This is a genomic window from Taishania pollutisoli (assembly GCF_014518315.1).
In the GTDB taxonomy this organism is placed as follows: Bacteria; Bacteroidota; Bacteroidia; order Flavobacteriales_D; family Crocinitomicaceae; genus Taishania; species Taishania pollutisoli.
Map to the genome: position 1 here is coordinate 1 of NZ_JACVEL010000010.1, position 57,671 is coordinate 57,671.

Annotated in this window: 51 protein-coding genes and 1 tRNA gene (1 of these 52 running past the window's edge); 24 read left to right on the top strand and 28 right to left on the bottom strand. The window is 41.7% G+C overall.

Going from position 1 to position 57,671, the window contains the following annotated elements; all coding sequences use genetic code 11:
• The first annotated feature begins 14 nt into the window (after positions 1 to 14).
• The 6 genes from H9Y05_RS16610 (at position 15) to H9Y05_RS12980 (ending at position 5,473) form a co-directional block, all read left to right on the top strand.
• Positions 15 to 149: a T9SS type A sorting domain-containing protein gene (locus H9Y05_RS16610; protein ID WP_394366347.1), complete on the top strand. Its 135-nt coding sequence runs from the start codon at positions 15 to 17 to the stop codon at positions 147 to 149.
• Between the two features lie 84 nt (positions 150 to 233).
• On the top strand, positions 234 to 830 hold the full coding sequence (locus H9Y05_RS12960) for a DUF1684 domain-containing protein (protein ID WP_216714537.1): 597 nt from the start codon (positions 234 to 236) through the stop codon (positions 828 to 830).
• 30 nt (positions 831 to 860) lie between these two features.
• Complete coding sequence (locus tag H9Y05_RS12965; RefSeq protein WP_163492207.1) at positions 861 to 2,924, top strand: BatA domain-containing protein; 2,064 nt, start codon at positions 861 to 863, stop codon at positions 2,922 to 2,924.
• Entirely contained in the window at positions 2,924 to 4,183 is a 1,260-nt protein-coding gene (locus H9Y05_RS12970) for a dihydroorotase (RefSeq protein ID WP_163492206.1), read from the top strand. Before H9Y05_RS12965 ends, H9Y05_RS12970 begins: the two co-directional genes overlap by 1 nt.
• Positions 4,184 to 4,189: 6 nt before the next feature.
• Positions 4,190 to 4,762, top strand: a complete 573-nt coding sequence (locus H9Y05_RS12975) for a class I SAM-dependent methyltransferase (RefSeq protein WP_163492205.1) — start codon at positions 4,190 to 4,192, stop codon at positions 4,760 to 4,762.
• 96 nt (positions 4,763 to 4,858) lie between these two features.
• Positions 4,859 to 5,473: a hypothetical protein gene (locus H9Y05_RS12980; RefSeq protein ID WP_163492204.1), complete on the top strand. Its 615-nt coding sequence runs from the start codon at positions 4,859 to 4,861 to the stop codon at positions 5,471 to 5,473.
• A 161-nt stretch (positions 5,474 to 5,634) separates the two neighbouring features.
• Here the strand turns inward: H9Y05_RS12980 and H9Y05_RS12985 are convergent, their stop codons facing one another.
• From H9Y05_RS12985 to hemB, 6 genes are all read right to left on the bottom strand, one after another.
• A complete protein-coding gene (locus H9Y05_RS12985) occupies positions 5,635 to 6,042 on the bottom strand; it encodes a hotdog fold thioesterase (RefSeq protein WP_216714538.1) in 408 nt (135 codons plus the stop codon).
• 16 nt (positions 6,043 to 6,058) lie between these two features.
• Complete coding sequence (locus tag H9Y05_RS12990; protein WP_163492202.1) at positions 6,059 to 6,538, bottom strand: hypothetical protein; 480 nt, start codon at positions 6,536 to 6,538, stop codon at positions 6,059 to 6,061.
• Positions 6,539 to 6,609: 71 nt separating this feature from the next.
• Positions 6,610 to 7,191, bottom strand: a complete 582-nt coding sequence (gene coaE / locus H9Y05_RS12995; protein ID WP_163492201.1) for a dephospho-CoA kinase — start codon at positions 7,189 to 7,191, stop codon at positions 6,610 to 6,612.
• 1 nt (position 7,192) lies between these two features.
• The gene (locus H9Y05_RS13000; protein WP_163492200.1) at positions 7,193 to 7,585 is read right to left on the bottom strand and encodes a DUF1987 domain-containing protein; all 393 of its coding nucleotides are present in this window, start codon (positions 7,583 to 7,585) and stop codon (positions 7,193 to 7,195) included.
• Positions 7,586 to 7,680: 95 nt separating this feature from the next.
• The gene (locus tag H9Y05_RS13005) at positions 7,681 to 9,447 is read right to left on the bottom strand and encodes a MutS-related protein (RefSeq protein ID WP_216714539.1); all 1,767 of its coding nucleotides are present in this window, start codon (positions 9,445 to 9,447) and stop codon (positions 7,681 to 7,683) included.
• 1 nt (position 9,448) lies between these two features.
• Positions 9,449 to 10,420: a porphobilinogen synthase gene (gene hemB, locus H9Y05_RS13010; RefSeq protein WP_163492198.1), complete on the bottom strand. Its 972-nt coding sequence runs from the start codon at positions 10,418 to 10,420 to the stop codon at positions 9,449 to 9,451.
• Between the two features lie 123 nt (positions 10,421 to 10,543).
• Between hemB and H9Y05_RS13015 the strand changes: the two genes are divergently transcribed.
• The 5 genes from H9Y05_RS13015 to H9Y05_RS13035 all read left to right on the top strand — a co-directional run bounded on the left by H9Y05_RS13015 (position 10,544) and on the right by H9Y05_RS13035 (position 16,617).
• Positions 10,544 to 11,431: a hypothetical protein gene (locus H9Y05_RS13015; protein WP_163492197.1), complete on the top strand. Its 888-nt coding sequence runs from the start codon at positions 10,544 to 10,546 to the stop codon at positions 11,429 to 11,431.
• A gap of 5 nt (positions 11,432 to 11,436) precedes the next feature.
• On the top strand, positions 11,437 to 11,865 hold the full coding sequence (locus tag H9Y05_RS13020) for a hypothetical protein (RefSeq protein WP_163492196.1): 429 nt from the start codon (positions 11,437 to 11,439) through the stop codon (positions 11,863 to 11,865).
• A gap of 6 nt (positions 11,866 to 11,871) precedes the next feature.
• On the top strand, positions 11,872 to 14,934 hold the full coding sequence (locus tag H9Y05_RS13025; protein WP_216714540.1) for an ATP-binding cassette domain-containing protein: 3,063 nt from the start codon (positions 11,872 to 11,874) through the stop codon (positions 14,932 to 14,934).
• Positions 14,935 to 15,133: 199 nt separating this feature from the next.
• On the top strand, positions 15,134 to 16,012 hold the full coding sequence (gene sucD, locus H9Y05_RS13030) for a succinate--CoA ligase subunit alpha (RefSeq protein WP_163492194.1): 879 nt from the start codon (positions 15,134 to 15,136) through the stop codon (positions 16,010 to 16,012).
• A gap of 26 nt (positions 16,013 to 16,038) precedes the next feature.
• Positions 16,039 to 16,617: a hypothetical protein gene (locus H9Y05_RS13035; RefSeq protein ID WP_216714541.1), complete on the top strand. Its 579-nt coding sequence runs from the start codon at positions 16,039 to 16,041 to the stop codon at positions 16,615 to 16,617.
• Here H9Y05_RS13035 and bshA read toward each other — a convergent pair.
• From bshA to H9Y05_RS13050, 3 genes are all read right to left on the bottom strand, one after another.
• A complete protein-coding gene (gene bshA / locus H9Y05_RS13040) occupies positions 16,610 to 17,755 on the bottom strand; it encodes an N-acetyl-alpha-D-glucosaminyl L-malate synthase BshA (RefSeq protein ID WP_163492192.1) in 1,146 nt (381 codons plus the stop codon). The two genes, H9Y05_RS13035 and bshA, sit on opposite strands and share 8 nt — an antisense overlap.
• Before the next feature lie 112 nt (positions 17,756 to 17,867).
• Positions 17,868 to 18,737, bottom strand: coding sequence for a peptide chain release factor N(5)-glutamine methyltransferase (prmC, locus tag H9Y05_RS13045; protein ID WP_216714542.1), 870 nt, complete (start codon positions 18,735 to 18,737; stop codon positions 17,868 to 17,870).
• Between the two features lie 2 nt (positions 18,738 to 18,739).
• Positions 18,740 to 19,432, bottom strand: a complete 693-nt coding sequence (locus H9Y05_RS13050; RefSeq protein WP_163492190.1) for a hypothetical protein — start codon at positions 19,430 to 19,432, stop codon at positions 18,740 to 18,742.
• A gap of 112 nt (positions 19,433 to 19,544) precedes the next feature.
• Here H9Y05_RS13050 and uvrA point away from each other — a divergent pair, with 112 nt between their 5' ends.
• From uvrA to H9Y05_RS13070, 4 genes are all read left to right on the top strand, one after another.
• Positions 19,545 to 22,316 (top strand): excinuclease ABC subunit UvrA, encoded by a 2,772-nt coding sequence (gene uvrA / locus H9Y05_RS13055; protein ID WP_216714543.1) that lies wholly within the window; start codon positions 19,545 to 19,547, stop codon positions 22,314 to 22,316.
• 818 nt (positions 22,317 to 23,134) lie between these two features.
• On the top strand, positions 23,135 to 24,754 hold the full coding sequence (locus tag H9Y05_RS13060) for a M1 family metallopeptidase (RefSeq protein ID WP_216714544.1): 1,620 nt from the start codon (positions 23,135 to 23,137) through the stop codon (positions 24,752 to 24,754).
• A 370-nt stretch (positions 24,755 to 25,124) separates the two neighbouring features.
• Positions 25,125 to 26,864 carry an amino acid permease gene (locus H9Y05_RS13065; protein ID WP_163492187.1) on the top strand — a complete coding sequence of 580 codons (1,740 nt, stop codon included), beginning with the start codon at positions 25,125 to 25,127 and terminating at the stop codon, positions 26,862 to 26,864.
• A gap of 54 nt (positions 26,865 to 26,918) precedes the next feature.
• Positions 26,919 to 27,659, top strand: coding sequence for a tetratricopeptide repeat protein (locus H9Y05_RS13070; protein WP_163492186.1), 741 nt, complete (start codon positions 26,919 to 26,921; stop codon positions 27,657 to 27,659).
• Positions 27,660 to 27,735: 76 nt separating this feature from the next.
• Here H9Y05_RS13070 and H9Y05_RS13075 read toward each other — a convergent pair whose 3' ends face one another.
• The 16 genes from H9Y05_RS13075 to H9Y05_RS13150 all read right to left on the bottom strand — a co-directional run bounded on the left by H9Y05_RS13075 (position 27,736) and on the right by H9Y05_RS13150 (position 42,246).
• A complete protein-coding gene (locus H9Y05_RS13075) occupies positions 27,736 to 28,011 on the bottom strand; it encodes a hypothetical protein (protein WP_235992207.1) in 276 nt (91 codons plus the stop codon).
• A 211-nt stretch (positions 28,012 to 28,222) separates the two neighbouring features.
• On the bottom strand, positions 28,223 to 28,912 hold the full coding sequence (locus H9Y05_RS13080; protein ID WP_216714545.1) for a metallophosphoesterase: 690 nt from the start codon (positions 28,910 to 28,912) through the stop codon (positions 28,223 to 28,225).
• A 2-nt stretch (positions 28,913 to 28,914) separates the two neighbouring features.
• Entirely contained in the window at positions 28,915 to 29,424 is a 510-nt protein-coding gene (locus H9Y05_RS13085; protein WP_216714546.1) for a hypothetical protein, read from the bottom strand.
• The gene (locus tag H9Y05_RS13090) at positions 29,421 to 30,113 is read right to left on the bottom strand and encodes a DUF1361 domain-containing protein (RefSeq protein ID WP_216714547.1); all 693 of its coding nucleotides are present in this window, start codon (positions 30,111 to 30,113) and stop codon (positions 29,421 to 29,423) included. The genes H9Y05_RS13085 and H9Y05_RS13090 overlap by 4 nt, the downstream gene beginning before the upstream one ends.
• Positions 30,107 to 30,487 (bottom strand): diacylglycerol kinase family protein, encoded by a 381-nt coding sequence (locus tag H9Y05_RS13095; protein WP_235992208.1) that lies wholly within the window; start codon positions 30,485 to 30,487, stop codon positions 30,107 to 30,109. The genes H9Y05_RS13090 and H9Y05_RS13095 overlap by 7 nt, the downstream gene beginning before the upstream one ends.
• A 5-nt stretch (positions 30,488 to 30,492) precedes the next feature.
• Positions 30,493 to 31,938, bottom strand: coding sequence for a DUF4153 domain-containing protein (locus tag H9Y05_RS13100; RefSeq protein ID WP_216714548.1), 1,446 nt, complete (start codon positions 31,936 to 31,938; stop codon positions 30,493 to 30,495).
• Between the two features lie 61 nt (positions 31,939 to 31,999).
• Complete coding sequence (locus H9Y05_RS13105) at positions 32,000 to 32,293, bottom strand: winged helix-turn-helix domain-containing protein (RefSeq protein ID WP_216714549.1); 294 nt, start codon at positions 32,291 to 32,293, stop codon at positions 32,000 to 32,002.
• Positions 32,290 to 32,931 (bottom strand): hypothetical protein, encoded by a 642-nt coding sequence (locus H9Y05_RS13110; protein ID WP_216714550.1) that lies wholly within the window; start codon positions 32,929 to 32,931, stop codon positions 32,290 to 32,292. The genes H9Y05_RS13105 and H9Y05_RS13110 overlap by 4 nt, the downstream gene beginning before the upstream one ends.
• Positions 32,932 to 33,189: 258 nt before the next feature.
• The gene (gene acs, locus H9Y05_RS13115; protein ID WP_317170305.1) at positions 33,190 to 35,112 is read right to left on the bottom strand and encodes an acetate--CoA ligase; all 1,923 of its coding nucleotides are present in this window, start codon (positions 35,110 to 35,112) and stop codon (positions 33,190 to 33,192) included.
• Positions 35,113 to 35,117: 5 nt separating this feature from the next.
• Positions 35,118 to 35,486 (bottom strand): response regulator, encoded by a 369-nt coding sequence (locus H9Y05_RS13120; RefSeq protein ID WP_163492184.1) that lies wholly within the window; start codon positions 35,484 to 35,486, stop codon positions 35,118 to 35,120.
• A complete protein-coding gene (locus tag H9Y05_RS13125) occupies positions 35,483 to 38,176 on the bottom strand; it encodes a sodium:solute symporter family transporter (RefSeq protein WP_163492183.1) in 2,694 nt (897 codons plus the stop codon). The genes H9Y05_RS13120 and H9Y05_RS13125 overlap by 4 nt, the downstream gene beginning before the upstream one ends.
• Entirely contained in the window at positions 38,177 to 38,368 is a 192-nt protein-coding gene (locus H9Y05_RS13130) for a hypothetical protein (protein ID WP_163492182.1), read from the bottom strand.
• A gap of 230 nt (positions 38,369 to 38,598) precedes the next feature.
• Positions 38,599 to 38,850 (bottom strand): DUF6814 family protein, encoded by a 252-nt coding sequence (locus tag H9Y05_RS13135; RefSeq protein ID WP_163492181.1) that lies wholly within the window; start codon positions 38,848 to 38,850, stop codon positions 38,599 to 38,601.
• 17 nt (positions 38,851 to 38,867) lie between these two features.
• Complete coding sequence (locus tag H9Y05_RS13140) at positions 38,868 to 40,379, bottom strand: MFS transporter (RefSeq protein ID WP_163492180.1); 1,512 nt, start codon at positions 40,377 to 40,379, stop codon at positions 38,868 to 38,870.
• Positions 40,380 to 40,406: 27 nt separating this feature from the next.
• Positions 40,407 to 41,726 (bottom strand): hypothetical protein, encoded by a 1,320-nt coding sequence (locus H9Y05_RS13145; RefSeq protein ID WP_235992209.1) that lies wholly within the window; start codon positions 41,724 to 41,726, stop codon positions 40,407 to 40,409.
• 97 nt (positions 41,727 to 41,823) lie between these two features.
• Complete coding sequence (locus tag H9Y05_RS13150; protein ID WP_163492179.1) at positions 41,824 to 42,246, bottom strand: IS1/IS1595 family N-terminal zinc-binding domain-containing protein; 423 nt, start codon at positions 42,244 to 42,246, stop codon at positions 41,824 to 41,826.
• Between the two features lie 154 nt (positions 42,247 to 42,400).
• On the opposite strand from H9Y05_RS13150, the gene H9Y05_RS13155 reads away from it, so the two are divergent.
• Positions 42,401 to 44,281: an AMP-binding protein gene (locus H9Y05_RS13155; protein WP_163492178.1), complete on the top strand. Its 1,881-nt coding sequence runs from the start codon at positions 42,401 to 42,403 to the stop codon at positions 44,279 to 44,281.
• Positions 44,282 to 44,385: 104 nt separating this feature from the next.
• Positions 44,386 to 44,458 (top strand) — tRNA-Met (locus tag H9Y05_RS13160).
• Positions 44,459 to 45,036: 578 nt separating this feature from the next.
• Here H9Y05_RS13160 and H9Y05_RS13165 read toward each other — a convergent pair.
• Positions 45,037 to 47,232: a LamG-like jellyroll fold domain-containing protein gene (locus tag H9Y05_RS13165; protein WP_163492156.1), complete on the bottom strand. Its 2,196-nt coding sequence runs from the start codon at positions 47,230 to 47,232 to the stop codon at positions 45,037 to 45,039.
• A 386-nt stretch (positions 47,233 to 47,618) separates the two neighbouring features.
• On the opposite strand from H9Y05_RS13165, the gene H9Y05_RS13170 reads away from it, so the two are divergent.
• Together H9Y05_RS13170 and H9Y05_RS13175 are read left to right on the top strand one after the other, a co-directional pair.
• Positions 47,619 to 48,092, top strand: a complete 474-nt coding sequence (locus H9Y05_RS13170) for a GNAT family N-acetyltransferase (RefSeq protein WP_216714552.1) — start codon at positions 47,619 to 47,621, stop codon at positions 48,090 to 48,092.
• Between the two features lie 14 nt (positions 48,093 to 48,106).
• Positions 48,107 to 48,862, top strand: a complete 756-nt coding sequence (locus H9Y05_RS13175; protein ID WP_235992210.1) for a hypothetical protein — start codon at positions 48,107 to 48,109, stop codon at positions 48,860 to 48,862.
• Between the two features lie 71 nt (positions 48,863 to 48,933).
• Here the strand turns inward: H9Y05_RS13175 and H9Y05_RS13180 are convergent, their stop codons facing one another.
• A complete protein-coding gene (locus H9Y05_RS13180; protein WP_163492154.1) occupies positions 48,934 to 51,156 on the bottom strand; it encodes a multicopper oxidase domain-containing protein in 2,223 nt (740 codons plus the stop codon).
• A 10-nt stretch (positions 51,157 to 51,166) separates the two neighbouring features.
• A complete protein-coding gene (locus H9Y05_RS13185; RefSeq protein WP_216714553.1) occupies positions 51,167 to 52,054 on the bottom strand; it encodes a DUF3347 domain-containing protein in 888 nt (295 codons plus the stop codon).
• Positions 52,055 to 52,764: 710 nt separating this feature from the next.
• On the opposite strand from H9Y05_RS13185, the gene era reads away from it, so the two are divergent.
• The 5 genes from era to H9Y05_RS13210 form a co-directional block, all read left to right on the top strand.
• Entirely contained in the window at positions 52,765 to 53,640 is an 876-nt protein-coding gene (gene era / locus H9Y05_RS13190) for a GTPase Era (protein WP_163492152.1), read from the top strand.
• A gap of 74 nt (positions 53,641 to 53,714) precedes the next feature.
• A complete protein-coding gene (gene der, locus H9Y05_RS13195) occupies positions 53,715 to 55,025 on the top strand; it encodes a ribosome biogenesis GTPase Der (protein WP_163492151.1) in 1,311 nt (436 codons plus the stop codon).
• Positions 55,026 to 55,336: 311 nt separating this feature from the next.
• Positions 55,337 to 56,230: a Ppx/GppA phosphatase family protein gene (locus tag H9Y05_RS13200; RefSeq protein ID WP_163492150.1), complete on the top strand. Its 894-nt coding sequence runs from the start codon at positions 55,337 to 55,339 to the stop codon at positions 56,228 to 56,230.
• Between the two features lie 197 nt (positions 56,231 to 56,427).
• The gene (locus tag H9Y05_RS13205) at positions 56,428 to 56,859 is read left to right on the top strand and encodes an acyl-CoA thioesterase (protein ID WP_163492149.1); all 432 of its coding nucleotides are present in this window, start codon (positions 56,428 to 56,430) and stop codon (positions 56,857 to 56,859) included.
• Positions 56,849 to 57,671, top strand: partial view of a beta-ketoacyl synthase N-terminal-like domain-containing protein gene (locus H9Y05_RS13210; RefSeq protein WP_216714554.1) — the 5' portion only. It continues 257 nt past the right edge of the window; 823 of the gene's 1,080 nt are visible here — the first part of the coding sequence; the start codon lies at positions 56,849 to 56,851; its stop codon lies beyond the right edge, outside the window. Before H9Y05_RS13205 ends, H9Y05_RS13210 begins: the two co-directional genes overlap by 11 nt.

Below are 57,671 nucleotides of genomic sequence, written 5' to 3' on the forward strand. Positions count from 1 at the left end.
ATCTCACAGACCAACTGGGGAAACGCATTCGTACATTCAACCCGGCAGAAAAGCAGTTTTCGGTAGCGGAGCTTCCTGCAGGGATGTATTTTGTAGAATTTGTGACCGAAAAAGGTGAAAAAAGTACGGTAAAATTGGTGAAGGAATAGTGGTGAAGAATCCGGAGAAGTTCCCGGATCACAAACAGGTACTTCTCTTCAAAAATTGCTATCTTTGGTTCAAAGTATACGATCATGAAATTTTCGGTTTGCCTGTTTCTTTTACTGAATTATTATTCCTTTTCACAGCATTCGTATACGGATTCCGTTCAAAATTTACGCAATGAGCACGTTGCTGAATTACTGGATCCTTCGAATCAGATTTTAACTGAAACGGAGATTGCTCAAATTCGTTCACTGGCTTACTTCCCCGTTGATGAACACAAAAAAGTGAACGCAGTTTTTACGGAGGAGAAAGGAAAGAAATTTCAATTACCCACCTCATCCGGGGTAACAAAAACCTACTTGAAATACGGGTTTGTTACCTTTACATGGAAAAATGAAACGGTACGATTGAATGTCTACCAGGATGTCAATCTCGCTAAAAAAGCGGGGTATGAAGATTACCTGCTGATCCCGTTCAAAGATGCTACGAGCGGAAAGGAAACATACGGAGGAGGCCGCTACCTCGACCTGCGAATTCCGAAAACAACCGGTATACAGTTGGACTTCAACCTTGCCTACAACCCGTATTGCGCCTATTCACACCGGTATTCCTGCCCCATTCCGCCATCGGAAAACCACTTAACAATTTCCATGGATGCAGGAGAAAAAACACCGGAAGAACATTAAAATATTCGTGAATATCGTTACCTTTGGAGCATGAGATTTGTCTATCCTGAATTCCTTTGGGCTTTATCGTTACTAAGCGTACCGGTTCTCATTCACTTATTCAGTTTCAGACGTTACAAAACCCTTTATTTTTCAAGCCTGGAATTTGTGCAGCACGTTGAGCAGCAAAACAAATCTGCTCAAAAACTCAAAAACCTGCTGATTCTGATCTGTCGCCTGTTGATGCTCGCCCTGATCATTCTGGCATTTGCACAACCTTATTTCCCTTCGTCGGCGAAAGTTCAAACAGGGTCTGCTCCTGTTTTGAGCATTCACATTGACAATTCCTTTTCCATGACGATGAAAGGTGTAGAAGGTGAATTGCTCTCGGAAGCCACGGAGGCTGCCCGTCAATTGATTCAAAAAGCACCACTCAATACGAGAATCCTGTTGTCGACCAATGCATTGGATGGTGTAGAAGCACGGATTTCGACAAAAGTACAGGCACTCGAACGGTTGGACCAAGTAAAGCCGTCTCCGATGGTAAGAAGTTTTGACGAGGTAATCAAGTGGCAGAAAGATAACCTCAAAAAGAACATACAGGTGGAGAATTTCGGCCAGACACAATTTGTTTACCTCTCCGATTTCCAGAAAAACACGACTCATTTTCAACAATTAGAAGCAGATACTACGGGGAAGTACATTCCCATCCGGTTAGTTTCCCAGGAGCAGGAAAACCTGAGTGTGGACTCTGTGTGGTTTGATTCTCCGTTGCACAAGGCCGGAATCAATACCGAGCTGTCGGTCAAAGTTTCCAATCACGGGCAGACAGACTTGCAGAATGTCCAATTGCAATTTGAATCGGAAGGGCTCAAACGGGATTTGTTTGTTGACATCCCCAAGCATGGTTCTGCTGTTGCAAACGTGTCATTTGCCCCGAAAAAAACAGGTATACAAACAGGAATTGTTCGCGTTGCAGATAAGCAGTTCTTTGCTGATGATGAATTTTTCTTCACTTATACAGTCGCTGAAAAATCATCCGTACTGATTCTGAATGGAACGGATGCCAACAGGAATGTTGCTTCCATCTACCGGCTGGACAATTTTTACGCGGTTACAGAAATCGAGCAGGGAGCATTTACACAGGGAATGCTCCAGGAAATGAACCTCGTTGTGCTCAACGGTGTGAATGAAGTTCCTTCCGGTCTGAGCTCCAACCTGACCGATTACTCAAAAAACGGGGGAACCATTGCCGTTTTTCCGGGTAAATCGATTGATAAGACCTCGTTCAATGCGTTTCTCTCTCAATTGGGAATGCCGTTGATTGCAAAGGAAGTTACTCAATCAACACGAATCAGTAAAATCAATTACAAAGATCCGTTCTTTAAAGGTGTTTTTGAAAAAGAAAAGGAGAATCTGAGTCTTCCGGGGGTGACGAAATTTTACCTCACCAACGAATCCGGTGGTACTGCTGCAATCGGAATTATTCAACTCCAGAACGGAAAACCGTTGTTGTACAGAAATACGTACGACAAACAGGTCTTTTTGTTTACCAGCGTGTTGGCTCCTGATTACGGATCTTTTACTTCTGATATTCTCTTTACGACCGTCTTGTTGAGAATCGGGGAATTGTCGCTAATGAATCCTCCACTTTTTGTGACCATCGGGAAAACGGCGAATTACCCGATCTATCATCCGGTAGAATCCACCACTCCCGTATTTATCAAGGGAGAGCAATTGGAATTCATTCCACCGAAACGGACATCCGGAAACGTCACGTACCTTGACCTGAGCGGAGCGATTGTCACATCCAACCTCACATCAGGGATTTTCAACCTGGATAGCGGTGGGAAAACGCTTGGAAAAATTGCAGTCAACTACGATCGGAGTGAGTCCGTTATCGACACGTGGAGTGAGGGGGAAATAAAAGCCGCTCTTGAACAGGCGGGTATTCTTCACACCACCATTATGAATGTGGACAAAGGAGTCAGTTCTGTTAATTTAAACATTGAGAAACCGTACCCGTATTGGAAGTTTTTTGCTTCTTTTGCGCTGCTGTTTCTGATCGCTGAATTGCTGATACTGAAATTGTGGAAAAATAAAACAGGAAACTGATGAAATTACTGATTAAAAACGTCAAAATTGCAGATCCGTCATCGACCCATTTTAATAAAATTGCAGATGTTTTAATTGAAAACGATACCATCACACGCATTGCTCCTTCTATCCAGGATGATGCAGCGACTGTTGTTGAACATGAACACCTGCACATCTCCCAGGGATGGGTTGACCTAAAAGCACATTTCTGTGATCCGGGGGAAGAACATAAAGAAACCGTTTCCAGCGGACTAAACGCTGCCAGTTTCGGAGGATATACACATGTTGCTGTTCTTCCGGGAACACATCCACCGGTAGATGGTAAAACACAGGTTGAATACCTGCTTCGAAAAGGAGAAAATCATGTGACACAACTGCATCCGATCGGTGCGATTACAGAAGGAATCAAAGGGGAAGGACTTGCAGAAATGTATGACATGTATCAATCCGGTGTTCGTTTGTACTCGGATGACCTCCACCCTGTTTCTTCGGGCATCATGTATCGCGCACTGTTGTACGCTAAAAATTTTGGCGGAAAGATCATTGGTTTTTCCCGTGATTATTCACTGGCCGGAAAAGGGATGGTCAACGAAGGAATCGCCAGCACACGAACAGGATTGAAAGCTGATCCGGCCGTTTCCGAGGTCATTCAAACAGAACGCAATATCCGTTTGCTGGAATATACAGAAGGAATTCTTCATTTAACCGGAATTTCCTGTGCGGAAAGTGTGGAATTAATCCGAAAAGCAAAAAAAGCAGGACTCTCCGTTACTGCGGATGTACATCTGGCCAACCTGTTATACAACGAAGAAGCGGTCCTGGGGTTCGATTCCAATTTTAAATTCATGCCGGTGCTCCGCACAGAAGCGGATCGCATTGCATTGTGGAACGGATTAAAGGACGGAACCATTGACACGGTTGTCTCGGACCACCGTCCGCACGATCAGGAAGAAAAAGATGTAGAGTTCGACCATGCTTCTTTCGGAAATATCCAACTGCAATCTGTATTCGGTGCACTGGGAACGTCCGAAGCATTTGACCTGGCAACAATAATTGATGCTGTCAGTCGCCGTTCACGCAACATCCTGTCGATTGCTGAAACACCTGTTGAAGTTGGAAACAAAGCCGATCTGACCTTGTTTATTCCCGGAAAAAAATGGACCTTTGAAAAGGACCAGGTGATCTCCAAAACCTACAATTCCGACCTGATTGGAAAAGAATTGACCGGATATGTTGCAGGAGTCGTGAATAATGGTAAATTCGCACTAAAAGAGTAGACACGAATGTCTGAAAAGAAAAACTTTCGAAAACAATTCTGGAAAGAGAAAAAAACGGTTGGCGCCATGGCTCCCAGTTCTCGCTTCCTCACCGAAAAAATGTTGCAACACATTGATTTCAAATCCGCTAAAGTAATCATTGAGTTAGGCCCCGGAACCGGTGTCTTCACGGATGAAATCATTTCCCGGATGCGAAACGACGCCACATTGCTGGTCTTTGAAGTCAATGATTCCTTCTTTGAAAACCTGCACAAAAAGGTCAGAGACAAGCGCGTACACCTGATACACGATTCGGCAGAGAAGATTGAAGAATACCTGCAGAAATACGGTTTTGAAAAAGCAGATGTCGTTGTTTCCTCTCTTCCACTGGCGGTGTTCACCCCACAATTGAGAAATAACATCCTGACGGCTTCCGAAAATGCGTTGACAACTTCCGGAAAATACATCCAGTTTCAGTACAGCCTCCAGGCAAAATCATTGCTAAAAAAGCTTTTTAAAGATGTAAAAATAGCTTTTACCCCCTTCAATTTACCTCCTGCATTTGTGTATACGTGTACAAAAAAGAATCCGTTACATTGACAAGTAACCGATTGAATTTCATGTATTCTTTTTTTATGCAAATGATAACTTATTGTCATTTTTTGTATATTTGTTTATTCTTCTTAAAGCTAGAAAATGGAACTTTTGTGTAATGCTGCCGGAAAATCCTTGGTAAAGATTACCAGGTTTTCTTTTCTGTTAGTACTTGTATTACTCTTTTCCTGCAACAGTGAAAAAGAGGGAAACATTGTTATTCCCGATGAGTTAGAAGAATACTATGAATTTCAAGGAGTTGATCTGACAAAATACGACATTCCTGCCACCATTATGCTTCCGGACGAAACAGCGAACATCGGGGCCTCGACCACTCCCGAAGTACAACACCTGGAAAGCGATTTTTACTGGAATATTCACGTAGGACAAAATTTTCATTTGTACATTGAAGATTACGGAGACAATACCAACCTGGTACAAGCCCAAAAGGAAAAACTGGCCAACACACAATTTTACCAGGTAAAGTATTTGGTAGACGAACCTAATTTGATTGTATACGAAGTGACATTAAAAGTTCGGGGGCATGAAAAGGCTTCCAAAAGTGTCGGTGTAAAACACGTTTCTTATCACGTGTACGGTGAACAGGTCATTGACGGTATTCATTACGAACTCAGAAGTCGTGACGAGGGATTCGAACGTCCGATTATCGATCTGATGGCAAAATCCATCCGTTCGTTCAAAGAAAAAACAACCTGATTTTCATCTTAATCTCTTTTTTGCATCGATGTGATTCAAGATGCACACACAAAAGCTATATAGAGAAATAGACGATAAGTATTAGTGGTAAAGAGCATAGCAGCTCACTTCATGAATTGATTAAGTGGTGTACCGTTTATGTACATCCCGGTGTATTTCAATTACCAGGTTTCCTGAGCGATGTGTACAATTCCTTTGAACAGGGAAATGGTTTTATGTTCCTGATTGGTAACCGTTACTTCATAAATTCCCGTTGTCTTGCCCCTGTGTTTTTCAACAGCGACAGCTGTCAGGATGTCTCCTTCTTTTGTCGGGCGAACATGTGAAATAGAGGTTTCGATGCTCACGCATTTATATCCCCTGGAATTGGATGCGAACGCAAGTGCTGAATCGGAAAAAGAATAGCTGATTCCTCCGTGCGTAATGAAAAAACCATTCAACATGTCCGGTTGTACCCGCATCTGAAGTGTACACGTACCTTCGGCAACAGCAACCACCTCAATCTTCATCCATTTACTGAACGCATCATTGTGCATCATTAAATCGACAATTTCACGAGGTGATTTCATAGCTGCTGGTGTGTTATTATGCGTTGATTGAATTAGACAACAATGTAATGACAGCCAGGGTCACAATAAATAATTGCGTTGCCGTCTCATCGTCCAATTCCGTACCGTCGACATCCGGAGTAGAAATTTCCATCGCCATGAACTGTACCAGGTGTGGTTGGTCGGTGTATTCTTCCAGTTCTTCCATATTGTCTGTCTGGAAAAAACTGTCCAACGCGTCAAAAAACGGTTCTTCAAACTCATCCACATCTGTCTCTTTGATTTCTTTCAGCTGTACTCCTTCCTGGTTGAATGCTTCGATCAACAGGCAGAAATAATAAATCAACAATCCCTGAAGGTTGTCGTTTTCGTACTCTTCAGCTGCAGACATCGCATACCCCAACAATACCGGTTGAGAAAGTGCAAAGGTTTCGGCTGTGCGCTCTAATCCGTCTTCATCTAAATTATCTATTTTGCCGATTGCTTTCTCAATACTTGCTAAGGAAATGTGTTTCATGATCTTTTAATTTTCGGCAAAGCTACGGAATTTAATTGAGAAGATTTGAAGATTGAAGTGTTGACATTTTGTCATTTGTTTTGCAATCGCACTTCCAATTCCTCCAATTGAGCCAAAAGCGGACGTTCATCATTGTAAATGATAAAATCAGCATAACGGGCTTTGTCTTCGTCATCCCATTGCTTGGCCATTCTTGCCAACACTTCTTCCCGGGTGCTGTCATCCCGCTGCATGGTTCGTTGAATCCGGGTTTCCTTATCCGCAGTAACCAACACGGTGTAATCAAGTGTTTTATAAGAGCCTGTTTCAATCAAAATAGCTGCTTCATTGAATACAAAGGGAGTCTGTTGTTTATCTGCCCATTGTTTAAAATCAGCTCTCACAACCGGATGTATGATCTGATTGACTTGTTCCCTGATTGTATCATCGGAAAAAATCCGGGATGCCAGCAGGCTTTTATTCAATTCGTTTCCATCAAAGATTTTGTCCCCCAGTAAATCAATCAACCCGCGACGAATATCGGGGTTGGTAGCCGTCAGTCGTTTGGATGCCTGATCGGAATAATATACCGGGTAGCCCATTTTTTCCAGGACACCGCAGACGTATGATTTCCCGGAACCGATTCCTCCTGTTATTCCAACTTTCAGCGGCATTTCAAATCTCCTCTACTTCGATCATGGAGAACGGAAGCTCGACGATTGCCTGGTAATCCTCTCCGGCTTCTTCCATGTCTTCATCATCGGTTTCATAATACCACTGAACCGTCACTTTCGAATTGGCCCGATTGAGTTTTTCAAATTTACGAAACAAGTCCAGGATGCACTTGGAAGAAGAGGTATTAAAATATTCAAGGCGGATTTGTACGGTTGTTTCTTGCTGCGGATGCTCACAGTATTGATCCACCCAATTGTTAATCGGCTGAAAAAAATCAATTGAATTTTCAGGAATGGACCTCCCCCTCAATAAAAGAACACCTGTATTCCCATCAAATTCAACTTCAGGTGTTTTAGCCGAACCTTCAACGACATACTTCTCAAATCCAATCATGATATACCTGCTAATAACTGTTAGACTTTTCGAACGAATATACGGAATTTCCGAAACATTTTAACATTTTTTGACATTTTTCTGGCGGAAGAGAATCAATCCACCAGCTTCATTTTCCGGAGCAGGAACGACGCGTTCATATTTTTACAAACCCCGTCGCGGATTTTGTAGTCGAAATACAATTCTTCTCCTTCAATTGTCGAGTCAAAATATACATTTCTGAATGCTGCGTTTTGACCAGCCAGATCCGTCAGTGAAAGATCATGGGTAGCAATGATTCCCTTTGCACCGATTTTGTTGAGTTTCTGTAAAAAACCTGCCGATCCGATTTCTTTATCTTTACTGTTCGTTCCTTTCAGAATTTCATCCAGAATCACAAACACCTGTTTACCGGATTCAATGGCGTCCATGATAAACCGCAAGCGGGTCAACTCGGCATGAAAGTAAGAGCTTTCAACGGTCAGGTCATCGCTGGTACGCATACTCGAATAGAGCTGCATGTCCGGAATCTTACACGTTTTAGCCAGAACGGGAAAGCCGGCATTCGCTGAAATAATCGCCAGTCCGACACTGCGGAGATATGTACTTTTCCCTGCCATGTTCGGTCCTGTAATAATCAAGAATGCTTCCTCCCGGCGGAGTGTGAAATCGTTGCAAATTTGTTTTTCTGCCGCCACAAAAGGATGTCCCAATGAGTTGATTGCGAAATCCCCGTCCGTATCTTGTTCTGAAAAGCAGGTTGTTCCCCGGTTAAAGCGATAAATAGCGCCGGAGATCCACACTTCGATTTCAGCCATGTATGCTTCCCATACCTCCAGTTCAGTCGCATACTTATCATGCCATTTTTTTGACTTCACCAACAAATGGAAATCCCAGGCGAACAAGTAGTTCAGTAATACTCCCACCAATACATTCATCCGGTATTCAGCACGTTTTCGGATGGTAATCAATTCCTGCAATCCTTGATACATTCCTGTTTTACCAAACAGTAGTTCTTTGTATTTTTTTCCTTCGTCGGACGATAAATCCAGTTGTTGAAATAATTCCAGCTGTTTGTACAACGCATTTATTTTTTCTGAACGGTTGCCAACCAGGTGCATCCATTTATTGGTTTGTTTGAGTCTTGTCCCTACGATTCCCAAAACCAGAAGACCAGTCAGCATCAGTTGAGAAGAAGCCATGAGATTCAGATTGTACAGCACGATGGAAGTGATTGCAATTGCGGGAAGAATCCACCGCAGTATATTAACGGAATTCCCTCCGAACTCAGCGGTTGTCAACGCTTGTAATGTTTGCTGACGTTCTTCATGTTTCAGAAAAACTTTTGATTCCACCACAAATTGCTGTGACCAGGTCATATTGTCTGATAATTCACGCATCATCTGCTGGTTCATCTGCTTGTCTTTTGCTCCGATCGCCAGTGTTTCGGCCAGTCGTTTTGTTCCTGTGGGGAGCACTGTCCGGTTGATGTACTGGAAAACGCTCTTCGGCCCGAACAAATCCATGTCATTCGCGTACGGATGCTGAGCGGACTTAAATTCGCTTCCGTCCGGGAAATCGGACCAATTTCCTTTCAGTAATTTCAATTCGCTTTCATTGAGCGCGATGTACAATTCTTCTTTTTCCTTTTCCAGTTTCGCGTCCAGCCATTTGTTGACCAGGTAAATAAACAATGCTGTTTCTGCCGTCACAACAGCCAGCAACACCGTTCCCCAACCGATCAGGTACCAGCTAAGAACAATCAGTAAGAACGAAAACAGGCGTGCAAACGTATAGAATCGGTGTTTTCGTTTTGCCTGCTCCAAACGCCCGGTGTGCAGTTCAATTTGTTTCGTATAAAAATCTGCCTGATTTCCTGTCATATCAGCGTTGTGTCATTTGCGCAAAATCTTTTGCAAAATAAGTCAGAATACCATCTGCACCTGCCCGTTTGATGCTCAGTAATGTTTCGTATACTGCCGCTTCGTAATTCAGCCATCCGTTTTTCGCCGCAGCATGGATCATCGCACACTCACCACTAACGTTGTAGGCCGTTACCGGAACCGGGAATGTTTCTTTCAGTAAATGAATCACATCCAGGTAACACATGGCCGGTTTTACCATAATCATGTCTGCTCCTTCATTGATATCCAGCTCTGCTTCAATCAACGCTTCCCGTTTATTTGCCGGGTTCATCTGGTATGTTTTTTTATCTCCCGATTTCGGAGCGGAATTCAATGCATCTCTGAACGGTCCGTAAAAAGCACTCGCATACTTCGCCGTATAGGACATAATGGAAACTTCTGTATACCCGTTTGCGTCGAGGTGTTCACGAATGCTTGCGATACGTCCGTCCATCATATCCGACGGTCCGATGATATCAATTCCCGCTTGTGCCTGTGCCAATGACATATTGTTGAGCAGCGGCAAGGTTTCATCGTTAAGAATTTTCCCGTTTTCTACCAACCCGTCATGTCCGTCGGATGAATATGGATCCAATGCCACATCACTCATGAGCATCACTTCCGGAAACCGTTCTTTGATGGCACGAATGGCATGCAGGTAAAAATTATCCGACGACCAGCTATACGTTCCTGTTTTATCTTTCAATGATTCATCAACCGCCGGAAACAGATCGAAAGATCGTACACCGAGTTCAACACACGTTTCAATTTCAGGAAGTAGTTTGTCAACAGACCACCTGTAATTTCCGGGCATCGAAGCGACTTCTTCTTTTATGTTTTTTCCATCTTTCAGGAATACGGGATAAATCAGATTTTCCACACCTAATTTTGTTTCTTCAACCATTGCCCGGATAACGGCAGATTTTCGGTTTCTTCTGGGACGAATATTCATTGTACTTATTTTAGACTACAAAATTAACAACAATTTGTGTTGATAAAAAAAAGACCTGGCATTTTGGTACTGTTCATTTAAAAAACACTACATTAGCCAATAGCATATGAAAACGATATCTTTATGAAAATTACCCACTACTTATGCGGAATTGGTTTATTGACCGGTACATTACTATCCTGTTCCTCAGACCCTCCCAAAAAAGATCACATTACAGTTGAACAGGACGAGAGTGAAAATTCGTTGACCACTAATTTTGATGGAAAAATATTTAGTATTCCATCTCCGATTCTCACCATGTTATTGCTCAAAAAGGTAAACCCGGTATTTCAATCAGAACTTCTGAATCCGTCTTCAAAAGTGGATCGTTATCAAACAGAGCACAAACGTGCGCTGTTATTGGGTGTGTATGGTGCCGATTTAGGATATGCTTCTATTTACAAAGATAAAAAGAACATTCTGGACTACCTGGTTGTCGTAGAGAAATTGACCAATTCATTGGGTCTGGATGCTTCGTTTGACCAACGGTTTATTGACCGGTATCAAAAAAACACAAACAATAGCGACTCGATGTTGTACATTGTATCCGACGCATTTAAAAATGCCGATTTATTTTTGAAAAACGGGCAACGCAAGTCTGTTTCCGCTCTAATTTTGGCAGGGGGGTGGACCGAATCCATGCATTTCGCGACCGCTCTGGCTGAAAAAAAACCTCAGAATCAAGAATTGCTGGAACGGATCGGTGATCAAAAACAAACCCTTGCTACATTGATCGCCTTATTGGAAGAAAATAACAAAGCCTCCTCCAATGATGAATTGATCCGGTACTACAAAGAACTCAGTGTCATTTTTCAGGCGATTAAAGTCAATTATGAATACAATCAACCGGAAACCGATGCAGAGAAGAAAACAACCACGTTGAAACATACCGTTTCATTTGAAATAAACACGGAGACATTAAAAGCCATCACAGAAAAAATAACGGCGATTCGTCAACACATAATTGGTTAATCACAATGAAAAATCGATATCTAACACTTATTTTCACACTATTTGCAGGAATGCTTGCATTTGGTCAGAGCTGCGAAGAAATCGTGCGCAACTGCGAAAAATTATTCCGCGATGAAAAAGGGAAGCAGGTATTCATCTCCGACGGGCAGGTCTATACGGCATTTTTAGATCGCCAGGAAGCAGAGTTTGATTTGACATTCTACGGTGGTACAACCTATCGGATTGCTGTCAGTGCCGGCGACCGGGATGACTATGTTATTTTCACCCTGCGGGATGAAAAGGGGAATGTATTATTTACCAACAAAGATCATAAAAATGCCCGTTACTGGGATTTCAAGGTCCCCAAAACACTATCTGTAAAAATTGAAACAGAACTGGATACCGAGCGGAAAGTGACGGGTTGTGCAGTGATGCTCATCGGCTTCAAGCAATAATCAACTATGAGTGAGCGCATTCTCAACATCCTGATGCAATTATTTGCAATCATTGTAAAGATTAACGGTCATAGTGAGAATGGTTCTTCAGGTGTCAGGAACGCCCACCAGATCATTCGTTCCTTTTTAAAAATCGAGCTGGCCTCCGGAAAAATTGAACACTACATTGTTCTTTTCGATCAATACTCCGAAGCTCTTCGCCCTCCGCGGAAGTCTAAATACAGCGAAGGGAAACGCAATTCCGTTAATTCCGTAAAAGTACTCCGCATCTGCAACGAAATCAACAAAGAACTGACCATTCGTCAGAAATTCATTGTACTCATGCGGATCATGGAGTTAATCCTGCTGGATGAAAATTGTACGGAGCTGGAACTGGCTTTTTTACGCACTGTTGCCGAAACATTCAAGATTGAACCGGAAGAATATTTATTGATCTTTTCGTTGCTGAAAAATGAGATTTCAACCGATCAACCACCTGAAAATTGTTTTATCATTACAGGGGAAGATACCACGGAAGATCGAAAATTCAAACTCAACGGGCTTGATCAACCCATCGTTTGTATCCGGATTCACAACAACAATCTATTGTTTTTTAAGTATTTTGGAAATGATGACGTTTATTTAAACGGCGAATTACTCGATAACAGAAAAGCTTTTTTACTCAACCCGGGAGATTCCATCAACACATCAAAAAGCGATCGCATTTACCAGGCCGATTTACTCAATCGCTTTTTGTCCACCTCCACAACGCAGCGTTTTTTATATAAGGCAACCAACCTCTCGTATCGCTTTCCTTTTGGTGCCGTTGGATTGCAACTTTTTTCCACCACCATCTATTCCGGGCAATTGGTTGGAATTATGGGTGGATCCGGGACGGGAAAATCAACACTGGTTGATTTACTTTCCGGAGCAAAACGTCCACAGACAGGAACCGTCACAATCAATGGGATTGATATTCATCGTTCTCCCAGGGAAATAGAAGGACTGATCGGATACGTTCCACAAGAAGATTTGCTGATAGAGGAACTCACTGTTTTTGAGAACTTATATTACAGTGCACGTTTGGTGTTTGGAGACTTGTCTGAAACTGAAATCCGACGTAAAGTGATTCAAGTATTGGATGATTTGAATCTCTCTTCCGTAAAGCATTTAAAAGTAGGTAGTCCACTCAAAAAAGTCATTTCAGGAGGACAACGTAAACGATTGAACATCGCGTTGGAACTGATTCGAAATCCATCCATCTTGTTTGTGGATGAACCAACCTCGGGGCTTTCTTCCATTGGTTCCCTCAAAATTATGAACATTCTGAAAAACCTTTCGTTGAAAGGAACACTTGTTTTTGTAGTAATTCACCAACCTTCATCTGATGTATTCAAGCTTCTGAACAGGTTAATTCTGCTTGACTATGGCGGTTATCAAATCTTTGATGGCGTTCCTTCCACTGCACTGACCCATTTCAAGAAAGCATTGGAATACGCAAATGCGGATAGTGAAGGGTGTTCTGTCTGCGGAAATGTAAATCCCGATCAAATTTTCGAAATTGTAGAGGCGCAAACAGTCAACGAATTCGGCGTCCCGACAAGGGAACGGAAGCATACTCCGAAGCAATGGCATGAATTGTTTCTCAGGCAAAAACAGGAAGAGGCCAGTGGTGCGGAAGAGCTAAACACAACTAAAAAGGAGCTCCCCGCTCCGCTCAAACTTCCTGGATTAATTCAGCAATTCAGCGTATTTTTTTCACGGGATTTCAAAAGCAAGATTTCCAGTTTTCAATATGTCTTATTGGTACTCGCGGAGGCTCCTGTTCTGGCCCTTATTCTGTCCTCTTTTCTAAAATCATACATTGAAACCGAAGGCTCTTCTTCCTATCTGTATTATTACAATGAAAATATCCCGGTTTATTTATTTGTAAGTATGCTGGTGTCCATTTTTTTAGGGATGACCGTAGCGGCGGAAGAAATAAACAAAGACAAAAAGAACCTCAAGCGGGAACGTTTCCTCAATTTGAACTGGGGAAGTTACTTATATGGAAAAATGGCATTGCTCCTGCTTATTTCCGCCATTCAATCATTCCTGTTTGTTTTGGTGGGGAGCCTTGTATTGCAGATCACCGAGCTTTGGTTTGAAAACTGGCTAATGTTATTTTCCGTCTCCTTTTGGTCCAATTTATTGGGATTGAATGTTTCCCTGCTTTTCAGACAAACCAAATTGATCTACATTGCCATTCCCATTCTGATTATCCCTCAGATTATTTTTAGCGGACTGATTGTCCGATACGACCGCATGAATCCCGTGTTTAGTCACCCGCATAAAGTTCCATGGATAGGAAATCTAATGATCTCCCGATGGGCTTATGAAGGGCTTGCTGTTGAATTTGCATCCGAAAACTCATTCGCTGCAATCACTTTTGACTTGCAACAAAAAGGAAGTGAACTACAATGGAAAAAAGATTACTGGATTCCAAAAATCAGGGAATTAGTAGAACATAAAAAAAATGGAACACTTATTAAAAATGAACTTTCAAAAGAAGAAAACAACTGGGATAACCTCACCTGTGCAAATTGTTTTCAAGGAGATACCCCCAACTCTAAAAACATTGATAAGTTCCTGTCTGTGCTTCATTTGCAGTACACCAATAATTACAACGCGACCATTGATTCGATTGAGATAGTCAAAAAGCGGTTTGGCTTAAAACGCTATGCTGCTTATAGAGAAAAATACGATAATGAAGGATTGGAACGGTTGGTTACAGGACGAGATCGGATTGAAAAAATATATGTTGACCACTCAGACAATCGAATTTATCAACTGGAAGACCCTCTTTATCAATCGAGTGACGGGCTCGGTTTTTTCAATGCTCCTTATTTTATTAAAGAGAAATCGATTGGATCCTATCGAATAGATACCTTCTACGCCAACCTCATCGTCATTTGGCTATTTTCGATGATCTTATATCATTGGTTACATAGTCAGGAGACGAAGAAACGAATACGATTATACATCTATGAAACACTCATGGAATTTCAATTAAGACGGAAGCGTTCCTCCGGACGTAAACGGCTTCGGTAAACAATTATATCCACATTTTTTTGATCAGGCAAGCTATTTATTGCTTCTACTTTCAGGCACTCCGGCTTCATTCTTGTTTCCAACTCCGTTCGGTTCTATTTTTTCTGTGTTAATTTATAAGTCAGAATATTGTCTAAACCAAATCAAAAATGTAAATTTGAACGATTTTTAATTACGGATTTTATTTAAAACTGCAAATATGAGCGTATTGGTTAACAAAAACTCTAAAGTAATTGTTCAAGGATTTACGGGAAGTGAAGGAACATTCCATGCCGGGCAAATGATTGAATACGGAACAAACGTTGTTGGGGGTGTTACTCCGGGAAAAGGAGGTCAAATGCACCTGGATCGACCGGTATTCAACACTGTAAAAGACGCTGTTGAAAAAACAGGGGCTGATGTTTCCATCATTTTTGTTCCACCTGCATTTGCTGCAGATGCGATCATGGAAGCGGCTAACGCGGGAATTAAAGTGATTGTATGTATTACCGAAGGAATTCCTGTTAACGATATGGTGCAGGCAAAAGAATATATCAAAGGATACGATTGCAGACTGATCGGACCAAACTGTCCGGGAGTGATTACCGCAGGTGAAGCGAAAGTCGGAATTATGCCCGGATTCGTTTTCAAAAAAGGAAAAATCGGTATTGTTTCCAAATCAGGAACATTGACATACGAAGCTGCTGACCAGGTAGCGAAAGCAGGATTGGGAATTACAACCGCAATCGGTATCGGTGGTGACCCGATCATCGGGACAACGACACGTGAGGCCGTTGAATTACTGATGAATGATCCTGAAACAGAAGGGATCGTTATGATCGGGGAGATCGGAGGAAACCTGGAAGCAATCGCTGCACGTTGGATCAAAGAAAACGGAACAAAACCTGTCGTTGGATTCATCGCAGGAGAAACTGCTCCGAAAGGACGAACAATGGGGCATGCCGGAGCAATCGTTGGTGGTGCTGACGATACAGCTGAAGCGAAAAAACGCATCATGAGAGAGTGCGGAATCCACGTAGTTGATTCACCTGCTCACATTGGCAAGAAAATGGCTGAAGTAATGGGCGTAACAGCTTAATTCATTCAATAAAAACACTTTTGAAAATGCCCGTCAGTTGTTTGGCGGGCTTTTTTATTATCCGACACCACATGAACGACCTGGTATACCTCAACATGTTTCGGGATGCTGCTATGAGGCCGATGGTCTTGCAATATTTTATGGAACGAAAGTACGGTGTGGAAACGCTGCTCAAATACGCTGCGTCGAAGGAAGCTTATCCCCTTCCTGATTACGCATCCTGGGTGATTACACACCTCGTAAAAAATTTCCCGGGCCAAATGGGCGACTATCAGCCGCAACTCATCGACGCTTTTTTGATTTCGGACAACCAGACTGTGCTCCGAAATCTCGCTGTGGGATTCATTCTGCTTCCCTTAATTGATTACCGTGAAGGCGAATTATACGACGCACTGATTCGTCACCTGATGACACCCGATGACAAAGTGGCTTTGCATGTAAACTGCATTTATAAATTGATTCAGTTTGCTCAGAAATACCCGGAATTAATCCACGAAATACAACCTGTTATCGAAATCCGGACAGAGCAAAACAAACAGGCATCGCTGTCCGCTGCAGGTAAAAAATTCAGTAAGGCGATTAACAGAATAAACCGGGTTAAATAGCTTCCTGTGCCTGGTTTACTTCACGCACTACCTTTTCGTACAATTCTTCGTACATTGGCAGTATTGCAGAAAGTTCAAATTCTTCCGAACGTTTCTTCGCATTTAACTTGAATTGTGCCAGTATTTCATCCGATTCCAGCATGGAAATGGCATTTTTCGCCATGTCCTCCACATCCCCTACATTGGAAAGGTATCCACTAAACCCATGTTGATTGACCTCCGGAATCCCGCCTGTATTGGATGAAATAACCGGTACACCAACGGCCATTGCTTCCAGGGCCGCCAATCCGAAACTTTCTGTTTCAGAAGGCAATAAAAATGCGTCGCACATCTCCAGCACTCGTTCCGTCCCGACAATTTTCCCTGTAAAAATAACCCGGTCTTCAATTCCCAAGGCACGACAAGTCCGTTCCGCTAATAAACGATCCGGGCCGTCTCCAACTAATAACAGCTTAGAAGGAACTTTTTCGTTAACCAGTTGGAACACTTTTACCACATCCTCAACCCGTTTTACAGGGCGGAAATTAGAAATATGACACAATATTTTTTCTTGCTGTGTCGCATATTTACTGCGCTGGCACGGAGATAAGTATTCTTTATTCGCCGGTGGAACAAAATTCGGAATCACATGAATTTCGCGGTTGGTATTGAAATGTTCATAGGTTGATTTTTTCAAGCTTTCAGAAACAGCTGTGACTGCATTTGATTCATTCAGGCAGAACGTAATAACAGGTTCAAATGAAGGATCTTTTCCAACCAATGTAATATCTGTTCCGTGCAATGTGGTAATGAACGGAATTTCTATGCCTTGTGATTTTAATATCTGTGTTGCCATGAAAGCAGCGGACGCATGCGGTATGGCATAATGAACATGCAACAAATCCAGCTTTTCGTGTTTTACGACATCTACGATTTTACTTGCCAATTGAATTTCATACGGCTGGTAATCAAATAACGGATAGTCACTCAGGGCAACTTCGTGGTAAAAAATATTCTCACGAAAACTTCCCAGGCGGACAGGTTGTGCATACGTAATGAAATGAATCTCGTGTCCTTTCTGTGCCAGGGCTTTTCCCAACTCTGTTGCAACTACCCCACTCCCGCCAAATGTGGGATATAAAACCATTCCTACCTTCATGAACAACCGTTTTTTTGTTTAATAATGACCGAACAAAGTTAACGAAACATATCCATTCCCGGTTTCAATAGCGATCGTATTCTTGTTATCTTGATGTTAAAAAAAACTCCTTTTAAGCAGGTTTTTGCCCTCTGACCATCCGGTCTTTTTCTTGTAAATCCTGTTTCAGTTCTACCTGTTCAAACCCATATTTTTTGAGCAATTCAACCATTTCAGCTCCGTATTGTTCATTGATTTCGAAGTACAACCATCCTCCCGGTTTCAATGCGCGGGAGGCAAAAGAAGTAATCGTATCGTAGAAAATCAACGGGGAATCATCACTGACGAACAAGGCGATATGAGGTTCGTGTTCCAGCACATGTTCTTGTATTCCTGTCTTCTCATTCTCTTTCACATACGGAGGATTGGAAACAATAATATCCATGGTGTTTTCTTCTGTTTCCGGATCCCGCGACAAAATATCCCATTGTTCAAAACGGACATCTAACTGATTCAATGCCGCATTCTCAACCGACAAGGAAAGGGCCGCCTGCGATACATCTATCCCTGTAACAGCTGCCTGTGGAAATTGCTGCTTTAATGCAAGGGCAATGCAACCGCTCCCGGAGCACACATCTACAATTTTTTGCATATCGGCATATTGCGATTTAACGATCCAATCCACCAACTCCTCTGTCTCCGGGCGCGGGATCAGCGCACGTGCATCTGTTTTAAGAATCAAACCGTAAAACTCAGTCTCCCCGTGTATGTATTGAAATGGTTCGTGATTGAGCAATCGCTTTACAACTGACCGGAAAAACAACAAGTCAGACTCACTCATGCGAATCTGATCCGACAACAGCAAATCTGCCGGGGTTATATGGAGTCGTTTTTCAGCACACAACTGAAACATCATTCTGATCTCACGATCTGAAAAAACGGGTTTTAACCGGTCATTGAAATAATGCTTAACCGATTTTAAGGAGTTATCCGCAACAAACATTTTTAGTTCTTTCTACCAAAATAATAGGTATATCCGAGTCCAAAGGTAATGATTTGTGATGATTTTGAATATTCCTTCGGCTCCCACCCCCCGCTCATTTGCGTCCCCAATTGGTGTGGTGTGAATATGAACCCCTGGAAAGTATACCCGATGGTCAGACGATAGGAAGAATGTTCTGTTGCACTCAAAATAAATCCGACTGTAGGCTCTACAAATCCGGAATCAAAACGGTAGGCTCCACCGCGGATTTTGTCGTTCAGGTCGGTATCGAGAATGTGCCAGTTATATCCCACTTTCACGGAAAAATCCATGGCAAAACGCGTTGTATAAAATTTTTCGTACCCGAATTTCAGAAAGCCACCCAGGGAATGCATCACCCCATCCAACGGTTCCGGTGTTCTGAATTCATTGACGGCATAATGGATGTAGCGGAATCCTGCTCCGAACACAATTGAATTGGGCAGGGAATACTGGTAATACGGATTCACATCTACAATTCCCCGCATGATGCTCTCAAACGGTTTGTTAACGGTTGCGTTCGGCAAACCCGCGACCAGGTTGAAGGTATGCTTCGGTGTAATTTCACCCACAGGTTCATACGAATTGTCTACAATGATCCCGACTCCTTCATCCTGGGAAAAAGCGCACTGACAAGTTAGTGCTCCCGCTATTAACATATTTCTGAACATCTTCATATCGCTAATCTATAAAAAAAACGTTATAAACAAAGAAAAGTTGTGTCTCATCCGTATGTTTTACCTTCAAAATTGTCACCTGCATTTCACAATTTGTAATTATTTTTGCACCATGGCAAAGCAATCATACATTGAGATCAAAGGTGCACGTGTTCACAACCTCAAAAACCTAAATGTAAACATCCCACACGGGAAATTTACCGTTATTACCGGGCTGTCCGGATCGGGGAAATCGTCACTGGCATTTGACACATTGTATGCAGAAGGCCAACGCCGGTACATTGAAAGTTTATCTTCTTATGCCCGCCAGTTTTTGGGAAAACTGGATAAGCCGGAAACGGATTACATCAAAGGGATCGCTCCGGCAATTGCGATTGAACAAAAAGTCATTTCCAACAACCCGCGTTCAACAGTCGGGACGACAACGGAAATCTACGATTACCTCAAATTATTATTCGCACGGGTCGGAAAAACCTATTCTCCTGTCAGCGGAAAGGAAGTAAAACGGCATTCAGTAACGGACGTAATTAATTTCCTGAAGGAATTACCGGATAATGAACGCATCCTGATTCTTTGCCCGATTCCGAACATGCAGACTTACGGTATTCAGGAACAATTTAAAATACTGATACAACAGGGATTTTCCCGCATTTTTCTGAACGGAGAATTGCTGGAGATCGCTGAAATTGCGGATGCACCACCTGCCGGAAGTGAATCAGCCCGATTAATCATTGACAGGGCTACTGCCGACACGTCAAGTGAAGAAGCGACCGGACGTCTGGGAGATTCTGTACACCTGGCCTTTACAGAAGGAAACGGTGAATGCAGTATCTATACGATGAGTGACAAGAAGGAACATCCGTTCTCTATCCGTTTTGAATTAGACGGAATGGAGTTCCAGGTTCCCAACGAGCATTTCTTTACATTCAACAACCCGTTCGGTGCGTGTAAAACGTGCGAAGGATACGGGCAAATCATCGGAATTGATGAAGATTTGGTGATTCCGAATAAAAACCTGAGTGTGTACGATGGTGCCATTTTACCGTGGAAAGGAGAAACCATGAGTGAATACGCAAATCAACTGATTTACAGCGCATCGAAGTTTGACTTCCCGGTTCACCGGCCAGTCAAAGATCTGACTCCCGAGCAATATAAGTTACTGTGGAAAGGAAACAAGCACTTCATGGGGCTGGACGAGTTTTTCAACTTCCTGGAAACGCAAACCTATAAGATTCAATACCGGGTGATGCTGTCGCGTTACCGCGGAAAAACATACTGCCCGGAATGTCATGGCACACGCTTGCGCGGGGATGCCAACTATGTAAAAGTAAACGGAAAATCCATTACGGATATCGTGCTGACTCCTATTGACCAGGTATTGCCGTTTTTTCAGCAACTGGATTTAGGAGAATATGATAAACAGGTTTCCAAGCGGATTTTACCTGAGATTACCAATCGGTTAGACTTCCTGTGTAATGTCGGCCTGGGATATCTGACATTGAATCGCCAGTCGAATTCACTATCGGGTGGAGAGTCGCAACGCATCAACCTGGCCACTTCTCTGGGAAGTAGTCTTGTCGGATCAATGTACATCCTTGACGAGCCTTCGATCGGGCTCCATCCAAGGGATACAGAGCGATTGATCACCGTATTGCACCGTCTGCGCGATTTAGGAAATACCGTAATCGTGGTGGAACACGAAGAAGACATCATGCGTGCCGCGGATGAAATTCTGGATATTGGCCCGATGGCAGGTGTGTACGGCGGTGAAGTTGTTTTCCAGGGTACACACGACGACTTAGTGAAAGCGAACAGCATCACTGCTGATTACCTGACAGGAAAACGCCGGATTCCGGTTCCGCAACTGCGCAGAAAACAAAAAAACATATTGAAATTTTCCGGGGTACGGAAGCATAACCTGCATGACGTGGAAGTAACAATTCCGCTGAATAATCTGGTATGTATTACCGGGGTGAGCGGATCCGGAAAATCGACACTGATTAAGGACATCGTTTACCCGGCTGTTCGCAATAAGCTGGGAGAAATTTCATTGGCCACCCAGCAATTTGAAACGGAGGGTGACTGGAAAATGATCAAAGCGGTGGAATTGGTGGACCAGAATCCGATCGGAAAGTCATCGCGGAGCAACCCGGTCACTTATGTGAAAGCGTTTGATGAAATCCGTGAGTTATTTGCCAGTCAGCCGCTTGCGAAAACAAGGGGTTACAAACCCGGTTTTTTTAGCTTCAATGTGGAAGGTGGACGCTGTGAAATGTGTGAAGGAGAGGGTAAAATTACCGTCGGAATGCAATTCATGGCCGATATTCACCTGACGTGTGAAGCGTGTAACGGAACCCGCTACAAAGCGGAAACGCTGGAAGTCGAATACCGTGGAGTCAACATTTCCCAGCTACTGGAAATGGACATTGAGAATGCATTGGTATTTTTCAAAGAAAAGAACGGAAAGCTGGAAGAAAAAATCGTTGAGAAAATTCAACCGTTGTTTGATGTTGGTCTGGGGTATTTGAAACTGGGACAATCATCCAGTACGATGAGCGGCGGAGAAGCACAACGCATCAAACTCGCTTCATTCTTATCAAAAGGCAGTAAAGTACCATCTACCTTGTTTATTTTTGATGAACCGACAACCGGATTGCATTTTCACGATATCGATAAGTTGATTATCGCATTCAATCGCCTGGTAGATGCGGGACACTCCATTATCGTAATCGAACACAACGGGGAAGTGATCAAGTGTGCGGACTGGGTGATCGACCTGGGACCGGAAGGTGGTGTCAACGGAGGGCAAGTTGTGTTTACAGGTACTCCGGAAGAGTTGGTTCAATGTAAGCAAAGTTATACGGGGCAGCATTTGCGCTTGTAAGTTGCGGAATTTGCATAAGTGATTGAAAAAATGTTGGGATTCCTTCTTATTTTCTTTTGGCTTTGATCCAAAAGAAACAAAAGATCAAGGTAAAAAAATGCTACCCTCCACTCTCTGACCGACTCTTGAAATTTAGTTGGAGTAATTCTTCTTGCAGAAGAAAACGATAAACGCCTTCAACAAATTTACTACGTGTCGGCCATTTACGCCATCGCTTCCCGCTTTTTTACCTCCCAAACACGCTTTTCTAATTCGTCTTTGAGGATGTTGTTTTTCTATCCATGATTAAACTGTCATTAGTTAGGGATAAAGTAAGTATACTTGTAATGCAGTTGTAAGTTGTGGGGATTGTGTAAGTGATGGAAACTGCATAAAATGTTGGGATTTATTTGTATTTTTCTTTTGGCTTGATCCAAAAGAAACAAAAGATCAAGGTAAAAAAATGCTACCCTCCACTCTCTGACCGACTCTTGAAATTTAGTTGGAGTAATTCTTCTTGCAGAAGAAAACGATAAACGCCTTCAACAAATTTACTACGTGTCGGCCATTTACGCCATCGCTTCCCGCTTTTTTACCTCCCAAACACGCTTTTCTAATTCGTCTTTGAGGATGTTTCTTTATATAACCTATTAAAAACAAGCGCTTAAACTCAAAATAGCATCTTTATTTAATGCGTGGGATTTGCGTGAGTGATGGAAGCGGCATCCTCCGGATTTGTCCGGAGATACAGCGGACAGCACGACCCGAAGCAATGAGGGACACGCCCTGAAACACTTGTTCCGTGAGATTTTACTTATTTTCGTAGAAATTCTTCTTTCATGTTGCGCATTCTTCTGTTGCTGTTGGTACCACTGACAGGTTTTTCACAATTTACATTCGAGGATACTTTAAAAGGTAGTATGACACCTGAGCGTTCCTGGTGGGACGTACAGCATTACGCCATTGTTTTACGCGATGTGAACGCTGTTACGAAATCCATCAAAGGAACGGTTACCATTGATTTTAAAGTCGTGGAAGCAGGAAAGCACATTCTACAGATCGATCTCCAACATCCCCTGGTCATTGACAGCGCGACAACCAACAGAAACGGAACGGATGAACAATTATCATTCAAACGCATCACATCCAACGTTTACCATCTTGCATTTCCTGTGGATATTGATCCAATGACTTATGGCAACGTAACGATTCACTACAGCGGAACGCCTGTAGAAGCGAAAAATGCTCCCTGGGACGGTGGAGTTGTATGGACAACCGATAAAAGCGGCAATCCGTTCATCGTAACTGCTTGTCAGGGAATCGGAGCCAGTGCCTGGTGGCCGTGTAAAGATCATGGAGCGGACGAACCGGATGCCGGAGCCCTGATTTCTGTTACAACACCGTCCCAATTGATGAACATTTCCAATGGTCAGTTGATTGAGAACAGGTTGAAGAACGACACACGCACAACTGTATGGGAGGTGAAAAATCCGATTAATATTTACGGGATTAACTTCAATATCGGGAATTATACCTCCTGGGATTCTATTTACATAGGAGAAAAAGGAGAACTGAACATGCAATTTTATGTGTTGCGGGAAAACCTTGCGAAGTCTAAACTGCAATTCCGGGACGCATTTCGCATGATGAAAGCATTTGAATACTGGTTTGGCCCGTATCCGTTTTACGAGGACGGTTACAAACTTGTGGAAGTTCCTTATTTGGGTATGGAACACCAAAGTTCTGTAACATACGGAAATGGATACAAGAACGGGTATAAAGGAACTGATTTGTCAGCTACCGGATGGGGGTTGAAATGGGATTTTATCATTGTACATGAAAGCGGCCACGAATGGTTTGCAAATAATATCACTTGCGAAGACAATGCGGATATGTGGATTCACGAAAGCTTCACCACGTATTCAGAGGGACTTTTTACAGAATTTTATTACGGAAAAGATGCCGGAGCCAACTACCTTCGGGGAATCAGGAAGAATATTCTCAATGACCGTCCGATTATCGGAGAATATGGTGTCAATCATCCCGGATCGTACGATATGTACTACAAAGGAGCCAATATGCTCCATACACTTCGCCAGGTGGTAAACAATGATGAACAATGGCGGCAGTTGCTGCGGGAACTAAACGTGGATTTTTATCATCAGACAGTTACTACAGCTGACGTGGAACGTTACATCGGTTCATTTTTAAAAATGGATCTCTCTGCTTTCTTTGATCAGTACCTGCGTACCACAAAGGTTCCGCAACTGGAAACAATTAGAAAAGGGAATAAGATTCGGTATCGTTGGAGCAACTGTGTAGAAGGATTCCGCATGCCCGTAGATGTGAATACAGAAAAAGGGCGGATTCGTCTGTATCCGACCAAAGTCACGCAAATTATCAAGGTGAAGAACATCCTGATAGATGAAAACTACTATGTTAAACAAGTTCAACAGTAGTTTTTAAAACAGTTCTTTTTTAATCGGTTGGTATTTCTACCACAGATGCACGAATAAAAAAGGACGAACAACGGAAAGAATGACACGAATGAACTGTCAATAGGTAATCGGTGTATCTGTGGTTATGGAACAAAAGACAACTCGTCCTAAAACAGTTTCAACAGACTTAAACATTTGTGTAAACTCATTCAATACTATTTAATCATCCAACTTTCAGAACCGTGCCTTTTAAAATTATTCAATTTCTTGGTATTCACTTTACCATTTCCGGTTGTTGAACCGAAAATTTGTATATTAGCCGGGATGTAGTCATTGCATGTGCAAGCTACACGAACTGTATGTGTGTGAATTTTAATACTGAATCAGATCTATGAATTTTAACTCCTTGTTTCGCAGAAAAAATATTAATGACATTCTGGCTAACGCCGCATCGGAATCCGCACACGGTTCTCTGGCACGGCATTTAGGAGTAAAAGATCTGACCTCTTTGGGAATTGCAGCCATTATCGGGGCAGGAATTTTCACAACCATCGGACAGGCAAGTGCCGACGGCGGGCCTGCGGTTGTTTTTCTGTTTTTGTTTACAGCACTGGCCTGTGGATTTGCCGCTTTCGCATATGCGGAATTTGCAAGTGTTGTTCCGGTATCCGGAAGTGCTTACACCTATAGTTATGTTGCATTTGGAGAACTCTTCGCCTGGATTATCGGTTGGGCGCTGATTATGGAATACGCCATCGGGAATATTACGGTCGCCATCGGCTGGAGTGGTTATTTTACAGAATTGCTTACCCGGATGAACATTCACCTGCCCGCCTGGTCGACCATTGACTATATTTCTGCATCAAACGGATTTAAGGAGGCGCAACAACTCATCGCGGACGGTACAGTATTGAATAAATTATCGCATGGTTTACAGGAGGCTTACCTGGCCTGGGAGCATGCGCCAACTGTTTTCGGTTTTCGCATCATTGCGGATTTTCCTGCTTTGCTTATCACATTTTTGATCACGTGGTTGGTCTACCGGGGAATTAAAGAATCTAAAAATGCCAGCAACGCGATGGTGATTATCAAGATTGCCGTTGTTTTACTGGTGATTGCTGTTGGCGCGTTCTATGTAGATACCAATAACTGGGACCCGTTTGCCCCGAACGGACTGGGCGGTGTGTTGAAAGGTGTGTCCGCTGTCTTCTTTGCTTATATCGGGTTTGACGCGATCAGTACGACTGCTGAAGAGTGTAAGAATCCGCAACGCGATTTGCCCCGTGGAATGATGTGGGCCATCATTATCTGTACGATTCTATATATCTTGATTGCGCTCGTTCTGACGGGAATGGTACATTACAGTGAATTGGCTGTGAACGATCCTCTGGCCTTTGTTTTTACAAAAGTCTCCGACCTGAAATGGTTGTCCGGCATTATCGCTGTGAGTGCCGTAATTGCGATGGCCAGCGTATTGCTGGTATTCCAGATTGGTCAGCCGCGTATCTGGATGAGCATGAGCCGCGACGGTCTGTTGCCGAAACGGTTTGCTAAAATTCACCCGAAGTTCAACACTCCTTCATTTTCAACCATTGTCACCGGTCTGATTGTCGGAGGTGGCGCGTTGTTTCTGAATATGTCAACGGTAACAGATCTCTGTAGTATCGGAACCTTGTTTGCATTTGTACTGGTCTGTGCCGGGGTGTTGCGCCTGGAGAGCATGGGAGTAGAGCGCAAGTTCAAAACACCGTACATCAATTCGCAGTGGATTGCTCCAATCGGGGTGATTCTTGCTATCTTTCTTACCCATCGCTACAACTACGATGGTTTCATGCATTTTCTGACTTCTACCCCTGCACCCGGTAGTGATATGAGTTCGATGAGTGTTTTTCTTCACAATATTCCAATGTGGATTTTTGTCATCATCACACTTACTTTGACAGGGCTTTGTATTGTGAAGAAATATTCGCTTATTCCGGTTCTGGGCTTGGTCAGCTGCCTGTATATGATGTCACAAATAGAACTGAAAAACTGGGTTGGTTTCATGGTTTGGCTGGCAATCGGGTTGGCACTCTACTTCAGCTACGGTTATAAAAACAGTAAATTGGCAAAACAGTCTGCAGATTCATAACTTTTCTTTGTATCTTGTCCGGCATTTTATCATAAAAATAAAACAACTACACACATGAAATTTTTATTTATCGCCTTAGCTACCTCATTGACTATGCTAAGCAGTTGTAATTTGACTTCCACGAATGATGCCATGGATTTGAATGAAAAAGGATTGGCATTGTCGCAACAGAGAGAGTATCAACAAGCAATCGCTCTTTTTATTAAAGCAGCTGATACCAAAGGTATTTCAAATAGCAACAAGTCGGAATTTTTGCGTAATGCAGCCATTGCCTATGCTGAAAGTATGGTCGCTGATTCTGCCCGCTATTATTACATGAAAGCGGCCACCGCAAATCCCAAAGATGTTTATCAGTACAATGTAAACATGGCAGACGTTCACATCATTGATGAAAAGTACGCTGACGCCTTAACGTGCCTGGAGAAAGCATGGGCGGTCAATTCCAATGAAGTTGCCGTAAATAATTCACTTGGGTTATTGTACCTGGGGGAATATGATCCGGAAATTTTTGATCCGGCGAAAGCATTGAAATACAATCTGAAAGCACACCAGATTAATAATGACCGGAGCACCAAGTACGTACTTGCAAAAAATTACTACCAAATGGCCGATTTTGATAATTGTGAACGGTTATTTGATGAATTACACCGGGATTTTCCGGACGATTCGGAGTATTTGATGTCACTGATTGTTGTGTCAGAAGAAAAAGGAGAACTTGATAAAGCAGATGCATACCTGAAACAATTACAGGTGAACCATCCGGAAGATTATAAATTCTTTATGGAAGAGGAATGATTTCCTTTTTCGTGATAAAACAAAAGCCCTCGTCAATTGACGGGGGCTTTTTTCATATTCTTTTGGTCGAAACCGATTAATCAATTTTAATGCATCCGTTTTGAATCGTGATTTTCGCGCCGTCTTTTACTTTCACCCAACCACACTCTGTTTTAATCTCCACTTCCGAAGCACTTGTCTGAACAGAAGAAGAACCTGTTGTAGAAGATGTAAACTCAATTTTTTGAGTAGATCCGTTGGAACGCACTTCCATTGTGTGGTTCTTGGAATCTTTGTTGTAGTAACGGATTGTAAATGCGCTTGCAATGTTCATTGTAAACAATGTCACAAGTGTCAAAATAACTGTTTTCATGTGTATAATTTTTTAAGTTTCGGTAAATGTAATTAATAAATCAATTATCAGTGTCACTTGGGTGATTTATTAATGTAAAAGAAAAGTTGGTGGAAATGAAACAACTTAAAAACAATTAAATAATTGATTTTCAAATAAAAAAAGCGTCATATCCTGTCCACTCCAAAGGGGCAGGGGGAGGATAGATCAAATAACATCAATAGTTTATTTCTCATTCAATATAAATCTCTACAATTTCTTTCGGACAGTTATAACGTATCGGAAAAGTATCTCCCAATCCTCGGCTTACAATCAATCTTGTATCCCCGATTTGTTTACTGTCGACACAATATTTGTACACGAAGCTTCCCGGATACAAATGCCCTGCTCCGGATTTCCAGAATACAAATTGCCCCCCGTGGAGATGTCCTCCGAGAATAAGGTGTACATGCTGCATATTTTTCTTTTTTATTTTTTCAGGATTGTGAATCAATGCAATGTTAACAGAAGAACTACTTCGTATCTGGTTGACCAGTTCCCAGGGATGCAATTCATAACAATATCCGTTCGGAGAAATAAACTGATACGTTATTCCATCTAACAAAGTACAATTATCCACCTCATTGAGTTGTTCTATCCACCTGCGTCCATACAACCGATCATGGTTGCCGGCAATAAATACGACAGGAGCAATTTGTGCAACTGATCGGAATAGATTTCTCACAATCCGATATCCCATAAGGGAATCAAAATAATCTCCCGTTAATACAATCAGATCCGGTCGACTTTCTGTTATGTAGTTGATGATCATTGTTGCAACATTTTTCCGGTAGAAAAAATGTAAATCACTCAGATGAATCAGTTTCAATCGTTCATTCCCGTCACGGAGTCTTATTCTTTCTGTTCGAATTTGTATGCTCATAATCAGCTATTTCCTAAAAAGAGAATAAGTACGCCAATAGAGGCCAGAACCGGTTGGATGTTGCATGACTCCATTTCTACCTGCTTGCTTCTGCAAAATAGCTGTGCCATCATAAAAAAAGCCAACATTGTATAAACGTCTAGTAAATCAAATGTTCCGTCTGTTAATTTTAAAAATTGAAACAATTCGATCAACAATCCCAGTTTAAGTGGAATCGAACGCAATGAAAAATGGTAAGAAGACCCGTTAATATAACTATTTTTCAATAGAATGGTCAATGTAAACACCCACAAACCGGAAGGAAGATTATACACTAAAAAATCATTTAAAGGAAATCGCTGTATAATGGTCTCTTTTACAAGTAACAGATCCGGAAAAGCGGAAAACAAGTGCTGGTTGATCATGATGTTTTCTGGTCTGTAAAACAGATAAATTAGTAAACAGGTCGCCCCCAAAAGAGAAAAAGCAGTATAGTTCACAACATGTTTATAGCTCACTTTCATTCTCTTCATACTTCTTCATTTGTTGTCATTTCATCTTCACTACGCGTTCTTATGATTTTAAAAGACCAATACAGCACACAAAGAAACAATCCCATGAAAATAGTGACTCCCCAGGTTCGGGGATGTCCCAACGGATCAATGACACGTTCGGCAATGTCTTCAATAATGTGAAAAGGTTTATGTAGCACATCCCAGCTATTCCAGCGAAGAAATCTTCCGATGTAGATACCAAAACCCGAAAGGAAAAACAGAAAAATGATCAAACCTGCTCTGTACTGTTTTTTGATAACTCCGGATAGCATGCGTTCCAAATCCCACAAGCTCATGAAGCCCGCCAATAATCCTGTCCACGCATATGTAAGAATTAACATCAAATCGAACCAGGCGGGCATGGAAGACCTGTCTTTCAAATGAAATAAATCTGTCAAAATATAGGGTGCATTTGGAAAGAACAGTAGCCAACATGCCATCAATGGAATGACACTGATCGTTGATTGTTTCAAAACAGGATGAATACTAATTAAGCTGGTCAACAGCCACGGAACAAATGCCAGAAACAGATTCCAGTTCAGAAAAAGAAAATGAAAGGTGTCCGTGTAGGTATACCTGAAAATGGAAAGGCTGACACAAAAAAGCGTAAGTATCCCAAGAAACAGGCTCTCTTTAAACCTGTTTGTCTCTTTAAGCAATTTCAACATAATTCAATGAATTTTGGTAAAAAAATAAGCATTCCAACAACCATTGCTGTAATGGAACTAATTAGTACCCCGGCAGCCGCCAGATCTTTTATTTTTTTGATCGTGGCATGTTTTTCCGGGGAAATAAAATCGGATATATTTTCAAGTACTGTATTCATAATTTCTGTTGTAATAACACCACCGATTGCCAATACAAGGATCATCCATTCTGATGTTGACAGGTTAAAGATGTACCCCGCAACAAGTACACTTATTGCAATGAACAGATGAATTCTAGCATTGTGCTCTTCTTTCAGCAAAAGCCGTAATCCGTTACATGCATGTCGGAAGCTTTTTAGTCGATCGGTAAGTGAAAATTGTTGTGATTTCATCATACGTGTTACTTTATTTCCGTCTCCTTTATTTCTCTGTAAATCCGGTCATCTTCCAGGTTCCACGACTGCCATTTTTTCTGATGATACTTCTTCAAAAAGTGCTTCTTTTTCTTTATTAATTCCTCTTTAAATGACCAATCTGCCCAACCATATCTATCTGTTGGCAATCGTTCCCAGTTATTTAATAAAAACGGAAGGCTTGTCTGTGGCAAATTTTCAAGGTAATAATCTCGCTCAATGGAAGATTGATACGTTGTATTGTGGTGAAGAATGATCCGATTCCAGTTGAACAACGAACTAACTACCAACACACTAAAAACTGACCAGATATTTGTTCTCAATAAGTAAGTATTGCTTTTCATCCTGGTAATTTTAATCCATGTCAACGTCAGACCAATCAATGTTATCAACAAGTAGAAATAAACCCCAATTCGCTTCTGAGTTAGTCCGAATGCATCAATGTAACTGTAGTTTTTATGAATACACGTGAACAGCAATAGAATGTTTTGTCCAATCCAGATCAATGCCCATCTTTTCAGCGTTTTGTTTTTTGAGTAAAAATTGAGGTTACCGCGAAAAAAATAAAGTGTTACAAGAATAGCTACAATGACGGAAAAAATAGAACTGTTGATTCCCTGGTGAATGTAATCGGAATATAAGTGAATGTCCTTTTCTGCAAACAGAATGTATTGAAGATCCAGCCCATTAACCAGCAACAATAAACCGTTGAGTAATATAAACATCAGCACCCCGGAACTGTATTCGGTATCAATGGATCGGAACAACGAGATTTCTTTTTCATTGATACGCTCTAAAAAATTGAGATCCATTCGATCTTTATTTACCAACGGAGCATGCGAGTATTGATTGAAAAAAAAGTAAAGGAGAAATCCTCCAACCAGTAAAAATCTTATGAAATCCCCTGAAATATTGATTTCAAACTGATTGATAAAGTTGGAAAACACCGGATTAGAAGCCTTGTACACAAAAAAGAAAAACAAGAGTATGACAGTGGGAATCAAAAACTTCAGAACGGTTCCAACTGTCATATTAAATACCCTGGACTCTTTATCTGATACATCTGTGAGTTTGTCTACGCCTTTTACCAGCAAAATCAGTGGAGAGACAATGTAACTGAATCCTGTCTGAATCAAGGCATAGAACAATGAAGCCTCTTTCTCCCTACTCAGATTTGCCAACAACAACAAAGCAATGACATTCCCGACACACGCCAATACACTTCCATACAAGAATGCTCCGGTGGCTGTCATCAATGCACTTGCAGCTACCAGACACCAATTTTTTTGCTTCAACAAAGAAGTATCCAGCATCCCTAGACAAATGATTACAACTCCGTTAAAAATGAGCACATTTACCCCTATCGACTGCTGATAGAACAGGCAACAGTAAACAATCAGGCTGATCAGTAAAAAAATAGTTTTCTTTTTCATGTTATTTAGTTTAAATTTAAAAAGTACTTTGAATTTCAAAGTAAAAAATTAAAAAAATAGTTTATCGTTTCAGAAGTTGTTCCAACGCATTCAGGTGCTCATTAAACGCACGTCTTCCTTCTGGAGTAACCGAGTAACTGGTATTCGTTTTTTTTCCTATAAATTTCTTCTCCACTGCCAAATACCCGGCTTTTTCCAGTGCCGAAATGTGACTGGCAATGTTACCGTCACTGGCATCCAGCATTTCTTTCAACGTCAGAAAATCGACGGTATCATTGACCATCAACATGGACATGATTCCAAGCCGGATCCGACTTTCAAATGCTTTATTCAACTGTGTTATAAACGATTTCATTTTTTCCGGTCGTATTTATAATACATGGAGATTCCGTACAATATGTGGAGTACTCCAAAACCAATGACCCAAAAGTACAAACCATATCCGTAAAAGAACAAAGCAATTAATCCTAAAGTAATTTCAAGCAATCCCAGATAACGGATATCATTCAAGGTATATTTGCTGCTATTCACCAACGCCAATCCATAAAAGATCAACATCCCGGGAGCAATCAATCCGACCAATCGGTGGTAATACATGGCAATACAAAATACCCCTCCTGCAACCAATGGAATAAACAAATTGGTCAAGAGTTGACGGGATGCTTTTGTCCAAATTTTTTGTCCCTGCTTTTTTGCTTTTCTGGCAGTAAAATACCATCCTCCCAATAGTGCAATAATCAAGACGGATAGCGCAATGATCGTCAGGTTGATAAATAAATTGTTATAATCAGATGAATAACTTTGATCAACATAAGAAGTATCTACTTCGTAAAAAAACTGCTTTACTTTCCAATGGGCAATCCCCGCTCCTGTTAATGCAACAATACCAACAAAGACACCTGACAATCCGCTTAATGAAATGAAACGTGTGGATCGTTCCATCATGGAACGGATATCTGTCAAATCCTGTAAATAATCTTTCTCCTGATTCATAAAAAGCACTTTGAAAAACAAAGTAAATAAATCTTTTTTAATTGATAAACGACTATTGGGAAATTTTAACGAAAGAGATTGTGATTTATAAATGATACTATCTACAAAATTACGAGGTTGTTATTTGCCCTTTGGAGAAGGCAGGGGGAAGATAGCAACATACATGAAAGAACATACCTCATCTACGTTTTTCATTAGAAGTATAAAAAAGAGGTTGCCGAAATGACAACCTCTTCCGTATTTTTAGGAGGGTGTATATTACAACTTCCCTTCGATCAATTCATCCACTACATTCGGATCCAGCAAGGTACTGGTATCTCCCAGATTGGATACTTCACCTTCGGCAATTTTACGCAGAATACGACGCATGATTTTACCGGAGCGTGTTTTCGGTAATCCGCTTACAAATTGAATTTTTTCCGGAATGGCAATTTTTCCGATCTCAGCAACTACTGATTCAACGATTTCACCACGCGCATGAACTTCATCTTCCGGTGCTTTTTCACACACCACAAATGCATAAATAGACTGTCCTTTCACCGGATGCGGAAACCCGACAACAGCAGATTCCACCACATTGTCATTGGTATTGATCGCATTTTCGATTTCTGCCGTACCAAACCGGTGTCCGGACACATTGATTACGTCATCCACACGCCCGATGATGCGGTACATACCATTCTGATCACGTTTTGCTCCGTCTCCCGTAAAATAATAACCGTCGTATGTTGAGAAATACGTCACACGGCAACGCTCATGGTCTCCATATGTTGTGCGCAACATCGAAGGCCACGGTGATTTGATGCACAGGTATCCTTCTACGTCTGCTTCCTGGATTTCTTTTCCTTCCTGGTCTAATAAAACCGGATTGACACCCGGCAACGGATATCCTGCAAAGGTTGGTTTCATCGGTGAAATGTTCCCGATTCCGGAAATCATGATCGCTCCAGTCTCCGTCTGCCACCAGTTGTCCACGATCGGACAGCGTTCTTTGCCAACGTGCAAATGGTACCATTTCCAGGCTTCGTCGTTGATTGGCTCTCCGACCGATCCCAAAATTTTTAAGGAATCCAGGCTGTACGACAGTACGTGATCTTCTCCATGTGCCATCAAGGAACGAATGGCAGTCGGTGCTGTCAGGAACTGGTTGACGCTGTGCTTATCAATTATCTGCCAGAAACGCCCCGGATCCGGGTATGTCGGGATTCCCTCGAACATGACACTTGTGGTGCCGGAAATCAACGGTCCGTAAACAATGTATGTATGTCCCGTGATCCAGCCCACATCTGCCGTACACCAGTAAACATCCGATTCATCGCATTGGTACACATTCTGGAAGGTGTATGCTGCCCCTACCATGTAACCTCCGCAGGTGTGGACAACACCTTTTGGTTTTCCGGTTGATCCGGATGTATAGAGGATGAACAATACATCTTCCGCATCCATGGGTTCCGGCGCGCACGACTTTGGCTGTCCGGCTACGACTTCGTGCCACCAGTAATCACGTCCTTCTTCCATATTCGGTCCCCATCCCAGGCAATCGTATACGATGACTGTTTCAACAGATGCACACGACTCCAACGCTTCGTCCACCACGCGTTTAACGGGAATTTGTTTCGCCCCGCGGTTCAACCCGTCGGAAGTAATCACAGCTTTTGCCTCGGCATCATTGATCCGGTCGGCTAACGCGGAGGAGGAGAATCCGGCAAATACAACAGAGTGAATTGCACCGATACGGGCACATGCCAATACGGCAACTGCCAGTTCGGGAATCATCGGCATGTAAATACAAACACGGTCTCCTTTTTTGATCCCTTTTTCTTTCAATGCATTTGCAAATTGACAAACGTGTTCGTACAATTCACGATAGGTATAGCGAACAAACCGTTGTTTCGGATCATTCGGTTCCCAAATGATAGCCAGTTTATTTCCACGTGTTTCCAAATGCCTGTCCAATGCATTTTCCGTAATGTTCAATTTTGCTCCCTTGAACCATTCTACTTTCGGTTCCTGAAAGTTCCACTCCAGGACTTTGTCCCATTTTTTTATCCACTGAAATTCTTCAGCGACATCTCCCCAAAATTTTTCAGGATTCTCAATGCTCAGTGCATATTTCTCTTTGTACTCTTCGAACGATTTAATTTGCAATTTGTTTGTCATCTTGTTTGTTTTTGAGTTAATATTAGTTATTGCAATAAATTCATAACTTCCTGCATAATTTGTTTGGTATTGAAAGGCTTGGTCAGGTATTTATCCGCCCCCACACTCATTCCTTTTTCAATTGCTTCTTTGCCTGATTTAGCAGATAAAAATATAATTTTTGTTGACTGTGTCAATGGGTTTGATTTCAATTTTTCACATACTTCGTATCCGTCCATTCCGGGCATCATGATATCAAGAATCACCAGTTCAGGAATCTCACTCTCCGCGATTGTCAATGCTTCTTCCCCATTTCGTGCGATGAATGGTTTGAATCCATTCTTTCGCATCAGGTAATCCAGGGAAAGTACAATACTCGGCTCATCATCCACTATCAAAATCTTCTTCTCACTCATGCCACAATGAATTTATTTTGTTCAAACGGTAACGTAAATATAAACTTTGCCCCGAAGATTTCATCCTTTTCCACCCAGATTTTTCCTTCGTGCAACTGTATAATCTTCTTGGAAATTGCCAATCCCAATCCGCTTCCTTTACTTTTTTTCGTGCCTTTGCTATCTGCCTGAAAGAATTTTTCAAAGATTACCTGCTCCATTCCCTGCTCTACTCCTTCTCCGTTATCGGTAATTTCTACAACAACTGTATTGTTCAATTTCCGTGTTCCGATATGAATCGCTCCTTTTGTAGTATTGCAATGATTGGACGCGTTGGTGAGCAGGTTAATGACCACTTGCGTAATCCTGTCATAATCCAATTCCATGACCGGTAGTGCATCGTCAAGTGCAATGTGCAGGGAAATATTTTTTTTCCTGAAACTTTCATCCATTGTATTGGTGCAATACACGATCAATTCATTGATGTCTGCATGTGTAATCCGCAGTTGGTGCTTCCCTGATTCAAAATTTTCGAGGTCGAGTACCTGGGAAATAAGTCGTGTCATCCGGTTGGTTTCTTTGAGAATGGTCTGCAGGAACTCCTTTCGGATATCTTCCGGCATTCCTTCATCATCCGTCAATAATTCACTCAATGCCTTGATACTTGTGAGCGGGGTTCTCAATTCATGTGTTACTGTATACAGGAATTCATCTTTCAGCAAATCATTTTTCTTCAGTTTCTGATTGGTCAGTTTCAAGGCATCCGACAAGCGCTTTAACTCCTGTGATGTCTGATTCAATTCTTTGTTGAGTACCATCAGTTTTTGCGACTCTTCAAGGATATCTACCACATCTTCCATCGAAATCTGGTCTTCTTTTGTTACAGAAGCAACGAGAATTCGTGCCGATGCGGAACCGATCATGTTGCTGAGGAGTTTTTCTACATGACGCACCACCCTGGAATCCAATTCTTCGCTTTCATCCAACTGAATGTTATTTTTTTCGGTAAATGTCCGCAATTCATAATTGGCACGCTGTTCCCCCAGGAAACGCGACAACAAAGACTGTACATCCGGGAAAAAGGCTTTTCCTTTCCAGACAACTGACGATTCAACGGATTCAGAATAATTGTAAATGTTAACAAACAACTCTGCCTGGCTTCGCTCCAGGTTGCTTTGTTTGGAAATGAGCGACACAAATACATACAAACTTGTATTGACAAACATGGACCAGAAAAAGACCGTTGTAATGATTGCTCCGTGATTGTTTTCAATGGATTCTGTAACTAAGGTTATGTAGTTTTTATTCATGTCGCCTCCAAAAAGCGTGGGAATCACCAGGAAAATAAACCAGATAACAAAACCACTGATAATTCCGGCGAAAGCGCCTTTTACATTCCCGTGTTTCCAGAAAATTCCTCCAAGAATAGCCGGAGCAAACTGAGAGACGGCAATGAATGAAACCAATCCGATGGAAATGAGTGAATATTCTACGGCAACCAATTTATAGTAAAAATAGGCCAGCAGCAACACGATCAAGATACTGATCCGGCGGAATAACACAGGGATTTTATGATCTTTTCCCTTGAAGCGGTTAATGAAAAACGGACGGTCAATGAACGACGGTAAAAGGATTGAGTTAGCAACCATTTTACTGATGGCATGCGTTGCAACGATGATCATTCCACTCGCCGCAGAAAATCCGCCCAACAGCACAAAGATCGCCATCCATTTGTGCCCGTTCAACAGTGGTAATGCCAACATGTAAGTGTCTTTATCGACATCTGTTTCTGCAAAAAAATGGTTCCCCGCAATTGCAATCGGAACAACGAATAAATTAATCAAAATCAAATAAACCGGGAACATCCAGATAGCTTTTTTCAACTGTTTCTCATTGCTCGCGGCAAATACCCCTACTTCAAACTGCCGGGGAAGAAACAAAAAAGCCAGTCCGGATAAAACAATCATTCCGAACCATTGGGAAAAGCTGTTGGACGTATTTAATTTCAGTTCTCCATCGGGAATAAGGGCATATACCTGGCTTTGATCATCAAAAATGTAGTAACAGACATAAATTCCGAATACGACAAATACCACCAGTTTTACAATGGATTCAAATGCAATGGCTCCCATCATTCCCTGGTTTTGCGATTTGTCCTGCAGTTTCCGTGTTGTAAAGGCAATCAGGAACAAGCCCAATCCTACCGTTACGACAAAAGCCATGTCGATGAATCCGAAGAATGAGAAATCGGTCCGGGACTTATCTCCCCAGGAAATAACCGTCTCCAATCCGCGCTCGATACCTGTAATCTGTAATGCAATGTACGGAATGATACCAACCACCAGCAGGATTGTTACCAGACGGTTTAACGCGATGCTTTTATTGTAACGTGAAGAAATAAAATCCGACATCGAAGTAATCCCCTGCGCTTTTGAGATCCGGATAAATTTCCGGTAGATAATCCACAATAATGGGGCGACAATGAGTGGTCCGATGTAAATGGTTAAAAATTCAATGCTGTACGTAGACGCGGCTCCGACACTTCCGAAAAAGGTCCAGGCAGAACAATAAACCGCCAGAGTAAGTGCGTAAACGGTCGGATTCCCGGTGATTCGCTTCCGCCATTTTTTTGACAAATCAATCCGGTAAGCGATGCCAAACAGCAGCGCCAGGTATAAGATCAATGTGAAAAAAATGGAACTTCCAACCATTTACCGATTCTTTTTTTCCAGGATAAAACCAATCAGACTGACAATCATTCCGACAAGCAACAGGTAGATTAATATGGCAGGAGTTTTTCCTGTTCTCATCTCCAGTATGTAATCAATAATCGGGTAATTGACCAATACCAGGGTCAAAAAACCGATAAAGATGTAGAATGATTGTAGTTTTCGTTTATTCATGTCTATTCCGAGCAAAAACCCACGGCATCCGATACCGCAGGTTTTCAAATGTACAAAATTTATTATTGTTGATTCACAACCGATATTCCTGCATACAGTTGCATTTTTTAATCCGAATGCCCTGTTTTCGGAAGCACGGTTCTCCCCTTTTTACCGGGGAAAACCAGTGTGCATTCTAAATTTAAAAAAACTAAACTATGTAACCGGAAACGGTTGAAAATAGCCGGTTGTTAATCATTGTCTTCATAAGAATCAATGTCATCGTATTCTCCTCTCAGCGAATACAACCCGAAAATCAGCAGTCCGATTGCAACCGGGATGAAGATGAACAAGATGATTCCCCATTGCAGCGATGTATTCAGCCGATCAATCCCCGATCCTGCCAGCGATATCTTTTCCACCATTTGAATAATCATGAAGATCAGTGATGCAGGAGCCAGTAAAATCCAGACGATTCCCAGTAATCTCTTTAAGGTTTTCATATCTTTTAGTTTAATGATTAACGTTTGTGTGTATTGTTACTTAAATAAATTGTTCCGATGATGAAACAGATGGCTGCAATTCCGATCGGATACCACAATCCTGACAAGGGAGTCGATCCCGGGTAACTGATAATCAGCGTGGCAATAAACGGCACCAACCCACCGAATACCCCGTTCCCGATGTGGTACGGCAATGACATGGATGTGTAACGGATTTTGGTCGGGAACAGTTCCACCAGGAATGCCGCGATTGGTCCGTATACCATTGTCACCAACAGTACCTGGAAGAATACCAGCATGACGAATTTCCAGAATGTTCCGTTGTCCAGTGTCTTCTCTTTCAGAAGTACTTTTTCAACAGCAGGAGAAGAATCAGCGAAGATTGTTTGTGTTTTGATCTCTTTGTACGTGGCACCGCTGTTAAGCGTTTTTAATGTAGTAGTGGTAATGGTTGAGTCTTTCCCGTTATCTGCTAATTGACTCACTACTACAGGTGTCCCCGCTGATTTCAATTCTGTTTTTTCAAATGTTGCATAATCCGTGCTATCCAGGAAATTCTGATAGATCGGCCGGTAGAACAAGACTCCCAGCAACATCCCTGTGAGCATGATCCATTTCCTCCCGATTTTATCACTCAGCGCACCGAACACGACAAAGAAGGGTGTTCCGAAGGCAATGGCCCACAACAGGATGTACCGCGAATCGTTGAAATCGACCATACAGGTATTCTCGATGAATGATTGTGCGTAAAACTGGCCGGTATACCAGATCACCCCTTGTCCCATCGCTGCTCCGAACAATGCCAGCAATACCATTTTGAAGTTTTCTTTTTTACTGAAACTTTCTTTCAACGGATTTTTCGATACTTTTCCTTCTGACTTCAAACGTGAAAACTCAGGTGATTCGTGCATTTTCATACGGATGTAGATCGACACTACGACCAACAGGATTGATAACAGGAAGGGAACACGCCATCCCCAATCTGCAAAAACATCGTTTCCAAGCATATTTTTTGTCATGACAATCACACCAAGTGAGATAAACAAGCCCAGCGTTGCGGTTGTCTGAATCCAACTGGTAAAAAAGCCTCGTTTTCCTTTGGGCGCATGTTCAGCCACATAAGTTGCAGCTCCACCGTATTCCCCCCCGAGTGCCAATCCCTGGACCAAACGGAGAATCAGTACAAGAATCGGCGCGGCATAGCCAATCGATTCATAGGAAGGAATCAAGCCGATCAGAAAAGTAGAACCTCCCATTAGAACCAATGTCAGCAGGAATGTATATTTACGTCCGATCAAGTCGCCCAATCGTCCGAATACCAACGCTCCGAACGGGCGCACGATGAATCCGGCAGCAAAAATCGCCAGGGTATTGATCAATGCAGACGCCCCTGCGTCCGATGGAAATAATTTTGATCCGATAATCGTTGCCAAACTTCCGAAGATGTAAAAGTCATACCACTCGATGAGGGTCCCCAGCGACGAGGCTCCAATTACCTTGACAACACTGTTTTTGTTTTCTGCATTCATAATTTGAGTTTTTGTTTGTGTTTGATTTTATAGATAGACCATCAATTGCAAGGTCAATTCATTTCTGTTTTCCAGGTTATTGACATTGGTAAAATCAGGTCGTAATCGGTAGTTGACTGTCCATTTCGCATGATGTCCCGCCATGTATACGTTCAACCCCGCATCCAGCAAATTCACCGGAACAATTTCATTGTTTGCATTTCTTAATCCTTTGAATCGTGCATGTGAATACGCAACATACGGCTGCAGCCGCAGTTTATCGGAGAAGTCAGGCACCAAGTACCCCAATTGTCCGTAGAGAATTGAGCCCGTTCCAACAGTCGGAACCGCATTTCCCCTCAATGCACCTCCTCCGTCGGAAGGATTCAGAATCCCGATATGCCGCACATAATTTGATCCCATGTCGTAGTTGTAGTATACCCCGTAAAATGTAATTGCATCCTTGTGTTTTTTGCTCAACGGCATGTCCAGGAAAACATCTGCACCGAACATCATCTGATCTTGTGTGATTGTATCTCCCACCTGGTTTCTCAACCACATTGCATGTTTTTGATGCTGAAATCCGACACCAACGTTCAGCACCTTTTTTGCACCCAGATACGTCCCTACAAGGTAGGGTAATAAATTGCTTTCTTCTTCAAAAAACTGGTAAAATACATATCCCGCTGTGTTCCATTTTGCATGTGGGTTATATTCCGCAACATCTGTGAAAATCGCTTTCGCGTCATTTGCCTGGAACGCGTCATTGACCGCCAGGCGGTAATCAAACTTCTTAATTTTTCCTTTCAGATAAATTCCGAGGTAACGGGCAAACTGTTCATTTTTATCAATGTTCGGCCAGTTAAAAATTGTCGCATCGATTGCCATAAAATTCAGTGTACTCGCGCTTGACATCCTGGAAACCCCATTCCAATAATGCAATCCCGCCCCAATGGAAACATAATTCTTCCAGATTTTGTGTTCCGCGTATGCGTCGTGAAAGAATAGTTGCGGCTTTTTTCCTCCCATTCCCGGAGCGCCTCCACTGAATGTATTCTGATTGTTAATTCCAAAATGCGTTACGATAATGAATTTGTCGCTTAGCTGAGCATATGTGAGCAATCGTATGCGGCGCAATGCCAGATCAACTGCTGTACTTTCCGGTTCTCCCGCAAGGGTACTTCCCGTGTTGTTTTCATTGTACTTTAACCAGATTTGATTCCATGTCAATAACCGGAAGTAACGCGATCCCGATTCATTGATTTTCACCTTCAAACCGGATTCATAATCCGGGTAACCTTGCGCATTTACATGTGTCGTATATGTAATGATCAGAAAAATGAGTAGCATGTAATTTTTTGTCTTCATTGTAGTCCGTTTTGCTTTCGGCTAAGTGAAGAAAAAGTAAGGAAAGTAAAAAATAGTTTGTATTTTTTTGATAATAGTATAGTTATTTTAAAAGAAATCAATCCTTAAACCGATCCCATTTAATGAGCATAAACTTATCTCCTACTTCGGTTATGATCATTCCCTTCCCTTTTACATTTTCACGATTTTCAAAGTACTCATGCAACTCTTTTTCTGACAAAATCTTATATGTCGGGTGATAGGTAGTATTTACCGGGCGTTGAATATTGTACCGCTTCACCCAGTTGGAAATCGTGACGTGACTAATCCCCAAAATCCGTTCAGACTCCCGGAAACTCACTCCTTCCAGGTACAGCTGAAGTGCTTTCACAACAAAATAATTATCAATCTCTTTCCCGATTTTATCAACCGTAAAAAAATACAAACATTCTTTACACTTATACCGTTGTTTACCTTTGATTACTCCACTTTTTATAATGGAAAATGAATTACATTTGGGGCATTTTTTAGCAACATCCATGAGTTAATATATTTATTTTGCATAAATATAGTAATTTAGCAAATATAATTCGCTTTACAGAAATTAGATTCACAAAAAACAATTACTTTTGAGTATCAGTCACTACAGACGATCCAATTCACATATTTTAAAATGATTAACACCCGATTGTACTATGAATTACTCCGATTTTTACACGAAAAGCATCGAACGCCCTGAAGTTTTTTGGAACGAACAAGCGCACGGCATTGACTGGTTTAAGCATCCGTCTGTTATTTTATCACACAACCAATTCGGTTATCCGCAGTGGTTTGAAGACGGCGAATTAAATGCCTGTTACCTGGCAATCGACAAACACATCCAGGACGGACACGGTGATGCTGTTGCGATTATCTATGATTCTCCTGTAACCCAAACGGTAAAAAAATACACCTACCGGGAAGTAAAAACCGAAGTTGCTAAACTTGCCGGCGGGCTTCAATCATTGGGGCTCAACAAAGGGGACACCGCCATTGTATACATGCCGATGATCCCGCAAGCATTGTTTTCCATGCTCGCATGCGCACGACTGGGAGTAACGCATTCTGTGGTATTCGGTGGATTTGCACCCAACGAATTGGCCATTCGTATTGACGATTGTCAACCGAAGGTCATTCTCACTGCTTCTTCCGGCATCGAAGTAAACAGGTTGATTGCTTACAAACCATTGGTCGACGAAGCCATTGAAATTGCAACACACAAACCTGACCGGGTCATTGTTTTTAACCGCAAACTGGGCGCAAAAATACCGGCACAACACTATGATATTGATTATGGAAGCCTGGTCTACGATGCACCCGAAGCGGAATGCGTTCCGGTCTTATCAACGCATCCGTTATATGTTTTATACACATCCGGCACAACAGGGAAACCAAAAGGCATTGTGCGCGATACCGGGGGATATGTGACTGCACTGAAATTTTCCATGAAATACGTCTACGGAATGAAACCTGACGAAGTGTTCTGGGCAGCCTCCGATGTCGGCTGGGTTGTCGGACACAGCTACATCACTTACGGACCATTGATCAACAGAAATACAACCGTTGTTTATGAAGGGAAACCGGTACGAACTCCGGATGCTTCCAGTTTTTGGCGGGTGATCGAAGAGCATAAGGTACGTACAATGTTTGTCGCACCGACAGCTATCCGTGCGATTAAACAAGATGATCCGGAAGGTCTATTTATCAAACAATACGATTTGTCGCACTTCCGCGCGTTGTTTGTAGCAGGAGAACGTTGTGACATTGCGACGATTAACTGGGTTCAGCAACACATTCCGATTCCCGCAATTGATCATTTCTGGCAAACGGAAACGGGTTGGCCGATGGCAGCGGTGATGGTCGGTGTTGAACAACTCCCGATGGTTCCCGGATCTGTCGGAAGGCCGGTCTGTGGGTACAATATTCAAATTCTCAACGAAGAAGGGACTGAAGTCAAAGCCGGTCAGGAAGGTTATGTCGCCACCCGATTACCACTTCCTCCGGGAACGCTGATGGATCTGTGGAATGATCACGATCGCTTTGTGGATGGATATCTTTCGCAATACGAAGGATATTATTTCACCGGGGACGGTGGTTACAAAGACGAACACGGAAATGTATTTATCACCGGTCGTGTGGATGATGTAATCAATGTTGCCGGGCACCGCCTGTCTACTGCAGATATGGAGGAAAACATTGCCTCGCACGAAGCGGTAGCGGAATGTGCTGTTGTCGGAATTTACGACGAACTGAAGGGACAGGTTCCACTGGCTTTGGTGGTAAAAAAGAAAAATGCTGACATTGAAAATTTTCAGTTGGAACATGAATTGGTGCAACTCATCCGGGAGCGCATCGGTGCAGTTACGTCGTTTAAAAAGGTGATTCCGGTAGACCGCTTACCCAAAACACGCTCCGGAAAGATTCTCCGGAAAATGATCCGAAACATCTACGACGGATCTGATTACCAGATTCCTTCTACAATCGAAGACGCATCTGTGGTGGATGAGTTGGTTGCTGTTTTTAATGATTTTAAATAGTTTTTGTAAAAAAAGCTTGCAAATCAAAAAAAAGCACGTATCTTTGCAGTCGCTAATTCAATCGAGGATTATAGAAAAAAGTAAGTTAACAACCAAAGATATATTGCGGGGTGGAGCAGTTGGTAGCTCGTCGGGCTCATAACCCGAAGGCCGCACGTTCGAGTCGTGTCCCCGCTACTAAAGAAAGGATTGTCAGTTTGGCAATCCTTTTTTGTTTAAAAAAAATCACTTTTACATTTATTCCTTTACAATCAATTTATATCGATTACACTTCTTATCTCATTAATCACTTTAAATCCCATAATGAATCAGTAACAAAAGGGTATATTATTAATTCAGGTACTGAATTGTTGTACGTGTAGAATTTTTGAATCGAAAACGGAAGCCATGAAAAGGGAAAAGAAGTTCAATTTTTTGAGAAGAAGAAATCTTATCCGAAACACCACCTCAACCCCAACAAATTTTCAATAACTCGAGACACGTTCGAACCATGCCATCGTTATTAAAACAAAGGTCTGAATGTGAAAGTGTTTACATGTTTTTTCTCTCAATTTTCATCCTTGCACGCATTCTGAAATCTGAAGCACTTTTCTTTCAGTGTAAGAATTGAGATATGGATTCATGCTCAAAACCGGGATTAAATTTTCTCTTTTGGAAAAGGATAGCAAACGTGATTTTACCAAAAGTCCTTGATTTCATCCTGTTTCCCAACTATTAGGAACGACTCGAAGATAGCTGGGGAAATCCGGTTAATATTATTTTATAATATTCACGTGTCCGTATTTTTCAACCGTTTCAGAAGAATCAACATCTGGTCGGTATGTAACTTTCCAATTATACAATCCAAAAGGACAAATTACACCATTATACGTCCCATCCCATAAATAATTAATGTCCTGTGATTCAAATATTAGATCCCCCCAACGATTAAAAATCATTAATTGAAAATACGATAAATTGCAATCTGAAATCACTTGAAATGAATTATTGAATTCATTTCCATCCGGAGTAAAAGAATTCGGGATAAAAAGTAAACATTCACAATCCTTATATGTAAGCTGAATCGTGTCTATAATCGCTTCGCAAACACTACTGACTTCATAAATGATACTTGTCGGATGGCTTGTCGGAACAGTATAGGAATTCCCCGATGAAGCTGAATTCCAGGCAACTTGATACCATTCACTGTCAATAATCGATAGCACATTTGTTTTGTCCAAACACAATACTGAATCAGACAATAATACAGTCTCTACAGATGGTATCAAAGAGACATTAATCGTATCAGAGTTTGTACAACCTCCAACATTTACTTCAACAGCGTAAATACCAGGTAAGCCAACAACAATTATTGGACTCGTTTCCCCAGTAGACCAACTATAACTACCAACCATTCCTTCAGGTGACAAACTGATTGTAGAGCCATTACAAATACTTGTGTCACTTCCTAATGACACGTCAATTTTCGGATAAAAGTTAACAACAATAGTGTCACTTGCAAAACAGGCACCAGAGGTAACGGTTACCCAATATTCCCCACTACTGGAAATTGAATAATCAACTGAATTTGAAGCATCACTCCATTCGATAGAAGAATAATTCCCAATTAACGAAATTGGTAATGATTCTCCGTAACAAAGAGTGGTATCATTTCCAATGTTAACATCTATTGTTGGGGAAATTATTATCTCAACAGAATCAACAAAGCTAAAACACTCATTAATTTCCTGAGCAAAATAATAGTAGAAAGTCCCTGAATTTGATGTAGATGGAATTGGATTTCCGCTCAATTCATTCGTCATCATAGAGTCTGAATACCAATGAATGATGCCTCCGGCAGCCGGAGTAAGTTGCAAAGGATCTGCATTGTCATTTTGACAATAAATCTGTGGCTCAGGGGCAGGAACATTGCTGGCAGAAGAACTTGTTACCAATATGGTCGTATCAATAGAACAACCTTGATTATCCGTAATGATAAGGTTATAAGTTCCGGCAGTTAAATGCTGTACAAAATGATCATTTTCATTTAATGAAGGCCATTGGAATGAATAATTGTTAGGAACTAATGGTACACTTACATCTATTGAACCATCATTGTTTCCACAATTTTCATTAGTAACGATTGTGTTTAGAGAAAAAGGTTGATTTGTTTCTGACTGATAATTGCCATAAAAATCACAACAAATAACTTCAACGAAATTAGAGTTTGTTCCATTTAGGGAAAAACCGATAAAAAATCCTGACTGATTATTTCCTGAATTATCAATCAAAGCATTAATTGCCGTATTATTTCCGCCTGCAATACCTTGGTTAAAATTGTAATATGCCAATAAACCGGTCTCGGTTCCTATTAATTCTTGATTCATCAATCCGTGAATCTCTTCTTGCGATTTTGCAAAATTCCAAATACGAAGATCATCAATTGAACCTTTATAAAACTGAGAGAGTGTACCCATGGGTTCATCAAATTCTTGTCCCAAACTATACCTGTCTGTACTTACTAATGAGAATGACAAATTAAGAGAGCCTTGGAAAATTCCATCTATAAACAACGTATTAATACCGTTATTATACGTATAAGCAACATGATGGCAAGCATTGTCCAAGACATTAATTGATCCACAGACAACATTATTCGTAGTACCCACAGGAATATTAATTGCGACACTGTTTAACGGTCCACCGTCTCCGGGGCCAGACATTCTGAAAACCAAAGTATTCTGATACCCTGTTATTGGATTTATTGCAAATAGAACCCCCCATAGTTCTTCTTGTATTGGATTTGCTTTAATCCAAAACTCAACAGTAAAACTATTTTCATTTGTTAAAGCAGGAGCAACTGAATTTAAATTTACATAATCATTTATACCATCAAAATCCAGTGAATTATTGAATTGCGCTTTCACAGAAATAACAAAACAAAAGGTGAGTAGGAAGAATATCAGACGCATAAATAGATGGCTTATTTTTTTGCAAAGTTAACACAAGATTCTGAATTGTAATATACCCCATCAATATAGAAGGAAATTATTGCAAGTATAACAGCCTGTTTCATTATTTATCATTTTAATTGTTCCATTCTGATTATTGAATGCTATCGGGTAAATACCAGAAACCTCCATTTAATCCTCTTTGAATCTCTGTATTTAGTACTAAAGCAATTTATGTTGTTTATGTCTTCAGCTCACTCTCTGTTCGACAACGGTAGTGTCCCCGCTACTAAAGAAAGGATTGTCAGTTTGGCAATCCTTTTTTGTTTAAAAAAATCACTTTTACATTTCTACGCACTCCGAATGTTTGATTTTTACTTTTATCTTTATCGTTCAATCAATAACAGATGCTGTCTTTTATTCCCTACACCTCATCGCATTTTGTACCGCTCAGTTACCGGTTGAATGAAGAACAATCTCAGTTCACGACAAGTATTGATCAATGCATCAATCAACGGAAAGACCTGAAAGATCCGGATAAATTGATCATCACCATTTTAGCAGACGAAACTCCCATCGGATTTTTTATCCTCGACAAGGGTGCAGACCGTCTGGAACTGACAGAAAATCCAGCTTCTTTATTGATCCGATCATACTCTATCAATCCTGAATATCAAGGGAAAGGATATGGAAAACACGTCATGGAATCGGTAGAAGATTATGTTCGAAAACACTACGATGGGATCAACGAATTGGTATTGTCCGTTAACATTCAAAATGAACATGCTTACCGCATTTATCTGAAAGCGGGATTTGAAGATACCGGCCGGCAAATTACAGGAATCCGGGGAGCGCAGTATGTTTTATCAAAACACATTTAACCAATCTCCCTGAAATGATGCAATACTCCATTCAATTTATCCAATTTCTTCTGGTCGCATTTAGTTTTACCGTATCATCCTGCGGAAATAAAACAACAACAGCTAAAAAAGAGCGCGCAGCTTCCGGTGAACAACAAAAGATGTCAGGAAGTAACCCCACTAATCTTCCGAAACAAATAAAACCGGTCACCGCTGTTTTCGAATTTGTTTCTTACAACGACAATGGCGATTACATGTTGTTAAATGCAAAAAAAGAAAATCAACTGTACGGCTTTATCAATGACAACAATGACGACAGAAGCTTGTTGCGGGGAGATGTGTGTGAAATTCAGTGGAAAGAAGACACCATTTATATCGCCGGAGACGGTGAACGTCCGGAACTTGCCGACTGGGTGATTTCCATTCGAAAAATAAAAGACGGAAAGAGTTCCGCATTCCGGAAAACCTACAAAAAAGAGCTCCTTTATCACTACCGGAGCGATGAAACGGATTACTCGGAAAGTTACCTGGATGAACTCTATCTACTTGTCGAATATTATATTGCCAACTCCACAAACACATTGATCCGATCAGCGGTTGAAAACAGAGAACAACTGGAATACTCTATTGAAGAACAGGTAAAAAATAACAGAAGTTACACCGTTTTCGGAATCGGCAGCACATCAGAACATTCGTTCCATCCGGTTCAATGGCTGTATTATGACAATGAGAAAGATCTACTTTATGAGTACGATTTGCCAGCAGATAAACTGGTTAAATTTCACTACTGATTCATTGCAAGTGATAAAACAAGCGGTCTGGTCATTCAAACAGGAACAACCAAACCGCATCAGCACATCCCTTAATAATTCACAGAAAACCCAAGTCCGACACCCATATCACTGTCGTAATGCGCCCGGATCCCCATGTTTTTATGGATAATGTACTTCAATTCCACCATGTACTCCAGGTCGGTGTTGATCATGAATCCGGCTCTGAATCTCCGGGAAATCGGAATGTCTTCCCGCGCTAACTGCAAGCGGACAATTCCATCGTGATAGACTTCCGCCTGAATCGTAATCAGTAAAGGCAATGTGTACACAACACCGAGACTAAACGCACTCCGGCTATCTTTTTTATTGATTTGTCCAAACAGGTTTTTCTCATGTTCATCCACCCCCATCCGGCGGTATCTCCAGTCAAAACCGACAAAAGGCATCAACCATTGCATTTTCCCGATGTACCTTCCAACATGTGTTTCCACCTCGTATCCGTGTCTGTTGTTATACCCAAGACGCCATTCCGTACCTAAGCTCCAACGCGCATTCTGCAACATCGCTTCTCCGTCGTTTCCATTTGTTGCAAAATCATTCTGCGCCATGAAGTGCAACATATTACTTTCCCGTTGCAGGTGTTTGTACGCCTTTGCTTTATCCGGCAACAGAGGATTTTGATAATTTCCTACCTCAAATACACGGTTCATTCCCGCCATCATGTGATACAGAATATGGCAATGAAAAAACCAGTCTCCTTCAGTATTTGCTTCAAACTCGATTACATTGGTTTCCATCGGCATAATATCCATCACATTTTTGAGCGGCGCATATTCTCCCTTCTTATTAAGTAACCGGAAATCAAATCCGTGCAAGTGCATCGGGTGACGCATCATCGAATTGTTGTACAAAGTAATCCGGAGAATTTCTCCTTTTTTGACCGGGATTTTATCCGATTCGGAAAGCACTTTATTGTCCATACTCCAGACATACCTGTTCATATTTCCTGTCAATTCAAAACGCAATTCTCTCACAGGAGATTCCGGGTTCAATGTCGTTTTTTGCGGAGCTTGTAACATGCCGTAGTTGAGTGTCACAAGCTCTCCGGTTGTTGTTACATGCCCTTCATGATTCATTTCACCTGCCGGTATCTGTGCCGACAATTCAGGATACATCACAGCATTCATGTCCATTCGCTGTAAGCTCATATCCATTCCCATATCGTGCATATCGCCGTTCATTTTCATCATGTCGTTCATCATTTGCATCCCCTCGAAATATTCCAACCGGGGAAGTCTGGAAGCAAGCTGCCGGATCCCTTCTCCCACAAAAACAGATGCTGAACCGGATCTGTCTTCGGGAGTCGCCAGTAATTCATACGAAATTCCACTCTCAGGGATCGTCACGACCACATCGTACGTTTCAGACACACCGATAATCAACCGGTTAACCTCTACCGGTACCACATCATTCCCGTCATTTCCAACCACCGTTATCTTCCCGCCTGCATATGTCAGCCAAAAATAAGAAGAGCCTCCGGCATTTGAAATACGGAAACGAACACGATCTCCTGCCCGAAATCCGGAAAGCTGACCTTCTTCCTGCCCGTTGATCAGGAACTTATCATAGTAAACATCACTTACGTCCATTGCCTCCATCCGCTTCCATTCATTGACAAATTTTGTTTTAAAGTGCCTCTTGCGGATTGCTTCCCAATAACTCTGAACTGTATTTTTCCGGATCGCCCCCCAATCATTACCGGTCGCCAGCATTCGCTGCACCTGGTGCGGATGTGTATTCGTCCATTCACTCAGAGTAAGAGAAACCGCAGGCAAGTCATCAATTCCCGGCCGGAAAGTCAGATCACCTGGTCGTTTCAGAAATACAATTGAACCATACATCCCGATCTGTTCCTGGAATCCCGAATGGCTGTGATACCAATAGGCCCCGTTTTGTTTGACAGGAAAACGATACGTATGGGTTTCTCCTGGTTGAACAGGCTGTTGTGTCAGCATGGGGACACCATCCTCTTTATTGGGTAATTGTACTCCATGCCAGTGCAACGAAGTATTCTCATGCAATACATTGTGTAACACAATTTCAGCTGTATCTCCTTCCGTAAATGTAAGGGTAGGCATCGGAATTTGCCCGTTGACAGCAATTGCATGTTTTTCCTTTCCGGCATACGTCACAACCGTATCTTTCGCATACAAGTCATACCGGACAACCTTTTGTGCCTGCAATGAACATCCCACACACAGAAATACACTTACCGGCAACAGTTTTCTGTAAAAAAAATCGCGTAAATTCATCCTGTCAGTTTCACTCGTTAGCAGATGATTCAATTTTCTCCGTCGTACTGCCACAACCTAGCATTTTTGAACCGTAATATGGATTTTTAATCACACTGTCTTTACTCAGCCAATCGGCACCTTTACCATCGTTAAACATCGGACAATGCTGGTAATAAATAGTCGTTTTGTGTTCCGATACCTTCACCAGCTTGTACATCTCATCAGAAAATAATGCAAACGCTTCCCGTTGCCGGGAAAGATCCTTCGATTGAGCAATCCCCTCCACATGTGTTGTTAACGATTTCAACACCTGCATCCAAACAGCATGCTCTTCTGTTGACAACTGATTCATCTCCACTGTTTTTATAGTCGCGGCTAATTCCATTGCTTTTGCTGACGCTACCACAGCATCTGATTGCACCAGTGCATCTTTCAAATGAAAATAGCGATCAACAACTGCCTGCAATTGTGATTCCTTTTGCGGTAGTGAAGATTCCTGTAAATTTACCTGAGCATGGCGTGCATGTGACTCCTCTACCTCCATTTCCGAACCATTCTTTTTCGCTGCAGGGTTCAACGTTCTTTCATACTGGCAACAAACGTGTAATTTTGCATAAACCTCATCCGGTGTCAGGTATTTCTCATTGTCATACCCGGCAAGAGCTATTCGCTTGAGTATTTCGTCTGCATTGGTCTTTTCCGGGTTATAAACCAACGTTGCCTGCAGCGCCTTGTCATCCCATTTTACCTCAGCAATTCTCTTACTGCTCCCGGCCTCCTCAATTGTTTTTTTACACATGCCGCAATTACCGGATACATGTACCGTTTCTGTTATGGCATTTTTGATTTGTGCAAAACTATTTATATTGGATAGTAGTACTGCAACTACCATCATGATGTTTGATTGTGATTTCATGCTAATTGTATTTAAATACGTAAAAAAATAAACTTCTGCGAAAGCATTCATTTTGCTTTCGAAAAGGCATAAATATGGCTGTAAACCGTCCTTTTCAACTTATTTCAGGTGGCTGCCAAATGGAATAAAATCCGATGGATATATCCGTCCGCGGGGATCCGAAATTTTGTTTGTTTTCCGGATCAATAAACAGTTGTAAGTTAAAACATACCGGAGAAGGTAATTCAATGACAAAGGCAGAAAAGACAGCACAGCAGCAACATTCGTCTTTACAGGGATCGGCACAATTAGCATGCGGTTCGTTCTTCCCGCAAGTATCTTTTTGACTGCATCTATTTTGCAAATGGGTAGCGCCTGTTTCAAAAGTATAACCACTTTGTGCCGTACGTACAGAATTCCCCGTACACGCATAGCCATTCACTTGCATCAACGTGATCATCAAAAATGACAATACCGTTAAACTTATATGTGTTTTCACATCTTTCACACCCAAAGTTATGAATCCGTTTATGATGAACTAATCAACTGATTACATGACATTTCAAAGTTGAGAAATAATCCGGACTCCTCTGTTACAGAATTTCTTAATTAATTTATAAAATTCGTGGCCCTTCACCAACAAGCATCGCTTTTCTTTTTCAGGTATTTTTAGTTTTTATTCATCGTTCTCTCTCCTATTTTCCTTACCTTTGCAAATTATTTTCGTTGAAATGGCGCATAAATCAGGTTTTGTAAATATTGTCGGAAGTCCGAATGTCGGGAAATCTACCTTGATGAATCAATTGGTGGGAGAGAAATTGTCTATCGTTACATCGAAAGCACAGACAACGCGTCACCGGATTCTTGGAATTGTCAATGACGAGAATTATCAGATCGTTTTCTCCGATACTCCGGGAGTAGTCAATGCAGCGTATAAACTGCACGAGCAAATGATGGGATATGTCAATACGTCCATCCAGGATGCCGATGTTTTGTTATTCATCACCGACATGCATGAAAATGAGATGAACCACAAAGAGACATTGGAGCGTATTGCAAAATTGCAAATTCCGGTCTTATGCCTGATCAATAAAGTAGACCTGGGAGATCAGCAAAAGGTGATCGAACGGGTGGAATACTGGCAACAAAAACTTCCGAACGCTATTGTTTTCCCGATTTCAGCACTGCACAAATTCAATGTGGACGCCGTTTGGGAGAAAATTCTGGAACTGGTACCCGAGTCACCTGCTTATTTTGACAAAGAAGCAATTTCTGACAGACCAATGCGTTTTTTCGTATCGGAGATTATCCGGGAGAAAATCTTCATTCACTGCCAAAAAGAAGTTCCGTACTCGTGCCAGGTAGAAATCGAAGAATACCTCGAAGAAGAAAACATAACCCGAATCCGGGCATTGATTATTGTCGAACGGGATTCTCAAAAAGGAATCATTATCGGGAAAGGAGGAATCATGTTGAAACGTCTGGGAAGAGAAGCCCGGCTCGAAATTGAAAAGTTCATCGAGGGGAAAGTATTCCTGGAAACATTTGTAAAAGTAGACAAGGACTGGAGAGGTTCTGACCAGAAGCTAAAAAAATACGGCTATTAATCCGTGGAATAGGCTCACATACTGTGAGTAAAGTAATAAATCTTGTTGGGAAACAACACAAATAACAAAAGAAAATGAGCAATATTGTTGCAATTGTCGGAAGACCAAACGTAGGGAAATCAACCTTGTTCAACCGTTTAACGGAATCGAGACAAGCGATTGTGAAAGAAATCAGCGGTGTCACCCGTGACCGCCTATACGGCCGTGGTGAATGGAACGGTATTGAATTTTCTGTCATCGACACAGGAGGATACGTTCACGGATCCGATGATATTTTCGAAGGTGAAATCCGCAAACAAGTGGAAATTGCCATTCAGGAAGCAACAGTCATCATCTTTGTTGTAGATGTAATGACCGGTATTGTTGACCTGGATGAGACGGTTGTGAAAATTCTTCGCAAAACAAAAAAACCGATCTTCATTGTTGCCAATAAAGTCGACAATACAGAACGGGTTGGTCTCTCTTCTGAATTCTATTCATTCGGAATCGGCGACGTGTATGACATTTCCGCAACAAACGGGAGCGGGACCGGAGATTTGCTGGATGACCTGGTCAAACACTTCGACATCAACGACAAAACCGTCAATGAAAAAGACGATCTTCCGCGCTTTGCGATTGTCGGGAAACCAAACGTAGGAAAATCTTCTCTCGTAAATGCATTGACAGGAGAGGAACGCAATATTGTTACTGATATTTCCGGAACAACACGAGACTCAATCGATACGCGCTACAAAGCCTTCGGATTTGATTTCATGCTCGTAGACACAGCCGGAATCCGAAAGAAAGCAAAGGTTACAGAAGATATTGAATATTATTCCGTGCTTCGTTCTGTCCGGTCCATTGAAGATTCAGATGTCTGTATTTTTATGATTGACGCCACAGAAGGACTGCAAAAACAGGACTTACATATTTATTACATCATTGAGAAAAACTCAAAGGGAGTTGTAGTACTTGTCAACAAATGGGATCTGGTAGAAAAGGATCACACGACGATGAAACAATACGAAGAGAAGATCCGGGAACAACTGGCTCCGTTCAACGATGTTCCGATTTTGTTCACCTCAACCATTACCAAACAACGGATCCATAAAACACTGGAAACGGCAATGGAAGTGTATGAAAACCGTACACGTAAAATTTCCACATCCGAATTGAATGAAGTAATGTTAGACATTATTCAGGCAACTCCGCCCCCTGCAGTAAAAGGGAAATACATCCGTATCAAATATGTTCAACAGTTACCGACTCATTCACCGGCCTTTGCATTTTTCTGCAACCTGCCGCAATATGTTGGTGATTCCTATAAACGATTCCTTGAGAACCGTCTGAGAGAACGTTATAATTTCACTGGAATTCCACTTAAAATTTTCTTCAGAAAGAAATAAGTTGGGAACCATTCGTACATATTTGTATCGCAACGAATTCCTGATCCTTAATGGGTTAATATCAATTATATCTATACTTGATTCGGTTATTGACGTTTTAAGAAAAAAATGCCTGCACAACGACAGGAGTTAACAATGAGATTAAGAACACATTACATTACACTTACTTCCGGAATTTCATTTGATCAGGTGAACAGGCACGTCATCTTTGCCATTCATTTGTGGATAACTTTATACTCTTCACTGCTCAATCGTTGTATAAATAGTAATTTTGCACTTGTACTTTTTCAACAACTGAAAGGTTTATCAAAATGAAATTCGGAGCAATTGATATCGGAACAAATGCAGCGCGTCTTCTGATCGGAGAAGTGATTCAGGAGGATGGAAAAAAGTTTGTAAACAAAGTTTCTTACACCCGCATTCCCCTGCGATTAGGTGAAAGTGTTTTTGAAAGCGGGAGAATCAATAAAAAGAAGTCCGAACAGTTTGTAAAAACAATGCGCGCCTTTCAACTTATTTCAGAATTATTTGAAGTGAAAGAGTTGCGTGCCTGTGCCACTTCTGCGATGCGGGAAGCAAAAAACGGAAAAAAAATCAAGCATAAGATTTTCCAGGAAACGGGAATTGAAGTGGAAACCATCTCCGGAAATGAAGAAGCAAATCTGATTTTCGGGACTTTTTTCCTGATGGACATTGACAAGACGAAACCGTTCATGGTAGTTGACGTAGGTGGAGGTAGCACCGAAATCAGTGTTTTCTCAAACGGAAGCAGGGAAATTTCCCAATCATTTGAAATCGGAACGCTACGCTTGCTAAAAGGGAAGACAAAAGAAACGGTTTGGCAGGAAATTTACCAATGGCTGGACGAACATGCGCCTGCTGATGACTTTACATTTTATGCAACGGGAGGAAACATCAATAAAGCACACAAATTGGTCGGGGGAGTCAACATTGAACCGGTTGAACTGGAGAAATTGAAAAAACTGAAAAATGACCTGAGCGCGTTAAAATTACGACAACGAATGGAACAATACCAACTAAAACCGGACAGAGCTGATGTACTTGTTCCCGCATTGGAAATTTATTGCAACATCATGGAAAAATTACATTGCCATCAGGTAGTTGTTCCCAAAATAGGGCTTTCTGACGGAATTATCTATGATTTACACAAAAAGCACCGGAAGAGGAAACAACAAGCGGATTGAACCAAACTGCTCTGCTAAACACCCATACCGGCACATCGCAATATCCCGATATGCCTCTATCCATCCCATTGCCCCCGGTAAAAAAACGAAAAAATAAACTACGAAAAAAAACGTATTTCATTGCATTAGTTTGAAGGCGTATTTCTATATCTCCGGATATTTTCCTTACATTTGCCCCCATTATTTGAATCCTTATTTTGAAACACCTGACATCAACATTGGAAATTCCTGTACGCTTCAGTGAGACTGACGCGATGGGCGTTGTATGGCATGGAAATTACCTCAAGTTTTTCGAAGACGCACGTGAACACTTCGGAAAAATATACGGTCTCGATAATCTACAAATCCACGATGCCGGTTTTTTCATTCCCATCGTTCATTCCGAATTGCACCACAAAGCTCCGATCCATTATGGCGAAATCGCCGTCGTGACAGCAAAGTTGATCTACCGCGAGTCGGCCAAAATCATTTTTGAGTTTGAAATTATCAATAAACACACAGGGATGCTGGCTGCAAAGGGCACAACAACACAGGTATTTTTAAATGCGGAAACAAGAGAACTGGAATTGATGAAACCCGATTTTATTGCCGAATGGGAAGCACAGCAAAACTGGATCGATGGAAAATAAGGTATTCTTATCATACGGAACGTTGGTTACACCGATCGGAATTGGGATCGATGCAAATTTTCATTCCCTGAAGAATGGCATTTCAGGAATACAGCAACGGGAACACTCCGGATTCAAACAGGAAAACTGGTTCTTATCAACCTTGGATGATTTGTCAGAAAACCGGTTTGATGCGCTCCTGGAAAAAGCGTTAAGTGATCTGAAAAAATCATATTCCGAAACAGTATTAAGTGCGCCTGAAACGCGTTTCATACTGAGCTCCACTAAAGGTAATATTGACAACTTACCAGGTGATGTATTTTCATCCGCACGAGGGATCATTCACCGTCAAACCAACAATCCGAATGATGTAATTGTGATTTCAAATGCATGTATTTCAGGTGTCATTGCCATCAATACTGCAGCAGATTACCTTCGGTATTCCGATTGTGACAACGTTATTGTCATCGGGATAGATATTGTGTCAGACTTTGTGCTTTTCGGCTTTCAATCATTATTTGCGTTGAGTGATGAACCTGCACGTCCATTTGACAAGAACAGGAAGGGTATTTCACTCGGAGAAGCGTGTGGAATCATTGTTGCTTCCAGGGAAAAAACACATACATCTGCTGTTGAATACCTTGCCGGGGCTTCTTCCAACGATGCCAATCACATTTCCGGACCTTCCCGAACAGGCGAAGGCTTATTCCGCGTTGTAAATAAAACCATTGAACGAGCGGGGATTCATCGTTCAGACATTGATTTTATTTCAGCTCATGGCACCGGAACACTTTACAATGACGAAATGGAAAGCATGGCATTTACACGGTGTG

Coding starts and splice junctions, on each gene's coding strand:
- H9Y05_RS13165 (WP_163492156.1), bottom strand. CDS start 47,232: ATGCGTCTGATATTCTTCCTACTCACCTTTTGTTTTGTTATTTCTGTG.
- H9Y05_RS13155 (WP_163492178.1), top strand. CDS start 42,401: ATGAATTACTCCGATTTTTACACGAAAAGCATCGAACGCCCTGAAGTT.
- H9Y05_RS13080 (WP_216714545.1), bottom strand. CDS start 28,912: ATGAGCATACAAATTCGAACAGAAAGAATAAGACTCCGTGACGGGAAT.
- hemB (WP_163492198.1), bottom strand. CDS start 10,420: ATGAATATTCGTCCCAGAAGAAACCGAAAATCTGCCGTTATCCGGGCA.
- H9Y05_RS13125 (WP_163492183.1), bottom strand. CDS start 38,176: ATGGTTGGAAGTTCCATTTTTTTCACATTGATCTTATACCTGGCGCTG.
- H9Y05_RS13060 (WP_216714544.1), top strand. CDS start 23,135: ATGTTGCGCATTCTTCTGTTGCTGTTGGTACCACTGACAGGTTTTTCA.
- H9Y05_RS13005 (WP_216714539.1), bottom strand. CDS start 9,447: ATGACAGGAAATCAGGCAGATTTTTATACGAAACAAATTGAACTGCAC.
- H9Y05_RS13200 (WP_163492150.1), top strand. CDS start 55,337: ATGAAATTCGGAGCAATTGATATCGGAACAAATGCAGCGCGTCTTCTG.
- H9Y05_RS13100 (WP_216714548.1), bottom strand. CDS start 31,938: ATGAAAAAGAAAACTATTTTTTTACTGATCAGCCTGATTGTTTACTGT.
- sucD (WP_163492194.1), top strand. CDS start 15,134: ATGAGCGTATTGGTTAACAAAAACTCTAAAGTAATTGTTCAAGGATTT.
- der (WP_163492151.1), top strand. CDS start 53,715: ATGAGCAATATTGTTGCAATTGTCGGAAGACCAAACGTAGGGAAATCA.
- prmC (WP_216714542.1), bottom strand. CDS start 18,737: ATGTTTGTTGCGGATAACTCCTTAAAATCGGTTAAGCATTATTTCAAT.
- H9Y05_RS12980 (WP_163492204.1), top strand. CDS start 4,859: ATGGAACTTTTGTGTAATGCTGCCGGAAAATCCTTGGTAAAGATTACC.
- H9Y05_RS13025 (WP_216714540.1), top strand. CDS start 11,872: ATGAGTGAGCGCATTCTCAACATCCTGATGCAATTATTTGCAATCATT.
- H9Y05_RS13015 (WP_163492197.1), top strand. CDS start 10,544: ATGAAAATTACCCACTACTTATGCGGAATTGGTTTATTGACCGGTACA.
- H9Y05_RS12985 (WP_216714538.1), bottom strand. CDS start 6,042: ATGAAATCACCTCGTGAAATTGTCGATTTAATGATGCACAATGATGCG.
- H9Y05_RS12990 (WP_163492202.1), bottom strand. CDS start 6,538: ATGAAACACATTTCCTTAGCAAGTATTGAGAAAGCAATCGGCAAAATA.
- H9Y05_RS13170 (WP_216714552.1), top strand. CDS start 47,619: ATGCTGTCTTTTATTCCCTACACCTCATCGCATTTTGTACCGCTCAGT.
- H9Y05_RS13105 (WP_216714549.1), bottom strand. CDS start 32,293: ATGAAATCGTTTATAACACAGTTGAATAAAGCATTTGAAAGTCGGATC.
- coaE (WP_163492201.1), bottom strand. CDS start 7,191: ATGCCGCTGAAAGTTGGAATAACAGGAGGAATCGGTTCCGGGAAATCA.
- uvrA (WP_216714543.1), top strand. CDS start 19,545: ATGGCAAAGCAATCATACATTGAGATCAAAGGTGCACGTGTTCACAAC.
- H9Y05_RS13085 (WP_216714546.1), bottom strand. CDS start 29,424: ATGAAGAGAATGAAAGTGAGCTATAAACATGTTGTGAACTATACTGCT.
- H9Y05_RS13070 (WP_163492186.1), top strand. CDS start 26,919: ATGAAATTTTTATTTATCGCCTTAGCTACCTCATTGACTATGCTAAGC.
- H9Y05_RS13110 (WP_216714550.1), bottom strand. CDS start 32,931: ATGAATCAGGAGAAAGATTATTTACAGGATTTGACAGATATCCGTTCC.
- H9Y05_RS12965 (WP_163492207.1), top strand. CDS start 861: ATGAGATTTGTCTATCCTGAATTCCTTTGGGCTTTATCGTTACTAAGC.
- H9Y05_RS13175 (WP_235992210.1), top strand. CDS start 48,107: ATGATGCAATACTCCATTCAATTTATCCAATTTCTTCTGGTCGCATTT.
- H9Y05_RS13120 (WP_163492184.1), bottom strand. CDS start 35,486: ATGAGTGAGAAGAAGATTTTGATAGTGGATGATGAGCCGAGTATTGTA.
- H9Y05_RS13140 (WP_163492180.1), bottom strand. CDS start 40,379: ATGAATGCAGAAAACAAAAACAGTGTTGTCAAGGTAATTGGAGCCTCG.
- bshA (WP_163492192.1), bottom strand. CDS start 17,755: ATGAAGGTAGGAATGGTTTTATATCCCACATTTGGCGGGAGTGGGGTA.
- H9Y05_RS13135 (WP_163492181.1), bottom strand. CDS start 38,850: ATGAAAACCTTAAAGAGATTACTGGGAATCGTCTGGATTTTACTGGCT.
- H9Y05_RS12960 (WP_216714537.1), top strand. CDS start 234: ATGAAATTTTCGGTTTGCCTGTTTCTTTTACTGAATTATTATTCCTTT.
- H9Y05_RS13185 (WP_216714553.1), bottom strand. CDS start 52,054: ATGAAATCACAATCAAACATCATGATGGTAGTTGCAGTACTACTATCC.
- H9Y05_RS13065 (WP_163492187.1), top strand. CDS start 25,125: ATGAATTTTAACTCCTTGTTTCGCAGAAAAAATATTAATGACATTCTG.
- H9Y05_RS13145 (WP_235992209.1), bottom strand. CDS start 41,726: ATGAAGACAAAAAATTACATGCTACTCATTTTTCTGATCATTACATAT.
- H9Y05_RS13000 (WP_163492200.1), bottom strand. CDS start 7,585: ATGATTGGATTTGAGAAGTATGTCGTTGAAGGTTCGGCTAAAACACCT.
- H9Y05_RS13075 (WP_235992207.1), bottom strand. CDS start 28,011: ATGAAAACAGTTATTTTGACACTTGTGACATTGTTTACAATGAACATT.
- H9Y05_RS13035 (WP_216714541.1), top strand. CDS start 16,039: ATGCCCGTCAGTTGTTTGGCGGGCTTTTTTATTATCCGACACCACATG.
- H9Y05_RS13095 (WP_235992208.1), bottom strand. CDS start 30,487: ATGATGAAATCACAACAATTTTCACTTACCGATCGACTAAAAAGCTTC.
- era (WP_163492152.1), top strand. CDS start 52,765: ATGGCGCATAAATCAGGTTTTGTAAATATTGTCGGAAGTCCGAATGTC.
- H9Y05_RS13180 (WP_163492154.1), bottom strand. CDS start 51,156: ATGAATTTACGCGATTTTTTTTACAGAAAACTGTTGCCGGTAAGTGTA.
- H9Y05_RS13050 (WP_163492190.1), bottom strand. CDS start 19,432: ATGAAGATGTTCAGAAATATGTTAATAGCGGGAGCACTAACTTGTCAG.
- H9Y05_RS12975 (WP_163492205.1), top strand. CDS start 4,190: ATGTCTGAAAAGAAAAACTTTCGAAAACAATTCTGGAAAGAGAAAAAA.
- H9Y05_RS12970 (WP_163492206.1), top strand. CDS start 2,924: ATGAAATTACTGATTAAAAACGTCAAAATTGCAGATCCGTCATCGACC.
- H9Y05_RS13020 (WP_163492196.1), top strand. CDS start 11,437: ATGAAAAATCGATATCTAACACTTATTTTCACACTATTTGCAGGAATG.
- H9Y05_RS13130 (WP_163492182.1), bottom strand. CDS start 38,368: ATGAATAAACGAAAACTACAATCATTCTACATCTTTATCGGTTTTTTG.
- H9Y05_RS13150 (WP_163492179.1), bottom strand. CDS start 42,246: ATGGATGTTGCTAAAAAATGCCCCAAATGTAATTCATTTTCCATTATA.
- H9Y05_RS13090 (WP_216714547.1), bottom strand. CDS start 30,113: ATGTTGAAATTGCTTAAAGAGACAAACAGGTTTAAAGAGAGCCTGTTT.